Origin of the sequence: Serratia sp. JUb9 (assembly GCF_014298095.1) — a bacterium.
In the GTDB taxonomy this organism is placed as follows: Bacteria; Pseudomonadota; Gammaproteobacteria; order Enterobacterales; family Enterobacteriaceae; genus Serratia_B; species Serratia_B rhizosphaerae.
This window is the reverse complement of the sequence record NZ_CP060416.1, coordinates 4,704,287-4,761,180: the sequence shown is the minus strand read 5'-3', so window position 1 is coordinate 4,761,180 and position 56,894 is coordinate 4,704,287. Positions and strand designations below refer to the sequence as shown.

Sequence of the window (56,894 nt, the reverse complement as noted above, 5' to 3'; positions counted from 1 at the left end):
AGGCGGAAGCGGATGCACCGCAGGCCGATGATATGACGGCAAGCGATGCCAAACCTGCCGAGAGCATCGACACGGCCGCGCCGGCCATCGCCGAGCTGCTGGTGGAGAAGGACGCGGCGCCGGAACATGCGCCGCAGCCCGAACGCGCCATACCGGAAGCGGAGCCGGTTGTAGAAGCTGAGCCGGTTGTCGAAGTTGAACCGGAAGCGGAAGCTGAACCGGAAGCGGAAGCTGAACCGGTTGCGGAAGCTGAACCGGTTGCAGAAGTTGAACCGGTTGTCGAAGCTGAACCGGTTGCGGAAGCTGAACCGGTTGTCGAAGTTGAACCGGTTGTAGAAGTTGAACCGGTTGTAGAAGTTGAACCGGTTGCGGAAGCCGAGCCGGTTGCGGAAGCTGAACCGGAGGTCGCGGCGGTAGCGCCGGCGGCGTCGCAGGAACAGGAGCGGCCGACCAAAGAAGGCTTCTTCGCCCGCCTGAAACGCAGCCTGGTTAAGACCAAACAGAACCTGGGGTCTGGTTTTGTCGGCCTGTTCCGCGGCAAGAAGATCGACGACGATCTGTTTGAAGAGCTGGAAGAACAGCTGCTGATCGCCGATGTTGGTGTGGAAACCACCAGTAAAATCATCAGTTCCCTCACTCAGCACGCCAGCCGTAAACAGCTGAAAGACGCTGAAGCGCTGTACGGCAAGCTGAAGGAGGAAATGTCCGAAATTCTGGCCAAGGTTGATCAACCGCTGGATGTCGGTGGTAAAACGCCGTATGTCATTCTGATGGTTGGCGTTAACGGCGTCGGCAAAACCACCACTATCGGTAAACTGGCGCGTCAGTTCCAGGCCGAGGGCAAGTCGGTGATGCTGGCGGCGGGGGATACCTTCCGCGCCGCAGCAGTAGAGCAGCTGCAGGTGTGGGGCGAACGTAATCACATTCCGGTGGTGGCGCAGCATACCGGCGCTGATTCCGCTTCGGTGATCTTTGATGCGGTGCAGGCGGCCAAAGCGCGCGGCGTCGACGTACTGATTGCCGATACCGCCGGACGTTTGCAGAATAAAGCCCACCTGATGGAAGAGTTGAAGAAGATCGTCCGGGTAATGAAAAAACTGGACGAGGACGCCCCCCATGAGGTTATGCTGACGCTGGACGCCAGTACCGGTCAAAATGCGGTCAGCCAGGCGAAATTATTTAATGAAGCCGTAGGGTTAACCGGCATCACGCTGACTAAACTGGACGGTACCGCCAAGGGCGGGGTGATCTTCGCCATTGCCGATCAGTTCGGCATTCCGATTCGCTATATCGGCGTTGGCGAAGGCATCGAAGATTTGCGGCCGTTTAAGGCTGACGATTTTATTGAGGCACTTTTTGCCCGAGAGGATTAATACGGATGATTCGCTTTGAACAGGTCAGTAAAGCTTATCTGGGCGGGCGTCAGGCGTTGCAGGGGGTGGATTTTCATCTGCGCCCGGCAGAAATGGCGTTTCTGACCGGCCATTCCGGGGCGGGTAAGAGTACCCTGCTGAAGCTGATATGCGGCATCGAACGGCCGAGCGCCGGCCATATCTGGTTCGCCGGTCATGACATCAGCCGGCTGAGAAACAGCGAGGTGCCGTTCCTGCGCCGCCAGATCGGCATGATTTTCCAGGACCACCATCTGCTGCTGGATCGCACGGTGTATGACAACGTGGCGATGCCGCTGATTATCGCCGGCGCCAGCAGCGAAGATATCCGCCGTCGCGTGTCGGCGGCGCTGGACAAGGTAGGCCTGCTGGACAAAGCGAAGAACTTTCCGATCCAGCTGTCCGGCGGTGAACAGCAGCGCGTGGGCATCGCCCGTGCGGTGGTGAACAAACCGGCGGTGCTGCTGGCGGATGAACCGACCGGCAACCTGGACGACGTGCTGTCGGAAGGCATCCTGCGCCTGTTTGAAGAGTTTAACCGCGTTGGGGTAACCGTCCTGATGGCGACCCACGACACCGGGCTGATCGCCCGCCGCAATTACCGTATTCTGACGCTCAGCCAGGGCCGCATGATAGGAGGAGCGCAGCATGGCGAATAGTAAAAAAACCGCCAAGAGCAAGGCGCTGCGCGGCGGCTGGCGCGAACAGTGGCGCTATGCGTGGATGAATGCGATCAAAGACATGCTGCGTCAGCCGCTGGCGACGTTGCTGACGGTGATGGTGATCGCCATCTCCCTGACGCTGCCGAGCGTGTGCTACATCGTGTGGAAAAACGTCAGCACGGCGGCAACCCAATGGTATCCGACACCGCAGCTGACGGTGTATCTCGATAAATCGCTCGACGATGACGCTGCGGTCAAGGTGCTGGACACCATCAAGGCTGAAGCGGGCGTCGAGAAGGTGAACTACCTGTCGCGCGAAGAAGCGCTCGGTGAGTTCCGCAATTGGTCCGGCTTCGGCGGGGCGCTGGATATGCTGGAAGAGAATCCGCTGCCGGCGGTGGCGATTATCACGCCGAAAATGGACTTCCAGAGTTCAGACACCCTGAATACGCTGCGCGAGCGCGTAACGGCGGTGCAGGGCGTGGATGAAGTGCGTATGGACGACAGCTGGTTTGCCCGCCTGGCGGCGTTGACCGGGCTGGTGGGTCAGGTGGCGGCCATTATCGGCATTCTGATGGTGGTGGCGGTGTTCCTGGTGATCGGCAACAGCGTGCGTCTGAGCATCTTCAGCCGGCGCGACACCATCAACGTGATGAAGCTTATCGGCGCGACCGACGGCTTTATTCTGCGGCCGTTTCTTAACGGCGGCGCGATGCTGGGCTTCTTCGGCGCGCTGCTGTCGTTGATTCTGTCCGGCGCGCTGGTGTGGCAGCTGGAGTCGGTGGTGGCCGGCGTGGCGAAGGTGTTCGGCACCACCTTTACGCTGCACGGGCTGGGTTGGGACGAGGCATTACTGTTGTTGATCATCTCCGCGATGATCGGCTGGATTGCCGCCTGGTTGGCCACCGTGCAACATTTACGCCGATTTACACCACAGTAAAAAATTTTTTGATATACTCTTCTCCTGCTGCGTTTGCCGTGTTGCAGGAGAAGAGCCATCTCGGATCTTCTGGGATCCCGCCTCTGCTCAAGCGCACGAATTCCCTATCTGGCCGTCAGTTCATCGCGTATTGTCATGAACATTGCGATCGAAAAACGGTGAACTTTTAGGGTAGAGCACGGTCAAAAATTGCAGCAAATGTTAAGGTGCCCGGCGTGTGGAACCGTTTTGCAATGATCACCGTAAATCAATGACTCCCCGCCAAACAGATACTCAACAGGCTCAATCGGCAACCGACAAACCTCCTTACAGAGGCTTGGCAGCAACAGCGTTGTGATGTGCAGCAGCAGTATCGTCACCTGTACGATCGGTTTTATTAGAGAGAGGGTTTGAATGACCAAAGAAATGCAAACTTTAGCCTTAGTACCCCAAGGCAGCTTGGAAGCCTATGTTCGGGCCGCCAACGCCTATCCGATGCTTACGGCAGAGGAAGAGCGGGAGCTGGCTGAACGGCTGCATTACCAGGGCGATTTGGATGCGGCCAAGCAGCTGATCCTGTCTCACCTGCGCTTTGTCGCTCATATTGCCCGTAATTACTCGGGTTACGGCCTGCCGCAGGCGGACCTGATCCAGGAAGGTAATATCGGCCTGATGAAAGCTGTGCGCCGTTTTAATCCGGAAGTTGGCGTGCGTCTGGTTTCCTTTGCGGTGCATTGGATCAAGGCAGAAATTCACGAATACGTACTGCGTAACTGGCGTATCGTCAAAGTCGCTACCACCAAGGCGCAGCGCAAGCTGTTCTTTAACCTGCGTAAAACCAAGCAGCGTCTGGGCTGGTTCAACCAGGACGAAGTCGAGCTGGTGGCGCGTGAGCTGGGCGTATCCAGCAAAGACGTGCGCGAGATGGAATCCCGCATGGCGGCGCAGGACATGACCTTCGACCCGACGCCGGACGACGAAGCGCGCGACGGCCAGTCGATGGCGCCGGTGCTGTACCTGCAGGACAAAACGTCTGACTTCGCCGAAGGTATCGAAGAAGACAACTGGGAGAGCAACGCCGCCGACAAGCTGGCCTATGCGCTGGAAGGTCTGGATGAGCGTAGCCAACATATTATTCGCGCCCGCTGGCTGGACGATGAGAACAAGTCCACCCTGCAGGAACTGGCAGACCGCTACGGCGTTTCCGCCGAGCGTGTGCGTCAGTTGGAAAAGAACGCCATGAAAAAACTGAAAATGGCGATCGAAGCATAATTGCTGATGCAGTCAAAAAACCCGGCAGAGCCGGGTTTTTTTATGCCTGTCGTCCGCCGCGGCGGTTCAGGACTTGGCGGTTAACGCATTGAAGTCCGGCGCCGGGCACTGATAGCCGAACTTATTTAGGGCGGCATCCGGCTTGCCGTTGGCGAGGTAGCGTTTATACAGCGCGCGGCCGGTTTTGGCATCGCGCTTGATCACCCAACTGGCGGCGTTGCACAGCACCGCGCCGTACGCCTGGCTTTTCGGCGGCAATAAGTCCGCAGCCTTCTGCGCCGCCGCTACCGCCTGCCAGCGGTAGTGCAGGAAGCGGTTGTCCTGCGGCGGCAATGCCTTGGCGGCGCGCGCGGCCTCTGCCGTGGTGATCCAGCTTTTGTGCGTCAACTCACGGGTGTCGAAGGCGTCGCCCAGGTAAGAGTACCCAGCGCCATATATGCCGTAGTCCGGCGTCATTTCATAGCCGGTCAGCTCTAGCCCCTGTTCACGCAGCAGCGTTGCAGTCTGGTAGTAGGCCTGCGCTCGCGCCAGTTTGCTATTGCTGCCTTGCCGCGCAAGGCTGAACTGCTGCGCCAGTTGCTGGGCGGCGGCGCGATAATTTGGCACGGCGAAATAGTTCTGCGCTTCCTGATAGCGTTCAGCGCGCATCAGACGCCGGGCCAGCAGCTGGCGCAAGTGGATATCAGGCGTCAGCACCTGGCCGTTATACACGTTCGGCTCCACCGGTTTGAGCGGCTGACTGGGCGGCGGCACCTGCTTATCGACAAACGCTTTCAGCTCGTCAACCGTCAGCACCCGCTCGGCCACGTCGGCGACATCCGCCCAATACAGATCCTTACTGCGGTACAGCAGCGTCAGCGCCTGCAGATAATCGCCGCGGTTCAGCGCCAGAATCGCCTGTTCGCCGGCGATGCGGCAGTCCGGGATAATGGTTTCCTGCGCGTAATTGTCCCCGCGCTGTTCGCCCCAGCTTTCATCCGCCGGGAAAGCGGCCGCCGCTTTGGCGTAGGCGGCAGTGGCGTCCTGCAGCTGGCCGTCGCGCAGCGCCATTTTGGCGCGCAGCCACCAGGCAAGGCCGGAGTCACCGGCATGGCGCAGCAGACTGGCGGCGAGCGGGTAGTTACCGGATCGGTAGGCCAGCGCCGCCAGGCGGTCGCTGCCGTTGAAGCCGCTTTTTGTCTCGGCGTCCAGCAGCGTCAGCAAACGTTGGGTAATCTGCTGCGAACGTGGGGGCGAACTGTCATTATCCTGTGCCTGCAGGTTGCCGCTGCGGGCGAACAGCTCGACGGTCACCAGCTGCTGTACCAGCGGATCGGCCACGATCTTTTTCAGCTGTTCGAAGTGCTGCGGATCGACCAGATAGCTGGCGACATATTGCAGCGACCGCCCACCTTGCGCATCACCCTGCGCCGCCTGCTGCGCATAGAGGTGTACGGCGCGGCCGATATCACCCAGCCAGAAATGGATGCGCGCCTGCTGCCCGAGGCTGCTGAGCGCCAGCTGGTCCGGATCGTCGCTGCCGCTTTTCACGCGGTCGATAACCTGCTGAAAGGCGGCCAGCGCCTGACGCAGCTGCGCCGGGTCCGGACGAGGAGGCGTGGCGGAGGTATCGGCGTCTTCCGGCGTCCCGTAATCGTTCATCAGCAGCCGGCCGAGGGAGTAGCGCGCGCGCAGCCCCCATGCTCCCTGCTCGCTATCCGGCAGGGCCAGCACCTGCTGAAAGTAGTCCGCAGCGCGCGGATCGCGGGCGGCAAAAGCGACGGCACCCAGCGTGTACTGGCGTGCGGCGGCGGACAGTACCTGGCCGTTGACGGCGTCGGCTTCTTCCACGGTTTTGGCAGCGCGCATCTGTTTAATGGCGACGGTTTCCGGCGACAGCGGCATCGGTTTCATCGGGCCTGGCGGCGGCGGTGCCTGCCAGCGCGGCAGTTGCGGGTCGATCGGCGTCAGGCGGCTGGTTTCAAAGGTGAAATTGCCTTCTGGCATCGACAGCAGCGTGCCGTTGCGGTCGAGCAGCAGACGGTTGGGAAAATCCGGGCCGCAGGCCTGCGCCAACGGCGCGCCCAGCGTGGCGGCGATGGCGATGCTCAGCGTCAGCGGCCGGGCGGTGCGAAAATTAAGGTGTAACACGAATGCCTCCTGGCGTCAGATGTTGGCAGCGCAGCCAACCTAGCGGGCGTGATTGCCCGGCGCGCACCAACTCATCCCCGGTGCGGATAAAACGCAGCTGCGTGGCCGTTGAGTCCAGCCGGTAACGGCCAACCGCGTCGGCGGCCAGACAGTCGCCGGCCGCCAGCGTAACCGCCGTGGGCAGCGGCGCATCGGCTGGCCCATCATTGGCAATTATCAGATCATACAGGCCGTTTTGCTGTGGCTGCGGGCGCATTTTTACCTGCCAGCGGCTGTGTAAAGGCTGCTGACGGATCACCCTGCGCAGGGTATTCATCGACCAGGCGCGGCGGTCGCCGGCCAGCGGCAGGCGAAACCAGACCACGCCCCGCAGATGCGGTTGCGGATGTGCAGACAGCCGCTGCAGAAAGTCGGCGATGTGCTGCGGCGCGACCGTCAGCTCGCGCAGGCTGCCCGCCACGCGCAGTGAGGCCTCGCTCTCCACCTGCGCGCCCTGCGCATCAACGCCGACCAGCCCCATGCCGTAGGCCGGCAGAGCAATGCGGAAGGGGTTATTGGTCACCTGGGCGTAACGCTGCGTCCAGCGCAGCGCCAGCCGGCTGTCAAACAGCCCCTGCTGCGGGGAGAGTACGGCGTGTAATTGCAACACCGAGCTGTCAACCTGCCGCAGCAGGGCCGGCAGCTGCGGCGAGTCGAGCCAGGCCGGCAGTGCGGTGATGCTCAGCTGTACGTCTGCCGGCAGCTGTCGGCGCAGGCGCCGGAGCGCATCGCGGTACTGCGGCAGGCGGGCGGTGGCGGCGTCGTGATCGATCTCGATACCGACCACGGACAGCCCGGCGGCGCGGTATTGCTGCACTAGCTGCAGCAGCCGGGAATATAACCGCTCCTCATCCCAGCGCGGCTGCGAACCGTCCAGACGCGCCACCAGCCACAGCGGGCGGCCGTCCTGCTTCAGCAGCGCGGTATCGACCGGCATCACCCGCAACCCTTCGCGCGGGTGCAGTTGCAGAACGAGGATACGTAAGCTGGAAAACAGATCGCGGCTGGCGGCCAGCGCCGGGGCGTGCTGCGTACTCCAGACCCGTTGCCACAAATAAACCTGCTGATCCCAGACCGGCGGCGCCGACAGCGCCTGATGGCGCCCGGCTAACCAGGCGCCGAAAGCCAGCAGAACCAGCAACAGCGCAGCCGCCCAGCGTTTCATTTTTGCCAGATTTCGCCGTGCACGCTGAAGCCGCAGGCGCGCATAAAGTTTTCCACCTCACCGCGTTCACGGGCGGCGAGATCGGCGGTGGAGAGCTGCCAATGGGCAGCCTGCGGCAGCTGACGCTGCATATCCTGCACCAGATAGAGGCCGACGCCGCGACGGCGGGTGACTTCACGCACCAGCAGGTCGTGCAGCTGCGCCGTGTCGCCATCCAGCGAGACCTTTACCGCGCCTAACAGGCGTTCGTTAAAGCGTGCGCCAAACAGCGCCCGTTCGCCGGTTAACCAGGATTGCCACTGCCCCGCTGTCTGGTGCGGCCAGATTTTTCCAAGATCGATCAGGTCCTGTGCGGACAGCGCGGTTAACCGTTCGATAGTGAGTTTCATGCAACATTTCCAGACAAATTAGCGATGGCGTCAGTGTAATAGATCTTGCTGGTCACGATGTGTAACTTTTTCTGTACGACGGATTCGCAGAATGTTTTTCCGTGCGGTAATTTTCCGAGTAAAAAATTAGTAAACAGATTGTTAACCAGTGTAACGCGCTGCATAAAGGAGGAAATAGCTCAGATTTCATCCATACTTTATCCTGTTTACATCGCTTGTTTCTAGATGGTCAAGTTGATTTGCAGAAGAAAACTCCTGTTTAATAGCATGAAAAATAAGGTCTTATAAGAAAATATTGCCGTTTAAATGCCTAAGTCATTATTACTTATGAATAAAGCGCTGATGCGTCGGCATGGCAAACACAACGGACAGCTTCACACACAACAACAGACGGGGATGATGCGGATGAAAGTAACCAAGGGTAAGGCATGGTTGGCCGGCTGCATCGCCATGGCGATGAGCCACGGCGCGCTGGCGGAAGAGATTAAAGTGGCCGTCGTCGGGGCGATGTCCGGCCCGGTGGCGCAATACGGCGATATGGAATTTACCGGCGCGCGTCAGGCGATCGCCGATATCAACGCCAAGGGCGGCATCAAGGGTGACAAACTGGTGGCGGTCGAATATGACGATGCCTGCGATCCGAAGCAGGCGGTGGCGGTGGCCAACAAAGTGATCAACGACGGTATTCGCTATGTAATCGGCCACCTGTGTTCGTCATCCACCCAGCCGGCGTCGGATATCTATGAAGACGAAGGGGTGATTATGATTACCCCGGCGGCCACCAATGCCGATCTGACGACCCGTGGTTACCAGATGATCATGCGCACCACCGGGCTGGATTCCGACCAGGGGCCGACCGCCGCCAAATACATTATGGAAACCCTGAAGCCGCAGCGCATCGCCGTGGTGCACGATAAGCAGCAGTACGGCGAAGGCCTGGCGCGCGCGGTGCGCGACAGCCTGCAGAAAGCGGGGGTGAAACCGGTCATGTTTGAAGGGATCACCGCCGGCGATAAGGACTTCTCCACGCTGGTCGCCCGCTTGAAAAAAGAGAACGTGGACTTTGTCTACTTCGGCGGCTATTACCCGGAAATGGGGCAGATTCTGCGCCAGGCCAAACAGGCCGGGCTGAAGACCCGTTTTATGGGGCCGGAAGGGGTGGGCAACTCCTCGCTGTCGAATATTGCCGGCGCGGCGTCGGAAGGCATGCTGGTAACGCTGCCGAAGCGTTACGATCAGGTGCCGGCCAACAAAGCGGTTGTCGATGCGCTGAAGGCCAAGAAGCAGGATCCTACCGGTCCTTTCGTCTGGACCACCTATGCGGCGCTGCAGGCGCTGACAACCGGCATGGAGCGCAGCGGCAGCCAGGAGCCGGAGGATATCGTCAAGGATCTGAAGGCCAAGCCGGTGGATACCGTGATGGGGCCGCTGAGCTGGGATGAGAAGGGCGACCTGAAAGGCTTCGAGTTCGGCGTCTTCGAATGGCACGCCGACGGCACCTCGACGCCGGTGAAGTAACCGACCTTTCGTCTTTCACGTTGCAGTCTTGCCGGGGAAAGGCGCATCCCGGCGGGCGTGGGCGCGGCATGCCGCGCCCTGCACTCAACGCGCAGCCGAGGGTCCGCGTATGTCTGAGCAGTTTCTCTATTTCCTGCAGCAAATGTTCAACGGGGTGACGCTGGGCAGCACCTATGCCCTGATCGCCATCGGTTACACCATGGTGTACGGCATTATCGGCATGATTAACTTCGCCCACGGCGAAGTGTATATGATCGGCAGCTATGTCTCGTTTATCGTCATCGCCGCGCTGATGATGTTCGGCATCGACGCCGGCTGGCTGCTGATCGGCGCGGCGTTTTTGGTGTCGATCGTGATCGCCAGCGCGTACGGCTGGAGCATCGAGCGGGTGGCCTATAAGCCGGTGCGTTACTCCAAACGGCTGATCGCGCTGATCTCCGCCATCGGCATGTCGATCTTCCTGCAAAACTACGTCAGCCTGACGCAGGGCTCGCGCGATCTGGCGCTGCCGAGCCTGGTGACCGGCCGCTGGGTGCTGGGGGAAAGCAACGGCTTCGCCGCTACCGTCAGCACCATGCAGCTCACCATCTGGGTGGTCACCTTCCTGGCGATGCTGGCGCTGACGCTGTTTATCCGCTATTCACGCATGGGGCGTGCCTGTCGCGCCTGTGCGGAAGATTTAAAAATGGCCAGCCTGCTGGGCATCAACACCGATCGGGTGATCTCGCTGACCTTCGTGATCGGCGCGGTGATGGCGGCGGTGGCCGGCGTGTTGCTGGGGCAGTTCTATGGCGTGATTAATCCGTATATCGGCTTTATGGCCGGGATGAAGGCCTTTACCGCCGCCGTGTTGGGCGGCATCGGCAGCATTCCGGGGGCGATGATCGGCGGTCTGGTGCTGGGGGTGGCTGAAGCGCTGACCTCGGCCTACCTGAGCGCCGAATATAAAGACGTGGTGTCATTCGCCCTGCTGATCGTGGTGCTGTTGGTGATGCCGACCGGGATTCTGGGCCGTCCGGAGGTTGAGAAGGTATGAAACTCAATCTGCTTAATGCCCTGCTCGCCGCGGCGGTGCTGTTTGTGATGGCGGCCTTTCTGATGGGGATGCAGCTGGGCCTGGACGGCACCAAACTGGTGGTGCGCGGCGCGGCAGAAGTGCGCTGGATGTGGATTGGCATCGGCTGCGCGGTGGTGTTTGTTTTTCAGCTGCTGCGTCCGCTGTTGCAGCAGGGGCTGAGTAAAGTGAGCGGCCCGGCCTGGGTATTGCCGAGCTTTGACGGCAGCACGCCGCGACAAAAGCTACTGGCCGCGCTGCTGATCGCCGCTGCCGTCGCCTGGCCGTTTCTGGTGTCGCGCGGGACGGTGGATATCGCCACCCTGACGCTGATCTACGTCATGCTGGGGCTGGGGCTGAACGTGGTGGTGGGGCTGTCCGGCCTGCTGGTACTGGGCTACGGCGGCTTTTATGCCATCGGCGCCTACACCTATGCGCTGCTCAACCACTATTACGGCTTTGGTTTCTGGGAGAGCCTGCCGCTGGCGGGGATGGTGACCGCGGCGTTCGGTTTTCTGCTGGGGTTCCCGGTTCTGCGGCTGCGCGGCGACTATCTGGCGATCGTCACGCTCGGCTTCGGGGAGATCGTGCGCATTCTGCTGCTGAACAACACCGAGATCACCGGCGGGCCGAACGGCATCAGCCAGATCCCGAAGCCGACCCTGTTCGGGCTGGAGTTCAGCCGCAGCGCACGCGACGGCGGCTGGGATACCTTCCATAACTTCTTTGATCTGAAATATGACCCCAGCGACCGCATTATTTTCCTCTATCTGGTGGCGCTGCTGCTGGTGGTGCTGACGCTGTTTGTGATTAACCGTCTGCTGCGCATGCCGCTGGGGCGCGCCTGGGAGGCGCTGCGTGAGGATGAGATCGCCTGCCGCTCGCTGGGGTTAAGCCCGACCAAAATTAAGCTGACGGCATTTACCATCAGCGCCGCCTTCGCCGGTTTTGCCGGCACGTTGTTCGCCGCGCGTCAGGGGTTTGTCAGCCCGGAGTCCTTTACCTTCGTCGAATCGGCGTTTGTGCTGGCGATCGTGGTGCTGGGCGGTATGGGCTCGCAGTTTGCGGTGATCCTGGCGGCGGTTCTGCTGGTGGTGTCGCGGGAGATGATGCGTGATTTAAATGAGTACAGCATGCTGCTGCTGGGGGCGCTGATGGTGCTGATGATGATCTGGCGGCCGCAGGGGCTGCTGCCGATGAAGCGTCCGCAGATGAAGCTGAAAGCGGCGGATATTCAGGCGGCGAAGGAGGAGCAGCCATGAGCGCGCAACCTTTGCTGACGGTCGAAGGACTGTCGATGCGTTTTGGCGGACTGCTGGCGGTGAATAACGTCGGCCTGACGCTCAATCAGGGAGAGATTGTCTCGCTGATTGGCCCGAACGGCGCGGGCAAAACCACCATCTTTAACTGCCTGACCGGCTTCTACCGCCCGACCAGCGGCACGGTTCGCCTGCGTGAACGTCAGTTGGCGGGGCTGTCCGGCCAGGCGATCGCCCGGCTGGGCGTGGTGCGCACCTTTCAGCACGTGCGCCTGTTCCGAGAAATGACGGTGGTGGAAAACCTGCTGGTGGCGCAGCACCAGCATTTACGCAGCGGGGTGTTCGCCGGGCTGCTGAAAACGCCGGCCTTTCGCCGCGCCGAAGCCGACGCGCGTGAGCGGGCGGCGGTGTGGCTGGAGCGCGTTGGTCTGCTGGAGATGGCCAACCGTTCGGCGGGCAATCTGGCCTACGGCCAGCAGCGGCGGCTGGAGATCGCCCGCTGCATGGTGACGCGCCCTGAACTGCTGATGCTGGATGAACCGGCGGCGGGGCTGAACCCGAAGGAGACCGCCGAGCTGGATCGGCTGATTGTCGAACTGCGCAATCAGCATCAGGTCTCGGTGCTGCTGATTGAGCATGATATGAAGCTGGTGATGGGGATTTCCGACCGGATCTATGTGGTGAATCAGGGCGCGCCGTTGGCGCAGGGGACACCGGAGCAAATTCGCCATAACCCGGATGTGATCCGGGCATACCTGGGGGAAGCGTAATCATGATGCTGTCGTTTAATCAGGTTTCCGCCCATTACGGAAAAATTCAGGCGCTGCATCAGGTCAGCCTGACCATCCGCCAGGGGGAGATTGTCACGCTGATCGGCGCCAACGGCGCCGGCAAAACCACCTTACTGGGCACGCTGTGCGGTGAACCGCGCGCCAGCGAGGGAACGGTCACGCTGCTGGATCAGGACATCACCCGCTGGCCGACCTCGCGGATTATGCGCGAAGCGGTGGCGATCGTGCCGGAAGGACGGCGGGTGTTTGCACGCATGACGGTGGAAGAGAATCTGGCAATGGGCGGCTTCTTCGCCGCACGTCCGCAGTATCAGCAGCGGCTGGAGCGGGTATTCCAGCTGTTCCCGCGCCTGCGGGAGCGCCGCGGGCAGCGCGCCGGCACCATGTCCGGCGGCGAGCAACAGATGCTGGCTATCGGCCGGGCGCTGATGAGCCAGCCGAAACTGCTGCTGTTGGATGAACCGTCGCTCGGTCTGGCGCCGATCGTTATCCAGCAGATTTTCGACACCATAGAACAGCTGCGCGCGGAGGGGATGACCATCTTCCTGGTGGAGCAGAACGCCAATCAGGCGCTAAAGCTGGCGGATCGCGGTTATGTACTGGAAAACGGCCGCGTGGTGTTGGAAGATACGGGAGCTGCATTGTTAGCAAACGAAGCAGTTCGCTCCGCCTATCTGGGGGGCTGACCCTGGTGATTGCCCGGGGCGTCGGGGCGCCTGTCGCGCGCCCCTTTTCTTACCGATTACGAGATAAAAAGATAAATCATGAACGCTGAAGGACTTCTCGCCCAACGTATTATCAATGTTAAAAGCTCTGCCATTCGTGAATTACTCAAACAAAGCAAAATGCCGGGCGTCATCTCACTGGCGGGCGGCATTCCTTCCGATGCGCTGTTCGACTTCGAGGGGTTGAGCATCGCCACCCGGCAGGCGATCGATGAACAGCCGAAAAACGCGTTCCAGTATGGCCTGACGGAGGGCAGCCCGCTGCTGCGCGAACGAATCTGCACGCTGTGTGCCGAACGCGGGGTGCAGGCGCGGCCGGAAGATGTGATGGTCACCGCCGGCTCGCAGCAGGCGCTGGATCTGGTGATGCGCACCGTGGTGAACCCGGGTGACGTGTTTGTGGTGGAAAGCCCGACCTATCTGGCGGCGCTGCAGACGCTGGAGCTGGCGGAAGCCACGGTGATGTCGGTCTCCTCCGACAGCGACGGCATGGTGGTGGACGAACTGGCCGAGCTGCTGAAAACGCAGCGCATCAAAGGGGTATACGTGGTGCCGACCTTCGGCAACCCGAGCGGCCTGACGCTGAGCGCCGCGCGCCGTGAACAGCTGGTCCGGCTGGCGGCGGAGCATAACTTCCTGATTATTGAAGATGACCCCTACGGCGAACTGCGCTTTACCGAAGAGCGCAACGCCACGCTGTATCAGGTGGCGCAACGGCTGCTGGGGCATACCGATAACGTGATTTACACCTCAACCTTCTCGAAAATCCTGGCGCCGGGCCTGCGTCTGGGCTGGGCGATCCTGCCGCCGCTGCTGCTGCAGAAGGTGGCGATTATCAAGCAGGCGGCGGATCTGCACGCCAGTGCGCTGTCGCAGAGCATCGTCGAATGTTATCTGGGCCTCGGCCGCCTGCCGGCGCAGATCGACACCATCCGTCGTGCTTACCAGCAAAAAGGCGAGCTCCTGGCCGAACTGGTGCGCAGCGAACTGGGTGAGGTTATCGACTTCGATATGCCGAAAGGCGGCATGTTTCTGTGGGCGCGTTTCCGTCAGCCGTTCAACGCCACCGAATGGCTGAACGCGACGCTGGCCAACGGTGTGGTGTTTGTGCCGGGGGAATATTTCTTCGCTAACCGTCCGGATCGTTCTACGTTCCGTCTGTCGTTCGCCACCGCCAGCGAACAGGAGATGCAGGAAGCGGTGGCGCGTCTGCGCCGTTCGCTGTAACCCTGCCTGGCGGTGCGCATAAGGCGCGCCGCCGACATTAAAACGCCATCTGCACTTAACCCTGCTGTCATCCCGCCGTCACCCAATCATTATTATTTTGTCATCTGCGCATGACATGTTTGCTGCCGAACAATAATCAATTCCTTTGCGCTCAGGCGCTTTTACACCAGTTTTCAGGAGCAAGGCATGATCACCATGAAAAAAGCGGCGCTGTGCGTGGCGCTGACGCTGGCGGCCGGCGCGCAGGCGCAGGCGGCGACCGAAATTCCGTTCTGGCACTCGATGGAAGGGCAGCTTGGTAAAGAAGTGGATTCGTTGGCCGAGCGTTTTAACCAGACGCACAGCGACGTCAAGATCGTGCCGGTTTACAAAGGCAACTACGAACAGAGCCTGGCGGCGGGCATTGCCGCCTACCGTTCCGGCAAGGCGCCGGCGATCCTGCAGGTGTATGAGGTGGGCACCGCCACCATGATGGCGAGCAAGGCGATTAAGCCGGTGTATCAGGTGTTTAAAGAGGCGGGTATCAGCGTTGATGAGTCGGCGTTCGTGCCGACGGTAGCTGGTTATTACACCGACAGTCAGAGCGGTCATCTGCTGTCGCAGCCGTTCAACAGCTCCACCCCGGTGCTGTACTACAACAAGGATGCGTTTAAACAGGCGGGGCTGGATCCGGAACAGCCGCCGAAAACCTGGCAGCAGCTGGCGGAATACAGCAGCAAGCTGCGTGCGGCCGGCATGAAGTGCGGCTACGCCAGCGGCTGGCAGGGCTGGATCCAGCTGGAAAACTTCAGCGCCTGGCACGGCGTGCCGTTCGCCAGTGAGAACAACGGTTTTGGCGGCGCCAGCGCCAAACTGCTGTTCAACCAGCCGCTGCAGGTCAAACATATCCAACTGCTGGAAGCGATGAACAAGAAGGGGGATTTCACCTACTTCGGCCGTAAAGATGAATCCACCGAGAAGTTCTACGGCGGCGACTGCGCCATTACCACCGCTTCCTCCGGTTCGCTGGCGGATATCAAACACTACGCCAAATTCAATTATGGCGTCGGCATGATGCCGTATGACGCCGACAGCAAAAATGCGCCGCAAAACGCCATTATCGGCGGCGCCAGTCTGTGGGTGATGAATGGCAAAGACGCCGCCACCTATAAAGGCGTGGCCGAATTCCTGCAGTATCTGGCACAGCCGGCGATCGCCGCCGAATGGCACCAGAAAACCGGCTATCTGCCGATCACTACCGCAGCCTACGAACTGACCAGGCAGCAAGGGTTTTATGACAAAAACCCGGGCGCCGATGTGGCGACGCGTCAGATGTTGAACAAGCCGCCGTTGCCGTTCACCAAAGGCCTGCGTCTGGGCAATATGCTGCAGATCCGCAGCGTGGTGGATGAGGAGCTGGAAAGCGTGTGGACCGGTAAGAAAACGCCGCAGCAGGCGTTAGACGCCGCGGTGCAGCGCGGCGATGCGCAGCTGCGCCGGTTTGAGGCGTCTACCCGCTAATAAGCAAATGACGGGCGCCGCCGCTGCGCCCGCGTCCGGCGTGTGCGCTGACGCACGCCGGGCCCGTTCCTGCTGCTGATAAATGGGTTAATCCTATGTCTTCTTCTCGTACCGGTTTCGGCTGCAGCTGGCTGCCCTATGCGTTGGTGCTGCCGCAGCTGCTGATTACCGCGATATTTTTCCTGTGGCCTGCCGGTGAGGCGCTGTGGTACTCGGTGCAGAGCCTCGATCCGTTCGGCCTCTCCAGCCGGTTCGTCGGGCTGGAGAACTTTAGCCAGCTGTTCCAGGACCCGTATTACCTGGACTCGTTCTATACCACGCTGATTTTCAGCGGACTGGTGGCCGGCATCGGTCTGGCGCTGTCGCTGTTTTTCGCCGCGCTGGTCGATCACGTGGTGCGCGGCAGCCGTCTCTATCAGACGCTGATGATCCTGCCCTATGCGGTGGCGCCGGCGGTAGCGGCGGTGCTGTGGATTTTTCTGTTCAACCCCGGCCTGGGGCTGATCACCCATCTGCTCAGCGCGCTGGGCTACGACTGGAACCACGCGCAGAACAGCGGCCAGGCGATGTTCCTGGTGGTGCTGGCGTCAGTGTGGAAGCAGATCAGCTATAACTTCCTGTTCTTCCTGGCGGCGCTGCAGTCGATTCCCCGTTCGCTGGTGGAAGCGGCGGCGATCGACGGCGCCGGCCCGGTGCGGCGCTTTTTCCATCTGGTGCTGCCGCTGATCTCGCCGGTCAGCTTCTTCCTGCTGGTGGTGAATCTGGTTTATGCCTTTTTCGACACCTTCCCGGTGATTGACGCCGCCACCAGCGGCGGGCCGGTGCAGTCGACCACCACGCTGATCTACAAAATCTACCGCGAAGGCTTCGCCGGTCTGGATCTGTCCAGCTCCGCCGCCCAGTCGGTGGTGCTGATGCTGCTGGTGATCGGCCTGACGGTGATCCAGTTCCGCTTTGTTGAGCGTAAGGTGCGTTACCAATGATTGAGAACAGACGCGGGCTGGATATTTTCTGCCATGTGATGCTGATTATCGGCGTGCTGCTGATCCTGTTTCCGCTGTATGTGGCGTTTGTCGCCGCCACGCTGGACGACCGGCAGGTGTTTCAGGTGCCGATGAGCCTGATCCCCGGCGATCATTTGTGGGAGAACCTCAGCCACATCTGGCGGGATGGGATCGGCAATGTTAAAGCACCGTTCGGGCTGCTGCTGCTCAATAGCCTGGTGATGGCGCTGGCGATCACCATTGGCAAAATCTCGGTCTCGATGCTGTCGGCCTATGCGATCGTCTATTTCCGCTTCCCGCTGCGCAGCCTGTTTTTCTGGCTGATCTTTCTGACGCTGATGCTGCCGGTGGAAGTGCGTATTTTCCCCACGGTGCAGGTGATCGCCGATCTGAAGCTGCTGGACAGCTATACCGGCCTGACGCTGCCGCTGATGGCGTCGGCCACCGCCACCTTCCTGTTCCGCCAGTTCTTTATGACGCTGCCGGATGAACTGCTGGAGGCGGCGCGCATCGACGGCGCCGGGCCGCTGCGCTTTTTCTGGGATATCGTGCTGCCGCTGTCGAAAACCAACCTGGCAGCGCTGTTCGTGATCACCTTTATCTACGGCTGGAATCAGTATCTGTGGCCGTTGCTGATCGTCAGCGATGCCGATATGGGTACCGCGGTGGCGGGGATTAAAAGCATGATCTCCACCTCCGGCGCGCCAACGCAGTGGAATCAGGTGATGGCGGCGATGATTCTGACCTTAATCCCACCGGTGGCGGTGGTTCTTCTGATGCAGCGCTGGTTTGTGCGCGGTCTGGTAGACAGTGAGAAATAAATGGCAGGTTTAAAACTACAGGCAGTCACCAAGTCTTATGACGGCAAAAATACCGTCATCCAGCCGTTCGATCTGGACGTCGCCGACGGCGAGTTCATTGTGCTGGTGGGGCCGTCGGGCTGCGGCAAATCGACGCTGCTGCGCATGGTGGCCGGGCTGGAGCGTATCTCCAGCGGCGATATTTACATTGACCATCAGCGGGTCAGCGAGCTGGAGCCGAAAGATCGCGGCATCGCCATGGTGTTCCAGAACTATGCGCTGTATCCGCATATGAGCGTGTACGACAATATGGCCTACGGGCTGAAAATCCGCGGCTTCGGTAAACAGCATATTCAGCAGCGGGTGAACGATGCGGCGCGTATTTTGGAGCTGGGGCCGTTGCTGCAGCGCAAACCGCGCGAGCTGTCCGGCGGGCAGCGCCAGCGGGTGGCGATGGGGCGCGCCATCGTACGCGAGCCGGCGGTGTTTCTGTTTGATGAGCCGCTGTCCAATCTGGATGCCAAACTGCGGGTTCAGATGCGTCTGGAGCTGCAGCAGCTGCACCGGCGGCTAAAAACCACCAGTTTGTATGTAACCCACGATCAGGTGGAGGCGATGACGCTGGCGCAGCGGGTGATCGTGATGAATAAAGGCGTGGCGGAGCAGATCGGCACGCCGACGCAGGTGTATCAGCGTCCGGCGTCGCTGTTTGTCGCCAGCTTTATCGGTTCGCCGGCGATGAATCTGTTGCCCGGCGTTATCAGCGTTGACGGCGGCAGCCTGCAGCTGGAGGACGGCTTCAGCCTGCCATTGCCGCAGGCGCGCCCTGCGTGGAGCGGCCGCCGGCTGACGCTGGGGATTCGGCCGGAGCATATCGTGCTGGCGCAGGATGCACGCGGCGCGATTCCGCTGACCCTGCAGACGCTGGAGCTGTTGGGGGCCGATAATCTGGCTCACGGGCAGTGGGGCGGCGCGGGGATAATCGTGCGTCTGGCGCATCAGCACTTGCCGACGCCGGGCAGCACGTTATATTTACAGCTGCCAGCGCAGGCGCTGCACTTTTTTGATACTCAAAGCGGATTACGGATGGAATGATGACCCAAGCCTGGCCTTATCCTCATATCGTCGCCCATCGCGGCGGCGGCTCTCTGGCGCCGGAAAATACTCTGGCGGCGATCGACGTCGGCGCACGCCACGGCCATACAATGATTGAGTTCGACGCCAAGCTGGCGCAGGACGGACAGATCTTCCTGCTGCACGACGACACGCTGGACAGAACCAGCAACGGCTGGGGCGTGGCCGGCGAGCTGTCGTGGGACAAGCTGGCGCAGCTGGATGCCGGCAATTGGTACAGCGCGGCGTTTAAGGGGGAGCGGCTGCCGCTGCTGGCCGAGGTGGCGCAGCGTTGCCGGCAGCACGGCATGATGGCCAACATTGAAATTAAACCCACCCGCGGCGCGGACGAGGAAACCGGCCGGGCGGTGGCGCAGGCGGCGCGCCTGCTGTGGCAGGGGCAGCCCGATCCGCTGCTCTCTTCTTTCTCCGTGGGAGCGTTGGCGGCGGCGCAGGCGGCGGTGCCGGAGCTGCCGCGCGGCCTGCTGCTGGAACGCTGGCGGGATGACTGGCGTGCGCAGACCGAACAGTTGGGCTGCGTGTCGCTGCATATTGCGCATCAGGCATTGACCGCCGAGCGGGTGCAGGCGCTGAAGCAGGCCGGCCTGCGGATTCTGGCGTATACCGTCAACCGCCCAGAGCGGGCGCGACAGCTGTTGGATTGGGGCGTAGATTGCATCTGCACCGATCGTATCGATCTGATCGGCGCAGATTTTTAACTTAACGCGCGCCGGCCGGCCGCGGCGCGACGGGCACCGCCGGCGTGGTGCGATCGAACGGGTTGCGGGGCTGATTGCCGTTTGGCAGCGTTTGGCTGCCGTTCGGCGTCATTTGCCGCAAGCGCTGCTGATTGTTGTCAAATTGCCGCTGCTGCTGTAGGCGGCGCTGATCCAATTGCTGATTGTTCAGCATACGTTGCTGCTGCTGTTGCTGCGCGCGCTGATTGAGAAACTGCTGCTGCCCGCTCAGCGTCGTGACGCCGTTTTCCGCCGCCGCTGAGGCAGACGCCAGCATCAGGAACACCATGCTCCAGAATTTGCCTTTCATCATTCACTCCTCCTGTGTTTTAAGCTTAACGCAAAGCGGTAAAAATGCTGTGAGTTCTATTATTGACCAGATGTAAACCCGATTCGTGCCGCATCGGGCGCTGCCATCCGTTACAATCGCTGTTTTACCGTGCATAGGAAATTCCCGACGTGCTACTGCTGGTTATTACTACCATTTTATGGGCATTCTCTTTTAGCCTGATTGGCGAATATCTCGCGGGTCAGGTGGACAGTTGGTTTTCGGTGCTGATTCGTATCGGCCTGGCGGCCGTGGTATTCCTGCCGTTTCTGCGTTGGCGCAACATCAAGGGGCGGGTGATCCTGCTGTATATGTTGGTGGGAGCCTGCCAGCTGGGCATTATGTATCTGTTCAGCTTCCGCGCCTTTTTGTATCTGACGGTGCCGGAGTTTCTGCTGTTTACCGTGCTGACGCCGCTGTACATCACGCTGATCTACGATTTGCTCAGCCGCCGGCGCCTGCGTTGGGGTTATATGTTCAGCGCTCTGCTGGCGGTGCTGGGGGCGGCGATTATCCGCTATCACCAGCTGAGCGAACACTTCTGGCTGGGGCTGCTGCTGGTGCAGGCGGCCAATATCAGCTTCGCCATCGGCATTGTCGGCTATAAGCGCCTGATGGAAGTGCATCCGCTGCCGCAGCATACCGCGTTTTCCTGGTTCTATCTGGGGGCGCTGGTGGTGGCCGTTGCGGCCTGGTTGCTGTGGGGGAACCCGCAACAGTTGCCGACCACCGGTCTGCAGTGGGGCATTCTGGTCTGGCTGGGCGTGGTGGCGTCGGGGCTGGGCTATTTTATGTGGAACTACGGCGCGACGCAGGTGGATGCCGGTACCCTCGGCATTATGAACAATATGCATGTGCCGGCCGGGCTGTTGGTTAACCTGGCTATCTGGCAGCAGCAGCCGCACTGGCCGAGCTTTATTATCGGCGGCGCGGTGATTTGCGCCTCGCTGTGGGTACACCGGCGCTGGGTGGCGGTGAAAGAAGCACTTTAAGACAGACGCGCTGCGAACAGAATTCAATATTTTTTCGTTCGTGGCGCCGTCTTTTCCGTTATTACATCCTTCACGTTTATTTATCGCTTCAGGTTATTTCTCATATTTCTCGCTTAACTAAGTATATTCCCGTTATTTTCTGTATTAATTCCGTTTATTTTTTTATTATTCGCGGCTAATTCGGTTTATTCCCAAATATATTTTATCTTTGGCAATATATAATGACTTAATATTCAAGGGATATATATTTGTTTGTGAATAACAATTGATGATTTTCATTCCTGACTCTGGCGGCGTTATCTGAGCGAATGAACGTTAGGCTAAAAAACAATAAAGGTGACGTATGGAATGCGGTAAACCTATTAGAATTGTGCTGTATTCGCATGATGCTGTCGGTCTGGGACACTTACGGCGAAACCTGGCGCTTTCATACAGCCTGAGCCGCGGTTTGTCCGGGCCTGTAACCGGATTATTGATCTCAGGCAACCACCATGCAGGCCGTCTGAGTCGGCCGGATAATTGGGATCTCCTGGTGCTGCCCGGTTATGAAAAACTCGGCGGTAATTACCGCTCACGTCAATTAGTGATGCCGCTGGCGGAATTGGCGGCGCTGCGCGCAAAAATTATCGCTTCCGCACTGGAGGCGTTTGAGCCGGATATTTTAATTGTTGATAAACATCCTGCAGGTTTACAGGGTGAGCTGTTGCCGGCATTAAAGACGCTGACGACAACCCGGCTGGTGCTTGGCCTGCGGGATATATTGGACGCGCCAGAAACCGCGCTGGCCCAATGGTATGCCAGCGGCAGTCATCAGGCGGTCAGAGAATATTATCATCGGATCTGGATTTATAGCGATCCGCGCATTCATTCCCCGTTTGATTCCGGCGAGTTGCCCGAAGAGTTACGCGCGATAAGCGATTTCACCGGTTATCTCGCCAAAGGGCGGCGTACGCTGGGCGAACCTGACGCCGCGATGAAAAATCAGTGGGGACGGCAGTTCCTGACCTTTGTCGGCGCAGGGTCGGACGGTTTTCCCGTCGCTCAGGCCGCCGTCAGAGCCAGGGTGCCGGCGGGGTATCAGCATCTTGTCTGCACCGGCCCTGATATGCCGGCAGAAGACGTTGCAGCCCTGCGCCTGATGGTCTCTTCGCCGGCCATCAGCGTGACATCGTTTATCGAACATGCGGCCACCCGTATCGCCTACGCTGCCGGTCTGCTGACCATGGGGGGATACAACACGCTGTGCGAAGCGTTGGCGACCGACACGCCGACGCTGGTGGTGCCGCGTCGTTCGCCGCGCCTGGAGCAGCAAATCCGGGCTCAGGTGCTGGCAGAATGCGGCCTGATCGATATGTGCCCGATTGACCGGATCACGCCGGCGTTCGTCGGTGACTGGCTGGAGCGGTGCAGCGGACGGCGCGTTGTACGGAGCAGGATAGATCTGGATGGCCTGCAGCATGTGCCGGCTCTGGCCAGCTCATTATTAACCACCAAGGAAGGAACTGCTGATGCAACGGACACCGCGCACAGGATATGTGCTGAAAACCTATCCCAAGCTGTCTGAAACCTTTATCTCAACGGAGATTCTGGCGCGTGAAGCGGCGGGAGAAACGCTGGACATCTTTTCCCTGCGCACGCCTGATGAGGCGTTGATTCATGATGCGGTGCGGCGAGTCAAGGCGCCGGTGTGTTATCCGATACGGCCGCAAACGGCGGATGCGTTATGGGCACTGCTGCGCCAGGCGCAGCAGCAGCTACCTGCGCTGAATTCATTGCTGCCCGTTTTATTCAGCCAGCCAATGGAGGTGGCGGCGCAGGCCTGCGCAATTGCATGCCAGGTGCGGGCGCACAAAATCGACCATCTGCATGCGCATTTCGCCACGGTGTCCGCCGATACGGCGGCGCTGGCGGCGCGTTTGGCGGGGGTGCCGTTCTCGGTAACCGCCCATGCTAAAGACCTGTTCCATCAGTCGGTATCTCACACACATTTGCGGCAGCTGTTTTCCCAGGCGCACCATGTGGTCGCTATTAGTGATTACAACGCTCGCTGGTTGGAAACGCGCCTGGGCGCCGCGGATCCGCACGGCGGTTTTCGGATCCGGCGTATCTACAACGGGCTGGATCTAAAAACCTTTACTTTCCAGGCGCCCAGCGCTCTGCCGGATACGTCGCCACGTTTTATCGCCGTAGGGCGTCTGGTGCCGAAAAAAGGCTTTGCGACCCTGATTGACGCCGCCGGACTGCTGCGCGATCGGGGTGTCGGCTTTCAAGTGGACATTATCGGCAGCGGCGTGGAGCAGGCTCGGCTGCAGGCGCAGATTATGCGCCTCGGTCTGGCGCAGCAGGTGGTGCTGCGCGGCGCGTTGCCGCAGGAGCAGGTGATCCCGCTGTTGCGGCAGGCGACGGCGTTTGCCGCGCCCTGCGTGGTGGCGGAAGACGGCAATGCGGACGGACTGCCGACGGTGCTGCTGGAGGCGATGGCGCTGGGTATTCCCTGCATCGCGACGGATGTGACCGGCATTCCCGAGGCGATCCGCCATGAGGAAACCGGTTTGCTGGTGCGGCAGCATGATGCAGAGGCACTGGCGGAGGCGATGCTGCGGCTGGCTCGGGATCGGGCGTTGAGTTGCCGCCTGGCCGATGCCGGCCGCAGTCTGATCGAACGCAACTTCGACGCCGCCGTGCAGGCGCAGCTGCTGGCGCAGGCGCAGGCGGAGCCGTCGCCCGCCGGGGGGACGCACCGATGAGGATTGCCTATGTGTGTGCGGATCCCGGCATTGCGCTGTTCGGCACCAAAGGAGCCAGCGTTCATGTGCAGGAGGTCATCCGCGCCCTGCGCCGCGCCGGGCATCAGGTTAATGCGTTATGCCTGCGGCGCGGCGATGCGGTACCTGCTGACCTGGCGGATCTGCCGGTTGAGGTGTTCCCGCTGCCGCCGGGGGCGCAGACGCCCCGCGAACGCGAGGAGGCGGTGTGGCGAGCCGGCCGCCGGATGGCGGAGGCAATTGCCGTTCAGCGTCCGGAACGGGTGATTGAACGTTATTCATTATTCAGCGCCGACGTGATGCTGACGGCCAGCGAGCTTGGCATCCCCTGCGCGCTGGAGGTGAATGCGCCGCTGCTGGAGGAGCAGCGTAAATATCGCAGCCTGATCTATTACGACCGGGCGCTGGCGACACTGCAGGCGGCGGCGCGGGCGGCCAGCGTAGTGGTGGCGGTTTCTTCCGCCGTTGCCGACTGGGTGCTGCATCATGCGCCGGCCGCCAGGGTGTTGATATTGCCCAACGGCGTCAATACCGAACGTATCGTTCCGCCGCCGCGGCGCGATGCGGCAAACCCGCTAACCATCGGCTTTGTCGGCACGTTGAAGCCTTGGCACGGGGTGGAGGTGCTGCTGCAGGCCGCCGCGCAGGCGGGACGGCCTGCATGGCGGCTGTGCATCGTCGGCGACGGCCCGCAGGCCGAGAGTCTCCGTAGCCTGGCCGCCAGGCTGGCGCTGCAGGTTGAATTTACCGGCGCGGTGACGCCGGAGTCTATTCCAGCACTGTTGCAGCGGATGGACATTGCGGTCGCGCCCTATACCGCCGAGGCGGAACCCTATTTCTCCCCGCTCAAGGTGTTTGAATATGCCGCCGCCGGGCTGCCGATCGTGGCGGGCGCGCACGGGCAACTGACGGATATTCTGCTGCACGGTGAAACGGCGCTGATGTTTACCCCGGGCGACAGCCAGGCGCTCACGCGCCACCTGCTGGCATTGGCGGATGACCCGGCGTTGCGCGAACGGCTGGGGCAGGCGGCGCGCCGCTGGGCGCTGGGTCAAAGCTGGCTGCGGGTGACGGCGCGTATGCTGCAGGCGATGGCGGCCGGCGTGACGCCAGGAGGACGGCGATGACGTCAGCGACAGGGCCTGAGGCGTACGCATTCGCGTCGTCGCTCGGACGGATGGTGCGCCATATGCTGCCTTACCTGCGCCAGCAGAAGAAGCTTGCCGCCGGCGGCGTACTGGCGATGTTGACGGAGGTAGTGCTGCGCGTTGCCGAGCCGTGGCCGGTGAAATATGTGATTGACGCGCTGTCGGTTTCGCTGGGCGCTCGTCTGGACGGCGATATGGCGCCGGCGACGCTGTGGCTGCTGCTTGTCTGCGGCGGCTGTGCGCTGGCGCTGGCGATGTTGCGCGCGATGGCGAGCTTTCTGACCACGCTGGCCTTTGCGCTGACCGGCAGCCGCATCGCCACCCGGCTGCGCGCCGATCTGTATCAGCACGTGCAGCGTCTGAGCATACAGTATCACCGTACTACGCCGCAGGGCGATCTGGTGCAGCGGCTGGTGGCGGATATCGGCCGTCTGCAGGAGGTGGCGGTCACCGCCGGCCTGCCGCTGATGGGCAACATGCTGACCCTGGTGGCCATGAGCGGCGTGATGCTGTGGCTCAACCCGCCGCTGACCCTGTGTGTCTTGGGCTGTGCTGCGGCGTTTGTGCTCGCCACCCGCTATTCCGCCCCGAAAATCACCGCCGCAGCGCGGAAAACCCGAAAGCAGGAGGGGGCGCTGGCTTCGCTGGCGCATGAAACGCTGGGGGCGATTGCGGTGGTGCAGGCTTATGGCCTGGAGTCGGCGTTCAGCCGACGTTTTGCCGGCGCTAATCAAAAATCGCTGACTGAAGGCGTGCGGGCGCGGCGGCTGGCCGCGGCACTGGAGCGCGCCACCGATGTGCTGGTGGCCCTTGCCGTAGGGGCGGTGTTGTTTTTCGGCGGGCTGCAGGTGCTGCGCAGCGAGATGACGCCAGGCGATTTGGTGCTGTTTCTGACGTACATGAAAACCACCATGAAACCGTTGCGCGACGTGGCGAAATATAGCGGCAGGATCGCGCGCGCCGCCGCCTCGGGCGAGCGGGTGATGCAGGTGCTGCGGCAGCAGCCCGCAATCAGCGATGCTGCCGATGCGCGGCCCTGTTCCGAACCGGTGCGCGGCGAACTGCATTTTGACCATGTCTGGTCAGACTACGGCGGTGCGCCGGTGTTGAAGGGCGTTGAGCTGCATATTCGGGCCGGCGAGCATGTCGCGCTGGTCGGCGCATCCGGAGCCGGGAAGTCCAGTCTGGCGGCGCTGGTGATGCGTCTGCAGGATCCTGCCCGGGGTGAGGTGCGCCTTGACGGGCGGCCGTTGCGCGGCCTGATGCTGGCTTCTCTGCGTGCGCAGGTGGCGGTGGTGCATCAGGAGCCGGTGCTGTTCGCCATGAGTATTCGCGACAACATCCGCATGGGCAATTTGGCCGCAGACGATGCGGCCATTGTCGCCGCCGCCCGGCAGGCCGACGCCCTGGCCTTTATTCAGGCGCTGCCGGCCGGTTTTGATACGGTGCTCGGGGAGCGCGGCGAGACGCTCTCCGGCGGCCAGCGTCAGCGTATTGCCATTGCCCGGGCGCTGTTGCGCGATGCGGCGGTGGTGGTGCTGGATGAGGTGACGTCCGGGCTGGACAGCCGGGCGGCGCAGGCGGTGCTGAATAGTCTTGACCGCTTGATTTGCGCCAGAACCACGCTGGTGATCACCCATGACTTTGACGTCGCGATGCGCTGTGAGCGCATCATCTGGCTGGAGGACGGCAGGGTGGTTGAGTCCGGGCCGCGGGACGCCTTGCTGGCGGGGGATGGTCGTTTTGCTCGCTGGGGGGCAGAGCGCGCCCGCAGCCACTCGCAGCACGGAGGGGAAATAGGATGATTAATCTGGCGGATCCGCAGGCTATCCGGCGTGCGTTGAGCGATCAGGCGTTAACCCAGATGGCCGGGCAGCCCATCGCCTGCCATTACCTGCGCGTCAAGCCCGGCACCTCGGTGTGGGGAGAGATTTCGGGCGACTTCGGCGACGGCCTCGGCAGAGGCTGGCTCTATGCCCACGCCGATCCACTGAAGGCGAATAAATTCAGGCAGCGCGCTGAGCGGTACGGCCTGCCGCTGCTCGCACTGGGATCCGGAGCGATCATGGGCAGCATGGCGCTCGATCCGGTGCTGCACCGCGGCTGGCGGGTATTGCGTCGCCGGCTGTCTGGCGAGGCGACGACAGGCTGGTCGCTGCTGAAATATCGACCGGGGCGGCGGATGGTGTTGCGGGTGGAAGAGCGGCATGGCGGTTCTTCGTTGGTCAGAGTGCTGGCCCGCTGCACGCCGGCTTATGCAGCGGTGGTGAGGCTGGTTCATCAGGCAGGGTTGGGGGCGGCGTTGCAACGGATGGACACACGGCATCATATCGTCAGCCTGCAGTGGCTGGAAGGTGAAACCGCCGGGAGCGTGCCGGCCGAGAGGCTGGAGGAGTCCTTGTTTGCTGTGGCCCGGCTGCATGCGCTGCACGCCGACGGCCTGGATCTGCCACATTATGACGCAAGCTGGTTCGCGCAGACGCTGGCGCAGGCTGAACGCACGCTGTGCTGGCTGCTGCCGGCGCTGCACCATCAGGTGCGGCGGTTGACGGAACGCTTATCGGCGGCCGTTGCGGACTCGCTGAACCGGCCGCCGGGGTTGGTGCACGGCGATTTTTCCGCCGACCAGATTGTGTGGCACGCCCGGCGACCGCCGCGTTTGATCGATGTCGATCGCGCCGGCTACGGGCAGCCGGTGATGGACATCGGCTCGCTGTTGGCGGTTGAGATGCTGCAGGGTAACTTACGCAGCCTGCCTGCGCTGCCTTACCCTGCGCTGTCGGCGTGGGTGGCGTATGCGCTGCTTCAGCGGGCGGCCGAACCGTATCGTTATGGCGATGAGAACTGGCAGGGTGCACTGCAGGCGCGCATTCAACAGGCGTGGGCGGTGCTGGAATGAAACTACCGGAGATCATGTTTGCTCTGTCAGGCGGCGTCTGGCGTCTGCAGCGCTGCTGGCCGTCGCTGGACGATAGTCTGCCGCCGGCGGTGAAGCGCATCATCGTGGAGGCGACGCCGATGCACGGCGATCGCAGCCGTCGTCATGCAGCGCTGCTGAGTGTCAATCCGCTCCTGCCGGAGGAGGCGCAGTGGCTGCGACTTCATCCCTATGGTCAGGATGCGGCGTTGCCGGCGCTGACGGGGCATTTACAGCACGCGCTGCGGGTGCGGGACGACCCCAGCGCCGTGGTCGTGGCGCACCGCAGGGGAAAGCGGGCGGTGATCCGTTCCGTCCACGGCTTTATCAAGGTGCTGCGGCCGGGGAAAGCGCCGGCGCTGGTGCATCGTCAGGCGTGCGCCGCACGCTATTACGGCGGACACGCCGTGTTGGCGGCACTGTTGCAGCATGACGATGCGGCGTTAATCACCGCCCCGCTGGCGGGCCGGACGCTGGCCGAACTGGGAAATGACCCGTCGCTGGATGACGGTGGGCTGGCCGGTTGCTGGTTCACCTTCGGCAGCATGATGCGCCGCTGTCAACGTGAACTCCCTGCCGACTGGTGTGGTTTGCCTCAGCATCGCCTTGAGGATGAGTGGCGCATCGTTGATGACTGGCTGATGCGCATGATGCTGTCTGGGCAGGTGCCGCCGGAGCGCGTGCTGGTTCTGCACCAGCGCAGTCAGCAGCTTTGCGGCGTGCTGGCCGGTGGGGGCGTCGTACCGCTGTCTCTGCTGCATCGTGATTTGCACGACAAACAGGTGTTGTTCACGCCGGACGGGCCGGCGCTGCTGGATTTTGACACGCTGGCGCTGGGCGATGCGGCGCTGGATCTGGGCAACGTATTGGCACATCTGCGGTTGCGGGCCTATCAGCATGCCTGGTGCTGCGGACTGGAGCCCTCGCTCAGTTTTACTCGTTTTCGTCTGGCGCGACAGGCCTTGCTGAACGGTTGGGCGCCGGATGAGGCGTCGATGGCGCGTGCGAACTTATTTACCGAACTGAGCTGGATCCGCCTGACTGGCGTTTATCAGTGGCGGCCTGCCTGGCAAAAAATGGCTAAGCATATGGTGCAGGCTGACGACCATCAGGGGCTGTAAGCCGTCTGTATCGGCGACGGGGTATGAACAAGCGGGAGAGAAGGATGATAAGGAATTCATGTTTAGCGGCAGTACCGTTGTTATTCCTTTCTGGTGCGGCTGAGGCGATAACGCTGTATGAAGAAAAGGGCACCACGCTGGATTTTTCCGGTTCAATTCGCCTGATGTTCGAAAATGCGAAGAAAACCGACGCGGGGCAAAACAGCACGCATATCAAGGATGAGAGTTCGCGTTTTGGTATTGGCATTTCACACCAAATCGACAGCGACCTGCGCGGTTTCGGTTATTTAGAGTTTGGCAACGATACCCAGTCGGCGGAGAACAAATTCAAACTGGGCAACCGCCAGGCGTATGTCGGTCTGGCGCGGCGCAGTCTTGGCGATATCGCCATTGGTCGCGTCCTGTCGCCGTTCGATAAGGTGGCGCGTTCAGACTATACCTACGAATATGGCGGCGTATTGGATTTCGGCGATAGGTATATTGGCCGTTCCACCGGCAGCTCCGATGACGGTAAAAATGACTTTATCGGCCGCGTGTCCAATTCTGTGCGCATGATGTCCGCCGAGTTTGCCGGTTTCAGCGCCGGCGCAACCTACACCCTGCAAAACGGCGATGAGGTTAACGATATCAATAACGCCTACACGCTGGCGGCCTTTTTCCGTCAGGCGAACCTGCGGCTGGCCGCAGGATACGGTATGGCGGAAGGCAACGGCGAACGCGCGAAGAAACCCCAGAATTATATGGACAGCAAGGCGCGGGTGAAGGCGATCAAAGAAGAGATCTGGGGCATCGGCGCAGAGTATACCCTGGCGGATCTCGATCTCTCTCTGGCGGTTGACTACGGGCGGTTGCGCATCAAAAACGACAACCAGCGCTCGGGAGATGCGTATAAAAAAGTCAACGGGACGCCGAAGGCTGAACTGCTGGGGCTGGGAGCAAACTGGGACTGGGGCCGGGGTAATCTCTACGGCGGCTATTACCGGAAGGCGGGCAACCATGATGCCAATAACTGGCGGGAGCAGCGTTATGTGATAGGCGCAGATTATGAACTGACGAAAAAGGTCGTCACCTGGGTCGAGCTGGCCCATGAAGATCAACGCGCCGACCGGTACGAAAAAGTGACCGACAGACTGCTGGGGCTGGGGCTGCGCATCTATTTCTAAAGCGCCCGGCCCGCCGCCGACGATCGGGCGTCCGGCCGGCATGGGTTCAGGGCTGTGACGTCAGCGGTTGAGTGACGGGCGGCACCGCGTTGGGGCGTGCGGCGTCGCGCACGAACGGCAGATGATCGCAGGCATGCTGACGGGCGGAACGAATAAACGCTTCGGTGATCGCCTGGCGCTGTTCGCCGTCGCGCACCGCGGCGTACAGCCGGCTCCACAGGCCGTCGCCCAGGGTTTTGGTGATCACCAGCCCCTGACGTTCAAAGCTCTCCACCACCCAGTGCGGCAGCGCGGCAATGCCCATGCGCGCCGCCACCATCTGAATCAGCAGCAGCGTATTATCGACGCTTTTTAACGCCGGACTGATACCGGCCGGCTGCAGGAAGTAACGCCAGATATCCAGCCGTTGACGCTGCACCGGGTAAATCATCAGCGTTTCATCGCTCAAATCTTCCGGTGTGATCTGCGTTTTACCGGCCAGTGGGTGATCTGGCGCCAGCACTAGACGCACCTCAAAATCAAACATCGGCGAATAGTGCAGACCGCTGCGCGGCAGAATATCGGAGGTCATCACCAGATCCAGCTCGCCCTGCTGCAGGGCCGGCTGCGGGTCGAAGGTGACGCCGGATTTAAAATCCATCACCACCTGCGGGTAGCGCTGGCGGAAGTTATCCAGCGCCGGCGTCAGCCATTGGATGCAGCTGTGACATTCGATGGCGATGCGCAGCGTGGTCTGATGCGGTTCATGGCAGGCCTGCAGCGCCTGTTGGATCTGCGGCAGCACCTGCTCCGCCAGCTGCAACAGGATCTCTCCCTGCGCGGTAAAGCGCAGTGGCTGGCTTTTGCGAACGAACAGCTTGAAACCCAGACGCTGTTCCAGATCGCTGAACTGATGCGAAAGGGCAGACTGGGTCTGATGGAGTTGGGCTGCCGCGGCGGCTAACGAGCCGGTATTACGCAGTGCCTGCAGCGTCCGTAAGTGTTTCAGTTCGATCATGAGAGTCCTTCACGGTGACAGTGAATAATTTGCGCTTGTGGTTACTACAGTACCTGTTGATTATGGATGTGTAAACATCTAGACGGCTAAGTGCCCATTTGTCCGGGCCACAATGGGGGAAAGACGATGACAATTTTGAATCACACTCTGGGTTTTCCGCGTGTTGGGCTACGTCGTGAGCTGAAAAAAGCGCAGGAAAGCTACTGGGCAGGTAACTCAACGCAGGAAGAACTGCTGGCCGTGGGGCGTGAGCTGCGCGCGCGTCACTGGCAGCAACAACGGCAGGCCGGAGTAGATTTGGTGCCGGTCGGCGATTTCGCCTGGTACGATCACGTACTGACCACCAGCCTGCTGCTGGGCAACGTGCCGGCACGTCATCAGAACCAGGATGGTACCGTCGATCTGGATACGCTGTTCCGCATTGGCCGCGGCCGCGCTCCGAGCGGTGAGCCGGCAGCGGCGGCGGAAATGACCAAATGGTTTAACACCAACTATCACTACATGGTGCCGGAATTCCATCAGGGCCAGCGGTTCAAGCTGGGCTGGACGCAGCTGCTGGATGAAGTGGACGAGGCGCTGGCGCTGGGACATCAGATCAAGCCGGTGCTGCTGGGGCCGCTGACTTACCTGTGGCTGGGCAAGGTTAAGGGTGAGCCGTTTGACCGCCTGACGCTGCTGCAGGATATTCTGCCGGTGTATCAGCAGGTACTGGCGGAGCTGGCCAAACGCGGCGTGGAGTGGGTGCAAATTGATGAGCCAGCGCTGGTGCTGGAGCTGCCGCAGGCGTGGCTGGATGCTTACCAGCCGGCGTATCAGGCACTGCGGGGCCAGGTAAAACTGCTGCTGACTACCTATTTCGACAGCGTCGGCCATAACCTGGACACCATCCGCGCGCTGCCGGTGCAGGGGCTGCATGTCGATCTGGTGGCGGGCAACGACGATATTGCCGCGTTGAACAATGCATTGCCGAAAGACTGGCTGCTGTCGCTGGGTGTGATCAACGGCCGCAACGTATGGCGCGCCGATCTGAGCCGCTGGTTCGATAATCTGCAGCCGCTGGTGGGCAGCCGTCCGCTGTGGATTGGCTCTTCCTGTTCGCTGCTGCACAGCCCGATCGACCTGAGTGTGGAAACGCGCCTCGATGAAGAGGTGAAGAGCTGGTTTGCTTTCGCCCTGCAGAAATGTGCGGAGCTGTCGCTGCTGAGCGCGGCGCTGAATGCCCCGGATGCGGATAAACAAGCGCAGTTGGACGCCTACAGCGCGCCAATCCGTGCCCGCCGTCACTCCAGCCGCGTACATAACGCGCAGGTGGAACAGCGCCTGGCGGCCATCGTCGCGCAGGACAGCGAGCGCAACAGCCCGTATCCGCAGCGCGCCGACGCGCAACGCGAGCGCTTCAACCTGCCGGCCTGGCCGACCACCACCATTGGCTCATTCCCGCAGACCACTGAAATCCGCGGCCTGCGTCTTGATTTCAAACAGGGGAGGCTGGACGGCAGCAACTACCGCACCAGTATCGGCGAACATATCAAACAGGCGATTGCCGAGCAGGAGCGCCTGGGCCTGGACGTGCTGGTGCACGGTGAAGCTGAACGTAACGACATGGTGGAATACTTTGGTGAAAACCTCGACGGCTTTGTGTTTACGCAAAATGGCTGGGTGCAGAGTTACGGCTCCCGCTGTGTGAAACCGCCGGTGATTATCGGCGATGTCAGCCGTCCGCAGGCGATTACCGTCGAGTGGGCCAAGTTTGCCCAGTCGCTGACCGACAAGCCGGTTAAAGGCATGCTGACCGGGCCGGTGACCATTCTGTGCTGGTCGTTCCCGCGCGAAGACGTCACGCGTGAAACCATCGCCAAGCAGATTGCGCTGGCGCTGCGCGACGAAGTGGCAGATCTGGAAAAGGCCGGTATCGGCATTATTCAGATTGACGAACCGGCGCTGCGCGAAGGGCTGCCGCTGCGTCGCTCCGACTGGGCCGCTTACCTGAACTGGGCGGTGGATGCCTTCAAGCTGAATGCCGCAGTGGCACGTGACGATACGCAGATTCACACCCATATGTGTTACTGCGAGTTTAACGACATCATGGATTCGATCGCGGCGCTGGATGCGGATGTGATCACGATCGAAACCTCACGTTCCGATATGGATCTGCTGGAAGCTTTCAAAGAGTTCGAATACCCGAATGAAATCGGGCCGGGCGTATACGATATCCACTCGCCTAACGTGCCGAGCGTGGAATGGATTGAAGCGCTGCTGCGCAAGGCGGCGCAGAACATTCCGGCGGAGCGCCTGTGGGTGAATCCGGACTGCGGCCTGAAAACCCGCGGCTGGCCGGAGACCCGTCAATCGCTGGCGAACATGGTGCTGGCGGCGCAGCGCCTGCGTGAAAACGCATAAGCCAGACAGCAACAGGATTGAGGGCGCTTCGGCGCCCTCAGACTGCTGACAAAGTTAGTTATTAGGGAGAGCGTGGCGATGAGGTCGTAGCGGCGTAAGCCGCCGGAGTGCCCCTCGTTACGCTAGGCCCGGGTATCTCCGGCCATCAGACGACTTTGTCATCAACTTCAGGGCGCTTCGGCGCCCTTTTTTATTATTACGGTGCTAAAGGGGATTGCGGGCTGTGCCCTCATTCGATACTGTTATGTTATAACATATTATTTGGGATGGTTATCATTGTTTGTTCAATCTGATGGCCCTGCGTTATTGCAATTACGGCGGCTGTCGTTGTCCATCGGCGGTAAACCGCTGCTGTCCGATATCAGTCTGAGCCTGCGGCAGGGAGAGCGGCTGGCGATCATCGGCCCTAACGGCAGCGGCAAAAGCACGCTGCTGCGTATTCTGACCGGCGAGCTGCAGCCGACGTCCGGTGACGTGCGGTTTACCGGCCGCGCCCTGTCTCAGCTTAGTCGCATGCAGCGCGCCCGCGCGATTGCGCTTCTGGCGCAAAATGACAGCGCTCATCCGCACCTTACCGTCGATGAATACGTCTCTTTGGGGCGCTTGCCCTATCAGGGAGAGGGGAGCATGCGGCAACACCGGCAGATTGTCGAACAGGCGCTGCTGGAAACTCGCATGCAGGCGCTGAGGCAGCGCCGCTTTGCCCGGCTTTCCGGGGGCGAGCGACAGCGGGCGGCGCTGGCGCGCGTTTTCGCTCAAACGCCGCAGCTGTTACTGCTGGATGAGCCGACCAATCATCTTGACCCGCTGGCGCGTGCCAGCCTGTTGTCATGGGTGAAACGCAAGGGGATTACGGTGATTGCAGTGCTGCATGATTTACCGCTGGTTGCACCGTTTGCCGACCGGGTAGCGGTGATTGAACGCGGTCGTCTGGTGCGCTGCGATGTGCCGGAGCGCGCGCTGGCCGCCGACTGTATCCGCGCGGTATTCGGGTTGGACAGCTTTGTTATCCCGCATCCGCAAACCGGCCAGCCATTACATATTTTTGAAGCGCCGCCATGCGCAGGGTGAGGGTGTTTATGAGCAGGGCAGTATTGCATGCGTTATTGCTGCTGGCGTGGCCGGCGTTGGGTGCGGCGTTTCCGGTGACGGTCGACAGCTGCGGCGAACCGCTGACCTTCAACGCTGCGCCGCAGCGGGCGGTAATCAACGATTTAAACATGGCCGAGATGGCATTTGCGCTGGGGCTGCAGCCGCATATCGTCGGGCTGACCGGCATATCCGGCTGGTATCAGGTCGATGCCGAATTCAAACGTCAGCAGGGAACGATTCCTGAGCTGGCGGACAAGTATCCGTCACTGGAAACGCTGTTGGCAGCCAATCCGGATTTCTTCTTCGCCGGCTGGAACTATGGCATGAAAATCGGCGGCGAGGTTACGCCGCAGTCGCTGGCGAAATATGGCATTAAAACCCTGGTGTTGAGCGAAAGCTGCATCTGGACTCAGCGGTCACGGCCGCGCGCCAGTATGGCGCTGCTGTATGACGATATGCTGAAACTGGGGAAAATCTTCGGTCGTGAAACGCAGGCTGTCCAGTTGGTTAATCTGTGGCGACAGCGGCTGGAAACGCTGCGTCAACGTATCGGCCAGCGGCCGGCGCCCAAGGTCTTTGTCTATGACTCTGGTGAGGATAAACCTTTCACCAGCGGGAAATATGCCATGCCGACCGCGCTGATTGAGGCCGCTGGCGGCAAAAACGTGATGGATACCTTGGCGGCCAGCTGGGCGACCACGTCGTGGGAAGAAGTGGCGCGACAGCAGCCGGATGTGATTGTGCTGCTGGATTATCAACATGAGGGAGGCGCGGCGCACTTGCAGCAGTTTCTTGCCGCGCATCCGTTAATGAAACACACCCCGGCAGTGCGTCATCAGCGTTATCTGCGCCTGAAGTATGCCGAGTTGACGCCCGGGCCGGCCAATATCGCGGCGATAGAGAAACTGGCGCGCGTGCTGTATCCGGAGGTCTTTGATTGATTAACGGCAGGCTGCGCTATGTCGTGGCGATCGTACTGCTGTTGGCATTGCTGGCGGTGCTGATGCTGGTCGGTATCGCTATCGGTGCGACCCGTTTACCTGATGGACAGCTGATGGCGGTATTAGGGCTGGGCGATCGACCGGCGTCGCCGATGATCGCCCGGATCGTGTTTGAGCTGCGTGTGCCGCGGGTGTTGCTGGCGGCGCTCACCGGCGCGGGGCTGGCGCTGGTTGGCGCGTTGCTGCAGACCGCCACGCGCAATGAGCTGGCGGACCCGTTTTTATTTGGCCTTTCGTCCGGCGCGTCGGCCGGGGCCGTTGCGGTGATTACGCGTCTGGGCGACCGCCTGGGGAACTGGACATTACCCATTGCAGCCTTTATCGGCGGCCTGGTGTCCGCCATTGCCGTCATGCTGCTGTTGCGTTTGCAACAGCATAAAGGCGCGGAGCGTATTGTGATCAGCGGCCTGGCGATCTCTTTTTTGTTCGGCGCGCTGACGAATTACCTGGTGTTCACCGGCGATCAACGTGCGGCAAGCGCGATTCTGTTTTGGTCATTGGGCGGTCTGGGGCTGGCAAGCTGGCAAAATCTTTGGCTGGCGGCCGCCGCCAACCTGCTGCTGATAAGCTTTATCTGCTTACGCTGGCGGTCACTGGACGCTTTGCTTGGCGGGGAACAGACCGCCGTTTCGCTGGGAGTCCAGCTGACGCGGTTACGCAGTGAGGTATTTCTTTGCTGCGCGCTGGCGACGTCTGCATTGGTGGCGCTAACCGGGGTGATTGGCTTCGTCGGCCTGATGGTGCCGCACTTGGCGCGGCCGCTGTGCGGCGTGCGTCATTTGCCATTGTTGCCGCTGAGCGCCGTTATCGGCGCACTGTTGCTGACCGCCGGCGATGTGCTCAGCCGCACCCTGATGGCGCCGCAGGAGCTGCCGATTGGCGTGATTACCGCCGGGTTAGGCGGCGTGTTTGTGCTGATGATTCTGTTTAAACGCTAAGTGCTAAGTCAGAGCCACCGCCGTGCCGGCGTCGTGATTGGGCCCAGCCGTTGCGCTGAGCCCGTACGCCGTTTACTTCACCCCGACCACGCCGTGCTGTACAAACCAGTTCAGCATGCGCTGCCAGCCGTCCTGCGCGGCTTCGGCGTTATAGCTCGGGCGGTAATCCGCGTTAAAGGCGTGACCGGCTTCGGGGTAGACTACGATCTCCGCATCGGCGTTGGCGGCGCGGATCGCCTGGCGCATGCTTTCCACACTCTCCAGTGAAATACCGCTGTCCTGCCCGCCGTACAGCCCCAGCACCGGGGTCGACAGATGGCTGGCAATATCAACCGGATGCTTGGGCGAATTCAGCGTCTTCTCGCCCACCAGTTTGCCGTACCAGGCCACCGCAGCCTTGAGCTGCGGGTTGTGCGCGGCATACAGCCAGGTGATGCGCCCGCCCCAGCAGAAACCGGTGATGGCCAGTTTACTGGCGTCGCCGCCGTGCCGGGTCGCCCAATGGGCGACGTGGTCCAGATCGGCCAGCACCTGATTGTCCGGCACTTTGCTGACCAGCTTTTGCAGCAGGTCGCCGATCTCGCTGTAGTCGGTAGCATCGCCCTGGCGGAAGTACAGCTCCGGCGCAATCGCCAGGTAGCCCTCTTTCGCCAGCCGGCGGCAGAGATCCTGAATATGCTGATGGACGCCGAAAATTTCCTGCACCACCAGGACCACCGGGAAAGGGCCCTGATGGTTAGCCGGCTTGGCAATATAGGCCGGCAGATCATCGCCCTGCGAGGGAATGGTGGTTTCCCCGGCGTGAATGCCCTGATCGTCGGTGTAAATTGTCGTATCGGCCAACGGCTCGGCGGCAGGGGCGAAGCTTCCCTGTACCGGTTCTAGTGTCATTGCGTGTTCGGTTTTCATGGCGGTCTCCATCCGAGAGAGAAGCGGAGCAAAGATTAACTATAGATAACAAGATGGCCGGTTGTCATCGCCGTTTTGTGGCGTTTGTCGGCTATGCTTGAGCCAGTGAAAACATGGCTCTTTGGGGTTATTAATGTGATTTAAATCACATAAAATATGTCGATCGCTGCCTGTTTCTTCCTTTGTGGTGACGTTAGTCACGAAAAATGGCGAAGATTTTCAGTAGAGTGCTTTTTTGTTCCTCCCAATAATCCTGATTTATGAGGAGTCTCGTATGTCTCAGTCTGATGTTTTTCATCTCGGCCTCACCAAAAACGATTTACAAGGGGCTCAGTTGGCAATTGTTCCCGGCGATCCGCAGCGCGTAGAAAAAATTGCCAAACTGATGGAGAACCCGGTGCATCTGGCGTCCCATCGTGAGTTCACCACCTGGCGCGCGGAGCTGGACGGCAAAGCGGTGATCGTCTGTTCCACCGGTATCGGCGGGCCGTCGACCTCCATCGCGGTGGAAGAACTGGCACAGCTGGGGATTCGTACATTTTTGCGTATCGGCACCACCGGCGCCATTCAATCGAATATCAACGTCGGCGACGTGTTGGTGACCACCGCGGCGGTGCGTCTTGACGGCGCCAGCCTGCACTTTGCGCCGATGGAGTTCCCTGCCGTGGCCGATTTCGCCTGTACCACCGCGCTGGTCGAGGCGGCCAAGGAGAACGGCGCTGTGACCCATATCGGCGTTACCGCCTCTTCTGACACCTTCTACCCGGGACAGGAGCGTTATGACACCTATTCCGGCCGCGTGGTCAGCCGCTTCAAAGGCTCGATGGAGGAGTGGCAGGCGATGGGCGTAATGAACTATGAAATGGAATCTGCCACGTTGCTGACCATGTGCGCCAGCCAGGGACTGCGTGCCGGCATGGTGGCCGGCGTGATCGTCAACCGTACCCAGCAGGAAATCCCGAACGCGGAAACCATGAAGCAGACCGAAAGCAAAGCGGTGCAGATCGTGGTGGACGCGGCGCGTCGCCTGCTGTAATCCGCTGTTTTTACGGGCCGTCGTGCGGCCCGTTTCTCCCTTCCTGCGCGTTAAATTCTGCATCAGTACGTAAGCTGCGGCGCTGCCGGCGGTAAAAAGTTTTGCGCCTTTTCAGTCATACTCCCTTGTCTGTTGCCGCAACTTGAATTATTTAGGGTATAACCTTCAGCGTCCGCCCGCTTTGTCCACTCGCTGCGTTGGCGCTTTCTCAGACAATAATCAAGAGGATGTCTATGACCGCCCAAATTCTGCTCCACCCCTCGCTTGCGCCCCTGGATGGCGGCATCAACTTTCGTGATTTAGGCGGCAACAGCGCTGCCGACGGACGGCGCATCAAGCGCGGCCTGCTGTTTCGTTCCGGCTCGCTGGAACGCCTGACGGAAAACGACTGTACGTTCCTGGCGGGCGTCCCGGTGCGTTCGGTGCTGGACTACCGCGATACCGATGAGGTGCAGGCCAAGCCGGATATTTTATGGCAGGGGGCGCAGTACCACCATTTCCCTGCCAACCCGCTGAGCAATGAAGTGAACGCCAACCTGGAAAAACTCACCAGCGAGACGCTGGCGACGTTTGATGCGCGTGCTTTTATGCTGGAGCTGTATCGTCGTCTGCCGTTTGGTAATGCGGCCTATCAGCAGCTGACGAGCCTGCTCGGCAACCCGGCGGAAGGGGCCATTGTGCAGCACTGTGCGGTCGGCAAAGACCGTACCGGGATCGGCTCTGCGTTGGTACTGTTCGCGCTGGGAGCGGATGAAGCGACGGTGGTGGAAGATTACCTGCTGACGGAAACCACGCTGGCCGCCTTCCGCGAACAGATGTTGGATCAGCTGTCGGTACGTCTGAATGAGTCTGCGCTGGCGCAGTTTGCCTATGTGCTGAGCGCCCGTGAAGAGTTTCTGATGACGGCGCTGGGCTGTATCCGCGAACAGTACGGCAGCACCGACCGCTGGCTGGAGGCGGAGTATGGCCTGGGCGCCAGCCAGCGTGCCGCTCTGCAGGCGCACTATCTGGAGTGAGGCGGCTATCGCCGCCGCGTTTAGCCGGGGTTTAATCAGCCCCGGCGAGCATAGGATCTAACTATCACAGCGCCGTAAAGGAGCCTGTCTTTGAGTCTCAGCGACGTTATTCACTGGGTCAGCGACGTCGTGCGGCAGCACGAGGGCTGGGCCATTCCGATTATTTTCTTCCTGGCCTTCGGCGAATCGCTGGCGTTTCTTTCCCTGCTGCTGCCGGCGACGGTGATCCTGCTGGCGCTGGGCGCGCTGATCGGGGAAAGCGGCATCGCCTTCTGGCCGATCTGGGCGGCGGCGGCGGCCGGCGCATTCTTTGGCGATTGGCTCTCTTATTGGATCGGCTACCGCTATCAGGATCGCGTGGCCCATATGTGGCCGCTGTCGCGCAATCCGCAATTACTGGTGCGCGGCCATGCGTTCTTTGAACGCTGGGGCGTGCTGGGCATTTTCTTCGGCCGTTTCTTCGGCCCGCTGCGCGCGGTGGTGCCGCTGGTCGGCGGTATCTGCGCCATGCCGCAGCGCTATTTTCAACTGGCCAACCTGACCTCGGCGATGATCTGGGCGTTTGGCATTCTTGCGCCGGGGGCGTTCGGTATCAAATGGTTAAGTCAGTGGTTTGCCTAGTTTGCGCAGCGTTGCGCATAATAGCACGGTAGATAAAATTCTGACTGGACATCCATACAGTCTCCCCTTAACGTGACGGGCAGCGGGCGCGAAGCGCCGGACGGTACGGGTTAACGGGAGGCAGGGTGGATACCAGCTTGGTGTACGGTATTGGCGGCGTGGTCATCGGCATGCTGCTGGGGTGGTTGATCGCCAACCTGAGGCAGCAGCAGAACCAGGCGCATCACGAAACGGAACTGCGTTTGCTGGAGCAGTCGCTGCAGCAGGCGCAGCAGGAGATTGCGGCGCGCCAGGAGGCGGCGCAGCGGCAGGAGCAGCTGCTGCGGCAAAACGATTTGGACCTGCGTAATCTGCACGGGCAGTTCGCCGCAGCGCGGGAGAAGCTACAACAGCTTGAACACTGGCGTGGCGAGTGTGAGCAGCTCAACCAGGAGCTGCGCGCCCAGCGCGAGGTCAACAGCATGCAGGAGGCCGAGCTGCGCGAGGTGACGATTCGCCTGGAAGAAACGCGCATGGCGGCCGAAGAGAAACAGCGGCTGCTGATCAACAGCGAGCAGCGGCTGACCACCCAGTTTGAGAATCTGGCCAACCGCATCTTCGAACACAGCGGCCGCAAGGTGGATGAACAGAACCGGCAGAGTCTGGATCGGCTGCTGCTGCCGCTGCGCGAACAGTTGGACGGCTTCCGTCGTCAGGTACAGGACAGCTTTGGCCAGGAAGCGCGGGAGCGCCACACCCTGACTCACGAGATACGTAATCTGCAGCAGCTGAATGCGCAGATGGCGCGTGAGGCGATCAATCTGACCAAAGCGCTGAAAGGCGATAACAAAACTCAGGGCAACTGGGGCGAGGTGGTGCTCAGCCGGGTACTCGAGGCCTCCGGCCTGCGGGAAGGGCATGAGTATGAAACACAGGTGAGCGTGCGGCTGGACCATCAGAGCCGTATGCAGCCTGATGTGATCGTACGTCTCCCGCAGGGGAAAGACGTGGTGATCGACGCCAAAATGTCGCTGGTGGCCTATGAGCGATACTTCAACAGCGAAGATGAGGCGGAGCGCGAAGCCGCGCTGAGTGAGCATATCGCCTCCCTGCGCGGACATATCCGGCTGCTGGGACGGAAGGATTACCAGCAACTGCCGGGGCTGCGCTCGCTGGACTACGTTCTGATGTTTATTCCGGTAGAGCCGGCGTTCTTGCTGGCTATTGACCGCGAGCCTGAGCTTATCAGCGAAGCGCTGAAGCACAATATCATGCTGGTCAGCCCGACAACGCTGCTGGTGGCGTTACGTACCATCACCAACCTGTGGCGCTATGAGCACCAGAGCCAGAACGCCCAGCGCATTGCCGACCGCGCGGCGCGGCTGTACGACAAAATGCGCCTGTTCGTTGATGATATGTCGGCGTTGGGGCAAAGTCTGGATAAAGCGCAGGGCAGCTATCGGCAGGCGATGAACAAACTCAGCGAAGGCCGTGGTAATCTTATCGGTCAGACCGAAGGCTTCCGCGCCTTGGGGGTTGAGGTGAAGCGGCCGATAAACCCGCAGCTGGCGCAGCAGGCCAGCGAGCAGGATCGGCAAGGCGCACAGGCAACCGATGACGCCGCCGGCGCGTTGCCAGAGGCAGAGGCAAAAGATGCTACCGACCAGACGTCGCAGGGATGAACGCTGCGGCGAGGTGGGGTATTTCGTGGGGTTCTGGTACACTCCACAACTACAAAATTGACTGAATAGCAGGCAAGACAATGGCAGATCAATCGCAGGAAACCACAGATTTCGGTTTTCGTACCGTAGCACGTGAAGAAAAACAGGCCATGGTGGCCGATGTTTTTCACTCGGTAGCGGCCAAATATGACGTAATGAATGACCTGATGTCATTCGGCATTCATCGGGTCTGGAAGCGTTTTACCATTGATTGCAGCGGCGTGCGCCGCGGTCAGCGCGTTCTGGATCTGGCCGGCGGCACCGGCGATCTGGCCGCCAAGTTCTCGCGCATGGTCGGGGAACAGGGGCAGGTGGTGCTGGCGGATATCAACGAATCCATGCTGAAGATGGGGCGTGATAAGCTGCGCGATCGCGGCATTGTCGGCAACATCAACTACGTGCAGGCCAATGCTGAGGCGCTGCCGTTCCCGGATAACTATTTCGACTGCATCACCATCTCTTTCGGCCTGCGTAACGTCACTGATAAAGACAAGGCGCTGCGTTCGATGTTCCGCGTGCTGAAGCCGGGCGGCCGTCTGCTGGTGCTGGAGTTTTCCAAACCGCTGTTGGCGCCGCTGAGCAAAGCCTACGACGCCTACTCCTTCCATGTACTGCCGAAAATCGGCGAGCTGGTGGTGAAGGATCCGGAAAGCTACCGCTATCTGGCGGAATCCATCCGCATGCATCCCGATCAGGAAACCCTGAAAGGCATGATGCAGAACGCCGGCTTCGACAACGTCAGCTACTTCAACCTGACCGGCGGCATTGTTGCACTGCACCGGGGCTTTAAGTTCTGATATGGACATGCCGATGCTGTTAACCCCGCTGCTGACCGGCGTGTTGGAAACGTCGCTTAATAGCCTGCTGTTCCGCGATCGCAGCATGAAGGCCGCGCGTCAGCGTTTGGCCGGCAAGGTGCTGCGGATTGAACTGCAGGAGTTTTCTGCGCCGCTGGTGCTGATTTTCAGCGAACAGCGGGTCGATGTGCTGGGGCAATCCGAAGATGCAGCCGACTGCACGGTGCAGACGCGTATTCCGGTGCTGCTGAAATTGCGTGACCGTCAGCAGCTGTCGCCGTTGATGCGCAGCGGCGAGCTGGTTGTCGAAGGCGATATTCAGGTGGTGCAACAGCTGGTCGGGCTGCTGGATTTGGCGGAGTGGGATCCGGCAGAGTGGCTGGCGCCCTACATCGGCGATATTGCCGCACAGGGTATTACGCAGGTGATGGGCAAAGGCGCCTGTCTGCTGAAGTCCGGTCTGCAGAGCCAGCAGCGCTACGTGGCGGAAACGCTGACCGAAGAGTGGCGCGTTGCGCCGGGGCCGCTGGAAGTGGTGTGGTTCAACGAAGAAGTGGACGCCGCAACCCGCAGTCTGGAAGCCTTGTTGGCCCGCATGGACAAGTTGGAGGGTAAGCGATGACCCCTGGCGAATTACGCCGCCTGTACTTTATCGTTCGCGTTTTTCTTAGCTACGGCCTGGATGAGCTAATCCCTAAAATGCGTCTGACCCTGCCGCTGCGTTTTGGCCGGCGTTTACTGTTCTGGATGCCGAACAAACACAAGGATCAGCCGCTGGGCGAACGTCTGCGTTTGGCATTACAGGAACTGGGCCCGGTGTGGATCAAGTTCGGCCAGATGATGTCGACGCGGCGCGATCTGTTCCCGCCGCACATTGCCGACCAGCTGACGCTGCTGCAGGACCGCGTAGCGCCGTTTGACGGCGCGCTGGCGCGCAAGCATATCGAATTGGCGCTGGGCGGGCCGCTGGAAGAGTGGTTTGACGATTTTGAACAACAGCCTTTGGCGTCGGCGTCGATTGCGCAGGTACATACCGCCCGCCTGAAAACCACCGGCAAGGAAGTGGTGCTGAAGGTGATCCGGCCTGATATCGGGCCGATTATCAAAGCCGACGTGCGCCTGATGTATCGCCTGGCCGGTTGGGTGCCGAAACTGTTGCCGGACGGTCGCCGCCTGCGCCCGCGCGAAGTGGTGCGCGAGTATGAGAAGACTCTGCTGGACGAATTGAACCTGCTGCGTGAAGCGGCGAATGCCATTCAGCTGCGGCGTAACTTCGACGGCAGCCCGATGCTTTACGTGCCGGAAGTCTATTCCGATTACTGCCGCGAGAGCCTGCTGGTGATGGAGCGTATCTATGGCATACCGGTGTCGGACATCCCGACGCTGGAAGCGCAGGGCACCAATATGAAACTGCTGGCTGAACGCGGCGTGCAGGTGTTCTTTACCCAGGTGTTCCGCGACAGTTTCTTCCATGCCGATATGCATCCGGGCAATATCTTTGTCAGCTATGAGCATCCGGAAGATCCCCGCTATATTGGCATTGACTGCGGTATCGTCGGCTCGCTGAACAAAGACGATAAACGTTACCTGGCGGAAAACTTTATCGCCTTCTTCAACCGCGACTACCGCAAGGTGGCGGAACTGCACGTCGATTCCGGTTGGGTGCCGCGCGATACCAACGTGGAAGACTTTGAATTCGCCATCCGCACCGTGTGCGAGCCGATTTTTGAAAAGCCGCTGGCGGAAATTTCGTTCGGCAACGTGCTGTTGAACTTGTTTAACACCGCGCGCCGTTTCAATATGGAAGTGCAGCCGCAGCTGGTGCTGTTGCAGAAGACCCTGCTGTATGTTGAAGGCCTGGGGCGGCAGCTTTACCCGCAGTTGGATCTGTGGACCACGGCGAAACCCTTCCTGGAAAGCTGGCTGCGCGATCAAGTGGGCATTCCTGCGGTTGTCCGCGCCCTGAAAGACAAGGCGCCGTTCTGGGCGGAGAAGCTGCCTGAACTGCCGGAATTATTTTATGATAGTTTGCAGCAGCATAAGCTGTTGCAACAAAGCGTTGATAAGCTGACCCATCAGATGCAGGCGCAGCGCGTCCGGCAGGGACAGTCGCGGTATTTGTTCGGCGTTGGCGCTACACTATTAGTAGGCGGTTCCATCCTGTTGCTGGGCGGTATCGAGGTACTGCCGGCCTGGATGATGGCCGGAGGGATCGTCGCCTGGATCGTGGGCTGGAAGCGCGCGAGCTGAATCTGTTTTTCGTGGACCCTGTTTACGCTTGTCAGCGTAATGTAAAAGTCGACGAGGAACTCGTAACCCGGTTAAAAGTTGCCGTATAATGCGGCAACGTTGAATAACCCCTGTAAATCTAGAGGTAATTGGAATGGGCGGTATTAGTATTTGGCAATTGTTGATCATTGCGGTGATCGTGGTGCTGCTGTTTGGTACCAATAAGCTCCGTACGCTGGGCTCCGATCTCGGCGCATCGATCAAGGGCTTCAAAAAGGCGATTGGCGACGACAACAACACCTCGCCAACCAACACGACGGAAAAAACCAGCCACGATGCTGACTTTGCGGCCAAGCCTATCGCGGATAAGCAGCCGGAAGTGAAAACTGAAGAGTCGAAGAACAAAGAGCAGGTATAAACCGTGTTTGACATTGGGTTTAGTGAGCTGCTGCTGGTACTGGTGATTGGTCTGGTTGTGCTGGGGCCGGAACGGTTGCCGGTTGCGGTAAGAACGGTTGCGGGCTGGATCCGTGCTCTGCGTTCTCTGGCGGCATCGGTGCAAAATGAACTCTCTCAGGAGCTGAAGCTGCAGGAACTGCAGGACAGCCTGAAGAAAGCGGAAAGTGCCGGTCTGCAAAATCTGACGCCGGAGCTGAAGGCGTCGATGGACGAGCTGAAAGAAGCGACCGACTCGCTGAAGCGTTCGTATCAGCCTGGTGCTGATGCTGAAGCCAACACTATCCATAATCCACGGACTGACGAGCCTGAGGCGGCGCATGACGACGTCATTACCGCAGAGGCGGCGAACAGCGCCGCGCCGGCCGCCATTGCGAAAGCTGTGCCGCCGGAAGCGCCAGCGACCTCGTCTGCGGCCAAGGCTCCCGTCACGTCTGCTGCGGACCACATCCCGGCATCCCACTCATCTAATGGCGATCGTTAAAACATGGCTGTGGAAGACACCCAACCGCTTATCAGTCATCTGATCGAACTACGTAAGCGGCTGTTGAACTCAATCATCAGCGTACTGGTGATCTTTATTGCGTTGGTATTCTTTGCCAATGATATTTATCAGCTGGTTTCTGCGCCGTTAATCAAGCAGTTGCCGGCCGGGGCGAGCATGATAGCCACCGATGTGGCTTCTCCTTTCTTTACCCCGATTAAACTGACAATGATTGTCTCGGTGTTCGTTTCGGCGCCGGTCATCCTGTATCAGGTCTGGGCGTTTATTGCGCCGGCACTGTATAAGCATGAGCGCCGCCTGATGATGCCGCTGCTATTTTCCAGCAGCGTCCTGTTCTATCTGGGTATGGCGTTTGCCTACTTTATCGTGTTCCCGCTGGCGTTCGGCTTCTTTGCCAAAACCGCGCCGGCCGGCGTATTGATTGCTACCGATATTAACAACTACCTCGACTTTGTGATGGCGCTGTTTATGGCGTTTGGCGTGGCGTTTGAGGTACCGGTTGCGATAATTCTGCTGTGCTGGAGTGGCGTCACCTCGCCGGAAGACCTGAAGAAGAAGCGTCCTTATGTGCTGGTCGGCGCCTTTGTGGTGGGGATGCTGCTGACGCCGCCGGACGTGTTCTCGCAGACGCTGCTGGCTATCCCGATGTATCTGCTGTTTGAAGTCGGCATCTTCTTTGCCCGCTTCTACGTCGGCAAGCGACGGCCGCAGCCGGAAGAAGAGGATGAGGGTGAAGAACACCCGACGTCTTGAGTTATTGTTATCGCCAAGCCGCCCTGATGGGCGGCTTCTGTTTTGGAAAAGCCATGTTTGATATCGGTGTTAACCTGACCAGTTCACAATTTGCCAAAGATGCCGCTCAGGTGGTTGAACGCGCCCGGGAAGCCGGCGTCACGGGGATGCTGATTACCGGCACCGACCTGCCGGAAAGTGAGGCGGCCAGCGCGCTGGCGCAGCATTACCGCGGCTTCTGTTGGTCCACTGCGGGCGTGCATCCGCATCAGGCCAGCGGCTGGAACGACGATGTCGCTCAGCAGATAGGCGCATTGGCCGCCAGGGAGGAAGTGGTGGCTATTGGTGAGTGCGGGCTAGATTTTAACCGCAATTTCTCTACGCCGCAGGAACAAGAGGCGGCCTTTAGCGCGCAGCTGGCGCTGGCGGCGGAGTTGGCGATGCCGGTGTTTTTACACTGCCGTGATGCGCACGCACGTTTTGTCGCATTGCTGGAGCCTTGGCTGGATAAGCTGCCGGCCGCCGTCGTGCACTGTTTCACCGGCAATGAAGAGGAACTGGCAGGCTGCCTGTCGCTGGGCTTATCCGTCGGCATTACCGGCTGGGTGTGCGATGAGCGTCGCGGCCTGGCGCTGCGCGCGCTGTTGCCGAAAATTCCCGTTGACCGGTTGCTGCTGGAAACCGACGCGCCGTATTTGTTACCGCGGGATTTGCAGCCCAAACCCGCCTCGCGTCGTAATGAACCCTGTTTTCTGCCCCATATCGTCCGTCAGGTGGCAACCTGGCGTCAGGAAGATGCGCAATGGCTGGCGCAGGAAACCGATCGTAACGCCCGCCGGTTATTCCGGTTGGCATGAGTCAGGAGAAGAGTATGAGCTATGCGTTTCCGGGCACTTTCCCGGGGCGTCGCATGCGTCGCGTGCGTCGCCATGATTTCAGCCGCCGCCTGGTGGCTGAAAATCAACTGAGCGTTAACGATTTGATTTATCCGGTTTTCGTGATGGAAGGCAGCCAACGTCAAGAGGCGGTCAGCTCCATGCCGGGTGTGTCGCGTATGTCTATCGATCTGCTGGTCAAAGAGGCGGAAGCCATCGCCAAGCTTGGCGTGCCGGTGATTTCGTTATTTCCGGTGATTGAGTCCGCGCAGAAATCTTTGCATGCGGAAGAAGCCTATAACCCGGATGGCCTGGTGCAGCGTACGGTGCGCGCCCTGAAAGATGCGGTGCCTGAGTTGGGGATCCTGACCGATGTGGCGCTGGATCCCTATACCACACACGGTCAGGACGGCGTGATTGATAGCGACGGCTATGTGATTAACGATGTCACCAAAGAGATTTTGGTGCGCCAGGCGTTGTCACACGCAGAAGCCGGCGCAGAAATCGTCGCCCCGAGCGATATGATGGATGGTCGCATCGGCGCCATTCGCGACAGTCTGGAACAGCAGGGGCTGATCAATACGCAGATCATGGCCTACTCTGCCAAATATGCCTCTTGCTATTACGGCCCGTTCCGCGATGCGCTGGGCTCCAGCGGCAATCTGAAAGGCGGCAACAAAAAAACCTATCAGATGGATCCGGCCAATAGCGACGAAGCGCTGCAGGAAATTGCGCAGGACCTGCAGGAAGGCGCGGATATGGTGATGGTGAAGCCTGGCATGCCGTATCTGGATGTGGTGCGCCGCGTTAAGGATAACTTTGGTGTGCCGACATTCGCCTATCAGGTTTCCGGTGAGTATGCGATGCATATGGCGGCAATCCAGAATGGTTGGCTGCAGGAGCAACCGGCCATTATGGAATCGCTGATGTGCTTCAAACGCGCCGGTGCCGATGGTGTGCTGACCTATTTCGCCAAGCGCGTGGCGCAGTGGTTGCATGACGAAGCGATGCAGCGCTGACAGAGCATAAAAAGGCGCCCTGCGGCGCCTTGTTTACATCTTTTCGAACTGGCGGTTATCCAGGCTTTGCGTCACCTGTTTGTTAATCAGGTTGAGCAGCAGCATGGAGCGCGCCTCGCCGTCTGGCTCGGTATAGATAGCCTGCAGGCCCTCGAACACACCGTCGGTAATCAGCACGGTATCGCCCGGCTGCGGCGTTTCCGGGTCGACATAGGTGTCGCTGGTATGGGTGCGCAGTTCTTCGATAACCGTCTGTGGAATGATCGTTGGCAGCGAACCGAAGCGGACAAAATGGCTGACGCCGCGGGTTGCGCTGATGGTTGTGGTGTGGATCCGCTCAGGATCGAACGCCACAAACAGGTAGTTGGGAAACAGCGGTTCGTTCACCGTGGTGCGCTTGCCGCGCACAATCTTTTCCAGCGCGATAACCGGGCTGAAGCAGCCCACCGCCTGTCGTTCCAAGTGTTCCTGTGCCCGCAAGAGCTGGCCGCGTTTACAATAGAGTAAATACCAAGATTCCATAATTTCACATGCCTTTCTGTCAGCCGTTAAGCATAGCAAAAGCCATTACGGATACCTAGGCCAAGCCCCACAATCGTGAAATGGGGTTAATCAGATATAACCAACGCCGCTGGCGTAGATCGTACTTAACCTGCGGCGTTTGATGTGCCGTCACACACATATCTGCCGCACCCGGGTATAACTGTAGGCGCAAAATTTGTTACCGTGAGCAGTATGGCAAAGCGCGGCGAGCGCCAATGTGATGTTATTCATCCTTCTTAGATAAGAGAGAGCAATGGAACTATTTCTACTGAGCAACGGTAAGCTTTCCGGGGAAGCGGAGCTGCTGGGCTACGCCAAAGAAGAACTGCTGGAGATGGTTGCCCGTCGTCATCTCACCTCAGCGCTGCTGATTCCTTACGCGCTGATCCGCAGTGATTATGATGAGCGCGCGCAGGAGCTGACGCAGACGCTGGGCATTCCTGTCGCCAGCATTCACCACTCGTCATCGCCGGCGGCGGCGGTTGAACAGGCTGAATGCATTCTGGTCAGCGGCGGCAACAGCTGGCTTCTGAATCAGCTGCTGCATGAAAATGGACTGATCGTCCCCATTCAGCGCGCAGTGCGTGAGCGCAATGTGCCGTACGTCGGCTGGAGCGCCGGCTGTAATGTGGCGACGCCAAGCATTCGCACCACCAATGATATGCCGGTACGCAACAGCGTCGTATTGCCGTCGTTAGGGTTGTTCCCGCTGCAGATTAATCCGCACTATATCGATGCGCATATCAGTGGTCATATGGGGGAGACGCGCGATGAACGCCTGGCTGAATTCTGTGCGGTCAATCCGAGCGAATCCGTAGTCGCGCTGCGAGAGGGCAGTTTGCTGCACGTCCGTGATAATACACTGCGTTATGTCAGCGCCCGCAGCCAGGGCTACAAGCTGTTCCGCCATAACACGGCGACGCAGGAATTTCAGGATACGCTGGCGCTGCAGGCGCTGGTGCCGTTCGATTGCCACTGACAGCGCTGCGGCTCTGTTTAACAAAATTGCAGCATCAACCGTGAAGAGGGCTTATAATGCCCGCCTCACTGGCCGTTATAATGAACAGTATGAAATACCGTGACTTACGCGATTTCCTCTCATTGCTGGAAAAGAGAGGGGAACTAAAACGCATCAGCCAGCCCATCGATCCCTATCTGGAAATGACGGAAATTGCCGATCGCACTCTGCGTGCGGGCGGCCCGGCGCTGCTGTTTGAAAACCCGAAAGGCTATGACATGCCGGTGTTGTGCAACCTGTTCGGCACGGCGAACCGCGTGGCGATGGGCATGGGCCAGGAAGACGTCAGCGCGCTGCGCGACGTGGGCAAACTGCTGGCGTTTCTGAAAGAACCTGAGCCGCCAAAAGGCTTCCGCGATCTGTTCGACAAGATGCCGAAGTTCAAGCAGGTGCTGAACATGCCGACCAAAGTCTTGGGTTCAGCACCGTGCCAGGAGCAGGTTTGGCAGGGTGATGATGTCGATCTTGGCCGCATCCCGGTGATGCATTGCTGGCCGGAAGACGCTGCGCCGCTGATTACCTGGGGGCTGACCGTGACCCGCGGACCAGAGAAAGAGCGGCAGAATCTGGGGATTTATCGTCAGCAGGTATTGGGCAAGAACAAGGTGATTATGCGTTGGCTGTCGCACCGCGGCGGCGCGCTGGACTTTCAGGAGTGGTGTCAGGCGCACCCCGGTGAGCGCTTCCCGGTTTCCGTCGCGCTGGGGGCCGACCCGGCCACCATTCTCGGCGCGGTGACGCCGGTGCCGGATACGCTTTCTGAATACGCCTTCGCCGGGCTGCTACGTGGCAATAAGACCGAAGTCGTCAAATGTATTTCCAACGATCTGGAAGTGCCCGCCAGCGCGGAAATCGTGCTTGAAGGCTATATTGAGCCGGGCGAAATGGCGCCGGAAGGGCCATATGGCGACCACACCGGTTACTACAATGAAATCGACCATTTCCCGGTATTCACCGTTACGCATGTGACGCAGCGTCGCGATGCCATTTACCATTCCACCTATACTGGCCGTCCGCCTGATGAGCCGGCGGTATTGGGCGTGGCGTTGAACGAAGTGTTCGTGCCGATTCTGCAAAAACAGTTCCCGGAAATCGTCGACTTCTACCTGCCGCCGGAAGGCTGCTCCTACCGCCTGGCAGTGGTAACCATGAAGAAGCAGTATCCGGGTCATGCCAAACGTGTGATGATGGGCGTTTGGTCGTTCCTGCGTCAGTTTATGTATACCAAGTTCGTGATTGTTTGCGATGACGACGTCAACGCGCGTGACTGGAATGATGTGATTTGGGCAATTACCACACGAATGGATCCGGCAAGGGATACCGTTATGGTGGAAAATACGCCGATTGACTATCTGGACTTCGCCTCGCCGGTTTCCGGGCTGGGTTCGAAGATGGGGCTGGACGCCACTAATAAATGGCCGGGGGAAACCCAGCGCGAGTGGGGCCGTCCGATCGTAATGGATGAAAAGGTGCGTGCGCGCATCGATGAGATCTGGGACGAGCTCGCAATCTTCAGTGACAGGGAACCGACGCTGTAACGTCAGCGCCCTGTTCTCAGTTTTGCATTGATGACCCGACAGAGGGAACGCATGACAATATTGAGCTGTAAAGTGACCTCTGTAGAGGCCATTACCGATACCGTTTATCGGGTACGTTTGGTGCCGGAAGCGCCGTTTTTATTCAAGGCCGGGCAGTATTTGATGGTGGTGATGGACGAACGCGACAAGCGTCCGTTCTCATTGGCGTCTACCCCGTCGCAGCAGGAATATATTGAGCTGCATATCGGCGCTTCAGAGCTGAACCTGTACGCCATGGCGGTGATGGATCGTATTTTGAAAGAGCAGGCGATTACCGTTGACGTACCGCATGGCGACGCCTGGCTGCGTGAAGACGGCAGCCGTCCGCTGGTGCTGATCGCCGGAGGAACCGGCTTCTCGTACGCACGATCCATTTTGCTGACTGCGCTGGAGCAGCAGCCGGAGCGCGATATCGCGATTTACTGGGGCGGCCGTGAGCTACAGCATCTGTACGACCTGAGCGAGCTGGAAGCGCTGTCGTTGCAGCATCCGAACCTGAAGGTGATCCCGGTAGTAGAACAGCCGGAACCTGAATGGCGCGGCCGCAGCGGCACGGTATTGAGCGCGGTGCTGCAGGATTACGGTTCGCTGGCCGAGCACGATATTTATATCGCCGGCCGCTTCGAGATGGCGAAAATTGCCCGCGAGCGCTTCTGCGCGGAACGTGGTGCACAGGCGTCGCGCATGTTTGGCGATGCCTTCTCGTTTATTTAAGCGGGATGCGGTACAGGTTGTAATATGGGGTGGCGCAAGCCGCCCTATTTTTTGCTGGTTAAGCAGGGTGATAAAAAACCCGCCCCTGACAGGCGGGAAGCACGGCAACTAAACTGAGATGCCGACCCGGCGGGCCGGCAAAGGGTGTGTTATACGCGTTCGAACACGGTGGCGATGCCTTGTCCCAGGCCGATGCACATGGTGGCCAGGCCAAACTGCGCGTCGCGACGTTCCATCAGGTTCAGCAGGGTGGTGGAGATACGCGAACCGGAACAGCCCAAAGGGTGACCCAACGCAATGGCGCCGCCGTTCAGGTTCACTTTGTCGTCCAGGCTGTCCAGCAACCCCAGATCCTTGATGCAGGGCAGCGACTGTGCGGCGAAGGCTTCGTTCAGTTCAAACAGATCGATATCCTGCGTGGTCAGCCCGGCTCGCTTCAGCGCCAGCCGGCTGGCCGGCACCGGGCCGTAGCCCATGATGGACGGATCGCAGCCCACCACCGCCATAGAGCGGATGCGCGCACGGGCTTTCAGCCCCAGGGCTTTGGCGTGCGATTCGCTCATCAGCAGCATGGCGGAAGCGCCGTCTGACAGGGCGGAGGAGCTGCCGGCGGTGACCGTGCCGTTCACCGGGTCGAAGGCCGGGCGCAGCGCCGCCAGCGTTTCCACCGTGGTTTCCGGGCGGATCACTTCATCAAAATCATAGCGGGTCAGTACGCCATCGGCATCGTGACCGGTGGTGGCGACGATCTCCTGGTTAAAATGCCCGGCCTGGGTGGCGGCATAGGCGCGCTGGTGTGAACGCGCGGCGAACTCATCCTGCATCTGACGGCTGATGTTATGCATCTTGGCCAGCATTTCGGCGGTCAGCCCCATCATGCCGGCGGCCTTGGCGACCGAACGGCTGAGGCCGGGGTGAAAATCAATGCCGTGGTTCATCGGCACGTGGCCCATATGCTCGACGCCGCCGATCAGGCTGACCTGCGCATCGCCGACCATAATGGCGCGAGCGGCGTCGTGCAGCGCCTGCATGGAGGAACCGCACAGGCGGTTAACGGTAACGGCGGGCACCGTATGGGGAATTTCCGCCAGTAGTGCGGCGTTGCGCGCCACATTAAAACCTTGCTCCAGCGTTTGCTGTACGCAGCCCCAGTAAATATCGTCAATTGCGCCGGGTTCCAGCGCCGGATTGCGACTGAGCAGCGTACGCATCAGGTGGGCGGACAGATCTTCGGCGCGTACCTGACGGAAGGCGCCGCCTTTTGAGCGGCCCATCGGCGTACGGACGGCGTCAACAATAACTACGTTTTCCATCTTTTATGACCTCATGCCGGTTGGCCCGTGGAGACATCCGCGATTGGCGCCGTCACCGGGTAGTAGGTTTCATTACGTTCGGCTTTGGCGCGCAGGCCGGCCGGAACCTGATACAGCTCGCCCAGATGTGCGTAACGTTGCGCCATTTCAACGTAATGTGCCGTGCCCATGGTATCCAGATAGCGGAAGACGCCGCCGTGGAACGGCGGGAAGCCGATGCCGTAAACCAGTGCCATATCGGCTTCCGCCGGGCTGGCGATGATGCCTTCTTCCAGACAGCGCACCACTTCGTTAATCATTGGAATCATCATGCGCGCGATAGTTTCCTCGGCGCTGATGTTCTGACGCGGCTGGCTGACCGTCGCTAACAGCGCATCGGTCTGTTCGTCGTTCTCTTTACGCGGTCTGCCTTTGTTATCCTGGCTATAGCGGTAGAAACCCACCTGATTTTTCTGGCCGAAGCGCTGGTTGTCGAACATCACGTCGACCGCATCGCGGTAGTCCTTGCTCATGCGTTCTGGGAAGCCGGCGGCCATCACGGCCTGGGCGTGATGTGCAGTATCAATGCCGACCACGTCAAGCAGGTAGGCCGGACCCATTGGCCAGCCGAATTGTTTTTCCATCACTTTATCGACCTGACGGAAATCAGCGCCGTCCCGCAACAGCAGGCTGAAGCCAGCAAAGTAAGGGAACAGCACGCGGTTGACGAAGAAGCCCGGGCAGTCGTTGACCACGATCGGCGTTTTCCCCATGCGTGACGCGTAGGCCACCACGGCGGCGATGGTTTCGTCGCTGGTGCGTTCACCGCGGATGATTTCTACCAGCGGCATGCGATGCACCGGGTTAAAGAAGTGCATACCGCAGAAGTTCTGCGGCCGTTGCAGCGATTTTGCCAGTTCATTAATCGGAATAGTCGAGGTATTGGAGGCCAGAACCGTATCTTCGCCGATGAGCCCTTCAACTTCGGCCAACACTGCGGCTTTGACCTTCGGATTCTCCACCACCGCTTCCACAATCACCTGAGCGCGTTCAATGCCGGCGTAGTCCAGCGTGGGCTGAATGGTTGCCAGCACGCCGGCCATCTTCATGCCGTCGAGCTTGCCGCGCTCCAACTGTTTGTTCAGCAGCTTGGCGGCTTCGCCCATGCCGAGCGTCAGCGATTTTTCACTGATATCTTTCATCAGTACCGGCACGCCTTTTAATGCGGACTGGTAGGCGATGCCACCGCCCATAATACCGGCGCCCAGCACTGCGGCCTGCTTCGGCGCGGCGCGATCTTTCGCCAGTTTTTTCGCCTGACCTTTCACAAACTGATCGTTGAGGAAAATACCGACCAACGCCCGGGCTTCATTGGAACGCGCCAACGGCACAAAGCTGGCGGTCTCCAGCTTCAGTGCTTCATCGCGTCCCAATCCGGCGGCGGCTTCTATCGTCTTCACCGCGGTCATTGGCGCCGGATAGTGTTTGCCGGCCGTTTGCAGAACCATGCCCTTGGCGGTAGTGAAGCTCATGGCTGCTTCAATCGGGCTGAGCTTCAGCGGCTCCAGCTTCGGCTGACGACTGGCGCGCCAGTCTAACCGCCCGTCAATGGCTTGTTGCAGCATCTGACGCGCGGCATCCGCCAATTTTTCCGGCGCGACGATCGCATCGACCAGGCCGACTTTCAGCGCTTCTTTGGCGCCGATGTCTTTACCTGCGGCGATGATCTCTAGTGCGCTGTCGTTGCCGAGCAGACGCGGCAGACGTACCGAGCCGCCGAAGCCCGGCATAATGCCGAGTTTGGTTTCCGGCAGGCCGATGCGCGCATCCGGCGTCGCGACGCGGAAGTCCGTCGCCAACACGCACTCGCAGCCGCCGCCCAGCGCATAGCCGTTGATGGCGGCAATGGTCGGCACCGGTAAATCTTCCAGGCGGTTGAAAATGGAATTGGCGAAAGTCAGCCAATGTTGCAGTTTTTCCGCCGGGGCGGCGAACAGCGACAGGAATTCGGTGATATCGGCACCGACGATAAATGCGTTTTTGTTGGAACGCAGCAGCAGCCCTTTCAGCTCGGTCTGTTTTTCCAGTACGTCGAGCGCTTCACCCAGCGCTGCAACGGTGCGGGTATCCAGCTTGTTGACGGAGCCTGGGGCATCAAACACCAGCTCGGCGATACCGTTCTCGAGCCAGTGTAGTTGTAATGTTTCGCCTTGGTAGAGCATGTCTATCTCCTGAATCAGCGCCTCTGATCTGGTATGACCAGATGAAAGTGAGTGTGGTTTTAATGTTAAAAATATGCAAATTAGAAATTGATTTTTTGCTGCGCCGATCACAGCGAATAACTTTATCTCATTGATATTAAATGTGATTATATTTTGTGTGGTTTGGCCGTTCGGTGCGGGTTGACATCAAATCAGCGTGGACAGTGTGGCAATGGTTGCCTTGATAGGGTCTGTGTCGTTAACAGTTTGCGAGGTGTTTCGCATGCCTGATGGGGCGGGGTTGGAGTGCGTAATCAGTGTGTTAAGATGGCGCATTCCGTTCTAAGGGCATAAAGGTACTGTGATGGAAACGCTGGCTTCTTTGTATAACGAACATCTGAATGAACTGCAAAACCGCGCACGCGATGTGTTGGCGCGCAATAAACTGGACGCGCTGCTGATTCATTCCGGCGAGTTGTTGCGGGTCTTTCAGGATGACCACCACTATCCGTTCAAGGTCAACGCGCATTTTAAAGCGTGGGTGCCGGTGACGTCGGTGCCGAACTGCTGGTTATGGATTGATGGCGTTAACAAACCGAAGCTGTGGTTCTATTCGCCGGTGGATTATTGGCACAGCGTCGAGCCTCTGCCGAACAGCTTCTGGACGCAATCCGTCGATCTGATGCCGCTGGCCAATGCCGGCGATATTGGTCAGCTTCTGCCGGCACAGCGCGAGCGCGTCGGCTATCTCGGCTATGCCCAGCAGCGGGCGCGGGAGTTGGGCATTGCGGAAGATAATATCAATCCGCAGGCGGTGCTGAACTACCTTGATTTCCATCGTTCGATCAAAACCGGTTACGAACAGGCCTGCATGCGCGCCGCGCAGAAAACGGCGGTGACGGGCCATAAGGCGGCGCGTGAAGCTTTTCTGTCCGGCATGAGCGAGTTTGATATCAACCAGGCTTATCTGACTGCGACCGGCCACCGCGACACTGACGTGCCTTACGGCAATATCGTGGCGCTGAATGAACACGCCGCCGTGCTGCACTACACCACGCTCGATCATCAGCCGCCGTCCGACATGCGCAGCTTCCTGA

Annotated in this window: 52 protein-coding genes (2 of these 52 running past the window's edge); 43 read left to right on the top strand and 9 right to left on the bottom strand. The window is 60.1% G+C overall.

Annotation, left to right across the window (positions count from 1 at the left end; all coding sequences use genetic code 11):
• The 4 genes from ftsY to rpoH all read left to right on the top strand — a co-directional run.
• Nucleotides 1-1,373, top strand: partial view of a signal recognition particle-docking protein FtsY gene (ftsY, locus tag HF675_RS22485; protein WP_187043812.1) — the 3' portion only. It extends 352 nt beyond the left edge of the window; 1,373 of the gene's 1,725 nt are visible here — the last part of the coding sequence; its start codon lies off the left edge, out of view; the stop codon is at nt 1,371-1,373.
• A gap of 5 nt (nt 1,374-1,378) precedes the next feature.
• Nucleotides 1,379-2,050 carry a cell division ATP-binding protein FtsE gene (gene ftsE / locus HF675_RS22480; protein ID WP_187043811.1) on the top strand — a complete coding sequence of 224 codons (672 nt, stop codon included), beginning with the start codon at nt 1,379-1,381 and terminating at the stop codon, nt 2,048-2,050.
• Nucleotides 2,040-2,993 (top strand): permease-like cell division protein FtsX, encoded by a 954-nt coding sequence (gene ftsX, locus HF675_RS22475; protein WP_105229374.1) that lies wholly within the window; start codon nt 2,040-2,042, stop codon nt 2,991-2,993. The genes ftsE and ftsX overlap by 11 nt, the downstream gene beginning before the upstream one ends.
• 393 nt (nt 2,994-3,386) lie before the next feature.
• Entirely contained in the window at nt 3,387-4,244 is an 858-nt protein-coding gene (gene rpoH, locus HF675_RS22470; RefSeq protein WP_105229375.1) for an RNA polymerase sigma factor RpoH, read from the top strand.
• Between the two features lie 66 nt (nt 4,245-4,310).
• Here the strand turns inward: rpoH and HF675_RS22465 are convergent, their stop codons facing one another.
• Genes HF675_RS22465 through panM form a run of 3 tightly spaced genes read right to left on the bottom strand, consistent with a single transcriptional unit; the run spans nt 4,311 to nt 7,967 of the window.
• Nucleotides 4,311-6,374, bottom strand: a complete 2,064-nt coding sequence (locus tag HF675_RS22465) for a hypothetical protein (protein ID WP_187043810.1) — start codon at nt 6,372-6,374, stop codon at nt 4,311-4,313.
• Nucleotides 6,361-7,578: a DUF3142 domain-containing protein gene (locus tag HF675_RS22460; RefSeq protein ID WP_187043809.1), complete on the bottom strand. Its 1,218-nt coding sequence runs from the start codon at nt 7,576-7,578 to the stop codon at nt 6,361-6,363. The genes HF675_RS22465 and HF675_RS22460 overlap by 14 nt, the downstream gene beginning before the upstream one ends.
• Entirely contained in the window at nt 7,575-7,967 is a 393-nt protein-coding gene (gene panM / locus HF675_RS22455; protein ID WP_105229378.1) for an aspartate 1-decarboxylase autocleavage activator PanM, read from the bottom strand. Before panM ends, HF675_RS22460 begins: the two co-directional genes overlap by 4 nt.
• A 405-nt stretch (nt 7,968-8,372) precedes the next feature.
• Between panM and HF675_RS22450 the strand changes: the two genes are divergently transcribed.
• The 11 genes from HF675_RS22450 (at nt 8,373) to ugpQ (ending at nt 19,677) form a co-directional block, all read left to right on the top strand.
• On the top strand, nt 8,373-9,485 hold the full coding sequence (locus HF675_RS22450; RefSeq protein ID WP_111736229.1) for a branched-chain amino acid ABC transporter substrate-binding protein: 1,113 nt from the start codon (nt 8,373-8,375) through the stop codon (nt 9,483-9,485).
• 109 nt (nt 9,486-9,594) lie between these two features.
• Nucleotides 9,595-10,521: a high-affinity branched-chain amino acid ABC transporter permease LivH gene (gene livH / locus HF675_RS22445; protein ID WP_105229381.1), complete on the top strand. Its 927-nt coding sequence runs from the start codon at nt 9,595-9,597 to the stop codon at nt 10,519-10,521.
• Nucleotides 10,518-11,801, top strand: coding sequence for a high-affinity branched-chain amino acid ABC transporter permease LivM (locus tag HF675_RS22440; protein WP_105229382.1), 1,284 nt, complete (start codon nt 10,518-10,520; stop codon nt 11,799-11,801). The genes livH and HF675_RS22440 overlap by 4 nt, the downstream gene beginning before the upstream one ends.
• Entirely contained in the window at nt 11,798-12,568 is a 771-nt protein-coding gene (gene livG, locus HF675_RS22435) for a high-affinity branched-chain amino acid ABC transporter ATP-binding protein LivG (protein WP_105229383.1), read from the top strand. The genes HF675_RS22440 and livG overlap by 4 nt, the downstream gene beginning before the upstream one ends.
• A 5-nt stretch (nt 12,569-12,573) precedes the next feature.
• Nucleotides 12,574-13,275: a high-affinity branched-chain amino acid ABC transporter ATP-binding protein LivF gene (gene livF, locus HF675_RS22430; protein WP_105233184.1), complete on the top strand. Its 702-nt coding sequence runs from the start codon at nt 12,574-12,576 to the stop codon at nt 13,273-13,275.
• A 78-nt stretch (nt 13,276-13,353) separates the two neighbouring features.
• Nucleotides 13,354-14,541 carry a PLP-dependent aminotransferase family protein gene (locus HF675_RS22425; protein WP_187043808.1) on the top strand — a complete coding sequence of 396 codons (1,188 nt, stop codon included), beginning with the start codon at nt 13,354-13,356 and terminating at the stop codon, nt 14,539-14,541.
• Nucleotides 14,542-14,727: 186 nt separating this feature from the next.
• On the top strand, nt 14,728-16,041 hold the full coding sequence (gene ugpB, locus HF675_RS22420) for a sn-glycerol-3-phosphate ABC transporter substrate-binding protein UgpB (RefSeq protein ID WP_105229385.1): 1,314 nt from the start codon (nt 14,728-14,730) through the stop codon (nt 16,039-16,041).
• A 95-nt stretch (nt 16,042-16,136) separates the two neighbouring features.
• Nucleotides 16,137-17,024: a sn-glycerol-3-phosphate ABC transporter permease UgpA gene (gene ugpA / locus HF675_RS22415; RefSeq protein WP_105229386.1), complete on the top strand. Its 888-nt coding sequence runs from the start codon at nt 16,137-16,139 to the stop codon at nt 17,022-17,024.
• The gene (gene ugpE, locus HF675_RS22410; RefSeq protein ID WP_105229387.1) at nt 17,021-17,866 is read left to right on the top strand and encodes a sn-glycerol-3-phosphate ABC transporter permease UgpE; all 846 of its coding nucleotides are present in this window, start codon (nt 17,021-17,023) and stop codon (nt 17,864-17,866) included. The genes ugpA and ugpE overlap by 4 nt, the downstream gene beginning before the upstream one ends.
• On the top strand, nt 17,867-18,940 hold the full coding sequence (locus HF675_RS22405; RefSeq protein WP_105229388.1) for a sn-glycerol-3-phosphate import ATP-binding protein UgpC: 1,074 nt from the start codon (nt 17,867-17,869) through the stop codon (nt 18,938-18,940).
• Entirely contained in the window at nt 18,940-19,677 is a 738-nt protein-coding gene (ugpQ, locus tag HF675_RS22400; protein ID WP_187044786.1) for a glycerophosphodiester phosphodiesterase, read from the top strand. Before HF675_RS22405 ends, ugpQ begins: the two co-directional genes overlap by 1 nt.
• A gap of 1 nt (nt 19,678) precedes the next feature.
• Here the strand turns inward: ugpQ and HF675_RS22395 are convergent, their stop codons facing one another.
• Nucleotides 19,679-20,008 (bottom strand): hypothetical protein, encoded by a 330-nt coding sequence (locus tag HF675_RS22395; RefSeq protein WP_105229390.1) that lies wholly within the window; start codon nt 20,006-20,008, stop codon nt 19,679-19,681.
• A gap of 146 nt (nt 20,009-20,154) precedes the next feature.
• Here HF675_RS22395 and HF675_RS22390 point away from each other — a divergent pair, with 146 nt between their 5' ends.
• The 8 genes from HF675_RS22390 to HF675_RS22355 all read left to right on the top strand — a co-directional run bounded on the left by HF675_RS22390 (nt 20,155) and on the right by HF675_RS22355 (nt 30,129).
• Nucleotides 20,155-21,015 carry a carboxylate/amino acid/amine transporter gene (locus HF675_RS22390; RefSeq protein WP_105229391.1) on the top strand — a complete coding sequence of 287 codons (861 nt, stop codon included), beginning with the start codon at nt 20,155-20,157 and terminating at the stop codon, nt 21,013-21,015.
• Nucleotides 21,016-21,547: 532 nt separating this feature from the next.
• Nucleotides 21,548-22,579 carry a glycosyltransferase family protein gene (locus HF675_RS22385; protein WP_158684774.1) on the top strand — a complete coding sequence of 344 codons (1,032 nt, stop codon included), beginning with the start codon at nt 21,548-21,550 and terminating at the stop codon, nt 22,577-22,579.
• Complete coding sequence (locus HF675_RS22380; protein ID WP_187043807.1) at nt 22,524-23,762, top strand: glycosyltransferase family 4 protein; 1,239 nt, start codon at nt 22,524-22,526, stop codon at nt 23,760-23,762. The genes HF675_RS22385 and HF675_RS22380 overlap by 56 nt, the downstream gene beginning before the upstream one ends.
• Nucleotides 23,759-24,907: a glycosyltransferase family 4 protein gene (locus HF675_RS22375; RefSeq protein WP_187043806.1), complete on the top strand. Its 1,149-nt coding sequence runs from the start codon at nt 23,759-23,761 to the stop codon at nt 24,905-24,907. Before HF675_RS22380 ends, HF675_RS22375 begins: the two co-directional genes overlap by 4 nt.
• Nucleotides 24,904-26,733, top strand: a complete 1,830-nt coding sequence (locus tag HF675_RS22370; protein WP_187043805.1) for an ABC transporter ATP-binding protein — start codon at nt 24,904-24,906, stop codon at nt 26,731-26,733. The genes HF675_RS22375 and HF675_RS22370 overlap by 4 nt, the downstream gene beginning before the upstream one ends.
• Nucleotides 26,730-27,827 carry an aminoglycoside phosphotransferase family protein gene (locus tag HF675_RS22365; RefSeq protein ID WP_187043804.1) on the top strand — a complete coding sequence of 366 codons (1,098 nt, stop codon included), beginning with the start codon at nt 26,730-26,732 and terminating at the stop codon, nt 27,825-27,827. The genes HF675_RS22370 and HF675_RS22365 overlap by 4 nt, the downstream gene beginning before the upstream one ends.
• Nucleotides 27,828-27,841: 14 nt before the next feature.
• Nucleotides 27,842-28,966, top strand: coding sequence for a phosphotransferase (locus tag HF675_RS22360; RefSeq protein ID WP_187043803.1), 1,125 nt, complete (start codon nt 27,842-27,844; stop codon nt 28,964-28,966).
• A 44-nt stretch (nt 28,967-29,010) separates the two neighbouring features.
• Nucleotides 29,011-30,129: a porin gene (locus tag HF675_RS22355; protein ID WP_172606244.1), complete on the top strand. Its 1,119-nt coding sequence runs from the start codon at nt 29,011-29,013 to the stop codon at nt 30,127-30,129.
• A gap of 46 nt (nt 30,130-30,175) precedes the next feature.
• On the opposite strand, the gene metR is transcribed toward HF675_RS22355, so the two are convergent.
• Entirely contained in the window at nt 30,176-31,126 is a 951-nt protein-coding gene (metR, locus tag HF675_RS22350) for an HTH-type transcriptional regulator MetR (RefSeq protein ID WP_105229399.1), read from the bottom strand.
• Between the two features lie 126 nt (nt 31,127-31,252).
• Here metR and metE point away from each other — a divergent pair, with 126 nt between their 5' ends.
• From metE to HF675_RS22330, 4 genes are all read left to right on the top strand, one after another.
• Complete coding sequence (gene metE / locus HF675_RS22345) at nt 31,253-33,526, top strand: 5-methyltetrahydropteroyltriglutamate--homocysteine S-methyltransferase (RefSeq protein WP_111736238.1); 2,274 nt, start codon at nt 31,253-31,255, stop codon at nt 33,524-33,526.
• A 276-nt stretch (nt 33,527-33,802) separates the two neighbouring features.
• Nucleotides 33,803-34,597, top strand: coding sequence for an ABC transporter ATP-binding protein (locus HF675_RS22340; RefSeq protein ID WP_105229401.1), 795 nt, complete (start codon nt 33,803-33,805; stop codon nt 34,595-34,597).
• An 8-nt stretch (nt 34,598-34,605) separates the two neighbouring features.
• A complete protein-coding gene (locus HF675_RS22335; protein ID WP_187043802.1) occupies nt 34,606-35,559 on the top strand; it encodes an ABC transporter substrate-binding protein in 954 nt (317 codons plus the stop codon).
• Nucleotides 35,556-36,557 carry an iron ABC transporter permease gene (locus HF675_RS22330; protein WP_255414266.1) on the top strand — a complete coding sequence of 334 codons (1,002 nt, stop codon included), beginning with the start codon at nt 35,556-35,558 and terminating at the stop codon, nt 36,555-36,557. The genes HF675_RS22335 and HF675_RS22330 overlap by 4 nt, the downstream gene beginning before the upstream one ends.
• A gap of 72 nt (nt 36,558-36,629) precedes the next feature.
• On the opposite strand, the gene HF675_RS22325 is transcribed toward HF675_RS22330, so the two are convergent.
• Entirely contained in the window at nt 36,630-37,466 is an 837-nt protein-coding gene (locus HF675_RS22325; protein WP_187043801.1) for a dienelactone hydrolase family protein, read from the bottom strand.
• A gap of 274 nt (nt 37,467-37,740) precedes the next feature.
• On the opposite strand from HF675_RS22325, the gene udp reads away from it, so the two are divergent.
• The 12 genes from udp to hemB all read left to right on the top strand — a co-directional run bounded on the left by udp (nt 37,741) and on the right by hemB (nt 48,452).
• Nucleotides 37,741-38,502: a uridine phosphorylase gene (gene udp / locus HF675_RS22320; RefSeq protein WP_160029031.1), complete on the top strand. Its 762-nt coding sequence runs from the start codon at nt 37,741-37,743 to the stop codon at nt 38,500-38,502.
• A gap of 233 nt (nt 38,503-38,735) precedes the next feature.
• Nucleotides 38,736-39,518, top strand: a complete 783-nt coding sequence (locus tag HF675_RS22315) for a tyrosine-protein phosphatase (RefSeq protein WP_111736242.1) — start codon at nt 38,736-38,738, stop codon at nt 39,516-39,518.
• A 90-nt stretch (nt 39,519-39,608) separates the two neighbouring features.
• Entirely contained in the window at nt 39,609-40,139 is a 531-nt protein-coding gene (locus HF675_RS22310; RefSeq protein WP_105229405.1) for a DedA family protein, read from the top strand.
• A 125-nt stretch (nt 40,140-40,264) separates the two neighbouring features.
• Nucleotides 40,265-41,800: a DNA recombination protein RmuC gene (rmuC, locus tag HF675_RS22305; protein WP_187043800.1), complete on the top strand. Its 1,536-nt coding sequence runs from the start codon at nt 40,265-40,267 to the stop codon at nt 41,798-41,800.
• 80 nt (nt 41,801-41,880) lie between these two features.
• A complete protein-coding gene (gene ubiE / locus HF675_RS22300) occupies nt 41,881-42,636 on the top strand; it encodes a bifunctional demethylmenaquinone methyltransferase/2-methoxy-6-polyprenyl-1,4-benzoquinol methylase UbiE (RefSeq protein ID WP_105229407.1) in 756 nt (251 codons plus the stop codon).
• A gap of 13 nt (nt 42,637-42,649) precedes the next feature.
• On the top strand, nt 42,650-43,258 hold the full coding sequence (locus tag HF675_RS22295; RefSeq protein ID WP_105233187.1) for an SCP2 domain-containing protein: 609 nt from the start codon (nt 42,650-42,652) through the stop codon (nt 43,256-43,258).
• Nucleotides 43,255-44,886 carry a ubiquinone biosynthesis regulatory protein kinase UbiB gene (gene ubiB, locus HF675_RS22290; protein ID WP_105229408.1) on the top strand — a complete coding sequence of 544 codons (1,632 nt, stop codon included), beginning with the start codon at nt 43,255-43,257 and terminating at the stop codon, nt 44,884-44,886. The genes HF675_RS22295 and ubiB overlap by 4 nt, the downstream gene beginning before the upstream one ends.
• Nucleotides 44,887-45,019: 133 nt before the next feature.
• Nucleotides 45,020-45,283 (top strand): Sec-independent protein translocase subunit TatA, encoded by a 264-nt coding sequence (gene tatA / locus HF675_RS22285; RefSeq protein ID WP_111736244.1) that lies wholly within the window; start codon nt 45,020-45,022, stop codon nt 45,281-45,283.
• A 3-nt stretch (nt 45,284-45,286) separates the two neighbouring features.
• On the top strand, nt 45,287-45,805 hold the full coding sequence (gene tatB / locus HF675_RS22280) for a Sec-independent protein translocase protein TatB (protein ID WP_187043799.1): 519 nt from the start codon (nt 45,287-45,289) through the stop codon (nt 45,803-45,805).
• 3 nt (nt 45,806-45,808) lie between these two features.
• Nucleotides 45,809-46,579, top strand: a complete 771-nt coding sequence (gene tatC, locus HF675_RS22275) for a Sec-independent protein translocase subunit TatC (RefSeq protein WP_015344202.1) — start codon at nt 45,809-45,811, stop codon at nt 46,577-46,579.
• A gap of 53 nt (nt 46,580-46,632) precedes the next feature.
• Nucleotides 46,633-47,415 (top strand): 3'-5' ssDNA/RNA exonuclease TatD, encoded by a 783-nt coding sequence (gene tatD / locus HF675_RS22270; protein WP_187043798.1) that lies wholly within the window; start codon nt 46,633-46,635, stop codon nt 47,413-47,415.
• A 14-nt stretch (nt 47,416-47,429) separates the two neighbouring features.
• Complete coding sequence (gene hemB, locus HF675_RS22265; protein WP_105229411.1) at nt 47,430-48,452, top strand: porphobilinogen synthase; 1,023 nt, start codon at nt 47,430-47,432, stop codon at nt 48,450-48,452.
• A 33-nt stretch (nt 48,453-48,485) separates the two neighbouring features.
• On the opposite strand, the gene rfaH is transcribed toward hemB, so the two are convergent.
• Nucleotides 48,486-48,974 (bottom strand): transcription/translation regulatory transformer protein RfaH, encoded by a 489-nt coding sequence (gene rfaH, locus HF675_RS22260; RefSeq protein WP_105229412.1) that lies wholly within the window; start codon nt 48,972-48,974, stop codon nt 48,486-48,488.
• Nucleotides 48,975-49,248: 274 nt separating this feature from the next.
• On the opposite strand from rfaH, the gene pepE reads away from it, so the two are divergent.
• Genes pepE through fre form a run of 3 tightly spaced genes read left to right on the top strand, consistent with a single transcriptional unit; the run spans nt 49,249 to nt 52,304 of the window.
• Nucleotides 49,249-49,974 (top strand): dipeptidase PepE, encoded by a 726-nt coding sequence (pepE, locus tag HF675_RS22255; protein ID WP_111736247.1) that lies wholly within the window; start codon nt 49,249-49,251, stop codon nt 49,972-49,974.
• Between the two features lie 56 nt (nt 49,975-50,030).
• Nucleotides 50,031-51,551, top strand: a complete 1,521-nt coding sequence (gene ubiD / locus HF675_RS22250) for a 4-hydroxy-3-polyprenylbenzoate decarboxylase (RefSeq protein WP_105229414.1) — start codon at nt 50,031-50,033, stop codon at nt 51,549-51,551.
• Between the two features lie 51 nt (nt 51,552-51,602).
• Entirely contained in the window at nt 51,603-52,304 is a 702-nt protein-coding gene (gene fre, locus HF675_RS22245) for an NAD(P)H-flavin reductase (RefSeq protein WP_105229415.1), read from the top strand.
• Between the two features lie 149 nt (nt 52,305-52,453).
• On the opposite strand, the gene fadA is transcribed toward fre, so the two are convergent.
• Nucleotides 52,454-53,617, bottom strand: a complete 1,164-nt coding sequence (fadA, locus tag HF675_RS22240) for an acetyl-CoA C-acyltransferase FadA (protein ID WP_105229416.1) — start codon at nt 53,615-53,617, stop codon at nt 52,454-52,456.
• A gap of 11 nt (nt 53,618-53,628) precedes the next feature.
• The gene (gene fadB, locus HF675_RS22235; RefSeq protein ID WP_187043797.1) at nt 53,629-55,818 is read right to left on the bottom strand and encodes a fatty acid oxidation complex subunit alpha FadB; all 2,190 of its coding nucleotides are present in this window, start codon (nt 55,816-55,818) and stop codon (nt 53,629-53,631) included.
• Between the two features lie 343 nt (nt 55,819-56,161).
• Between fadB and pepQ the strand changes: the two genes are divergently transcribed.
• On the top strand, nt 56,162-56,894 hold the 5' portion of the coding sequence (pepQ, locus tag HF675_RS22230; RefSeq protein ID WP_187043796.1) for a Xaa-Pro dipeptidase. It continues 599 nt past the right edge of the window; only the first 733 of its 1,332 coding nucleotides appear in the window; its start codon is at nt 56,162-56,164; its stop codon lies off the right edge, out of view.

Bases quoted from the DNA above. Each gene is read 5' to 3' on its own strand.
- ftsE (WP_187043811.1), top strand. From the start codon at position 1,379: ATGATTCGCTTTGAACAGGTCAGTAAAGCTTATCTGGGCGGGCGTCAG.
- ftsX (WP_105229374.1), top strand. From the start codon at position 2,040: ATGGCGAATAGTAAAAAAACCGCCAAGAGCAAGGCGCTGCGCGGCGGC.
- rpoH (WP_105229375.1), top strand. From the start codon at position 3,387: ATGACCAAAGAAATGCAAACTTTAGCCTTAGTACCCCAAGGCAGCTTG.
- HF675_RS22460 (WP_187043809.1), bottom strand. From the start codon at position 7,578: ATGAAACGCTGGGCGGCTGCGCTGTTGCTGGTTCTGCTGGCTTTCGGC.
- panM (WP_105229378.1), bottom strand. From the start codon at position 7,967: ATGAAACTCACTATCGAACGGTTAACCGCGCTGTCCGCACAGGACCTG.
- HF675_RS22450 (WP_111736229.1), top strand. From the start codon at position 8,373: ATGAAAGTAACCAAGGGTAAGGCATGGTTGGCCGGCTGCATCGCCATG.
- livH (WP_105229381.1), top strand. From the start codon at position 9,595: ATGTCTGAGCAGTTTCTCTATTTCCTGCAGCAAATGTTCAACGGGGTG.
- HF675_RS22440 (WP_105229382.1), top strand. From the start codon at position 10,518: ATGAAACTCAATCTGCTTAATGCCCTGCTCGCCGCGGCGGTGCTGTTT.
- livG (WP_105229383.1), top strand. From the start codon at position 11,798: ATGAGCGCGCAACCTTTGCTGACGGTCGAAGGACTGTCGATGCGTTTT.
- livF (WP_105233184.1), top strand. From the start codon at position 12,574: ATGCTGTCGTTTAATCAGGTTTCCGCCCATTACGGAAAAATTCAGGCG.
- HF675_RS22425 (WP_187043808.1), top strand. From the start codon at position 13,354: ATGAACGCTGAAGGACTTCTCGCCCAACGTATTATCAATGTTAAAAGC.
- ugpB (WP_105229385.1), top strand. From the start codon at position 14,728: ATGATCACCATGAAAAAAGCGGCGCTGTGCGTGGCGCTGACGCTGGCG.
- ugpA (WP_105229386.1), top strand. From the start codon at position 16,137: ATGTCTTCTTCTCGTACCGGTTTCGGCTGCAGCTGGCTGCCCTATGCG.
- ugpE (WP_105229387.1), top strand. From the start codon at position 17,021: ATGATTGAGAACAGACGCGGGCTGGATATTTTCTGCCATGTGATGCTG.
- HF675_RS22405 (WP_105229388.1), top strand. From the start codon at position 17,867: ATGGCAGGTTTAAAACTACAGGCAGTCACCAAGTCTTATGACGGCAAA.
- ugpQ (WP_187044786.1), top strand. From the start codon at position 18,940: ATGACCCAAGCCTGGCCTTATCCTCATATCGTCGCCCATCGCGGCGGC.
- HF675_RS22395 (WP_105229390.1), bottom strand. From the start codon at position 20,008: ATGATGAAAGGCAAATTCTGGAGCATGGTGTTCCTGATGCTGGCGTCT.
- HF675_RS22380 (WP_187043807.1), top strand. From the start codon at position 22,524: ATGCAACGGACACCGCGCACAGGATATGTGCTGAAAACCTATCCCAAG.
- HF675_RS22375 (WP_187043806.1), top strand. From the start codon at position 23,759: ATGAGGATTGCCTATGTGTGTGCGGATCCCGGCATTGCGCTGTTCGGC.
- HF675_RS22370 (WP_187043805.1), top strand. From the start codon at position 24,904: ATGACGTCAGCGACAGGGCCTGAGGCGTACGCATTCGCGTCGTCGCTC.
- HF675_RS22365 (WP_187043804.1), top strand. From the start codon at position 26,730: ATGATTAATCTGGCGGATCCGCAGGCTATCCGGCGTGCGTTGAGCGAT.
- HF675_RS22360 (WP_187043803.1), top strand. From the start codon at position 27,842: ATGTTTGCTCTGTCAGGCGGCGTCTGGCGTCTGCAGCGCTGCTGGCCG.
- HF675_RS22355 (WP_172606244.1), top strand. From the start codon at position 29,011: ATGATAAGGAATTCATGTTTAGCGGCAGTACCGTTGTTATTCCTTTCT.
- metR (WP_105229399.1), bottom strand. From the start codon at position 31,126: ATGATCGAACTGAAACACTTACGGACGCTGCAGGCACTGCGTAATACC.
- metE (WP_111736238.1), top strand. From the start codon at position 31,253: ATGACAATTTTGAATCACACTCTGGGTTTTCCGCGTGTTGGGCTACGT.
- HF675_RS22335 (WP_187043802.1), top strand. From the start codon at position 34,606: ATGAGCAGGGCAGTATTGCATGCGTTATTGCTGCTGGCGTGGCCGGCG.
- HF675_RS22325 (WP_187043801.1), bottom strand. From the start codon at position 37,466: ATGAAAACCGAACACGCAATGACACTAGAACCGGTACAGGGAAGCTTC.
- udp (WP_160029031.1), top strand. From the start codon at position 37,741: ATGTCTCAGTCTGATGTTTTTCATCTCGGCCTCACCAAAAACGATTTA.
- HF675_RS22315 (WP_111736242.1), top strand. From the start codon at position 38,736: ATGACCGCCCAAATTCTGCTCCACCCCTCGCTTGCGCCCCTGGATGGC.
- ubiE (WP_105229407.1), top strand. From the start codon at position 41,881: ATGGCAGATCAATCGCAGGAAACCACAGATTTCGGTTTTCGTACCGTA.
- HF675_RS22295 (WP_105233187.1), top strand. From the start codon at position 42,650: ATGCTGTTAACCCCGCTGCTGACCGGCGTGTTGGAAACGTCGCTTAAT.
- ubiB (WP_105229408.1), top strand. From the start codon at position 43,255: ATGACCCCTGGCGAATTACGCCGCCTGTACTTTATCGTTCGCGTTTTT.
- tatA (WP_111736244.1), top strand. From the start codon at position 45,020: ATGGGCGGTATTAGTATTTGGCAATTGTTGATCATTGCGGTGATCGTG.
- tatC (WP_015344202.1), top strand. From the start codon at position 45,809: ATGGCTGTGGAAGACACCCAACCGCTTATCAGTCATCTGATCGAACTA.
- tatD (WP_187043798.1), top strand. From the start codon at position 46,633: ATGTTTGATATCGGTGTTAACCTGACCAGTTCACAATTTGCCAAAGAT.
- hemB (WP_105229411.1), top strand. From the start codon at position 47,430: ATGAGCTATGCGTTTCCGGGCACTTTCCCGGGGCGTCGCATGCGTCGC.
- rfaH (WP_105229412.1), bottom strand. From the start codon at position 48,974: ATGGAATCTTGGTATTTACTCTATTGTAAACGCGGCCAGCTCTTGCGG.
- pepE (WP_111736247.1), top strand. From the start codon at position 49,249: ATGGAACTATTTCTACTGAGCAACGGTAAGCTTTCCGGGGAAGCGGAG.
- ubiD (WP_105229414.1), top strand. From the start codon at position 50,031: ATGCCCGCCTCACTGGCCGTTATAATGAACAGTATGAAATACCGTGAC.
- fre (WP_105229415.1), top strand. From the start codon at position 51,603: ATGACAATATTGAGCTGTAAAGTGACCTCTGTAGAGGCCATTACCGAT.
- fadA (WP_105229416.1), bottom strand. From the start codon at position 53,617: ATGGAAAACGTAGTTATTGTTGACGCCGTCCGTACGCCGATGGGCCGC.
- fadB (WP_187043797.1), bottom strand. From the start codon at position 55,818: ATGCTCTACCAAGGCGAAACATTACAACTACACTGGCTCGAGAACGGT.